This is a genomic window from Clostridium sp. BL-8 (assembly GCF_002006495.1).
Lineage (GTDB): Bacteria > Bacillota > Clostridia > Clostridiales > Clostridiaceae > Clostridium.
On the sequence record NZ_LZZL01000050.1, the window covers coordinates 1 to 43,002 of the forward strand.

Annotated in this window: 40 protein-coding genes and 1 pseudogene; 8 read left to right on the forward strand and 33 right to left on the reverse strand. The window is 29.5% G+C overall.

Annotated features, from left to right (window positions below):
• Positions 1-293: 293 nt before the first annotated feature.
• A complete protein-coding gene (locus CLOBL_RS16660) occupies positions 294-1,328 on the reverse strand; it encodes a helix-turn-helix transcriptional regulator (RefSeq protein ID WP_077860071.1) in 1,035 nt (344 codons plus the stop codon).
• A 310-nt stretch (positions 1,329-1,638) separates the two neighbouring features.
• Between CLOBL_RS16660 and CLOBL_RS16665 the strand changes: the two genes are divergently transcribed.
• The 3 genes from CLOBL_RS16665 to CLOBL_RS16675 all read left to right on the forward strand — a co-directional run bounded on the left by CLOBL_RS16665 (position 1,639) and on the right by CLOBL_RS16675 (position 3,359).
• Complete coding sequence (locus CLOBL_RS16665) at positions 1,639-2,121, forward strand: MarR family transcriptional regulator (protein ID WP_077860072.1); 483 nt, start codon at positions 1,639-1,641, stop codon at positions 2,119-2,121.
• Positions 2,122-2,202: 81 nt separating this feature from the next.
• Positions 2,203-2,832 (forward strand): class I SAM-dependent methyltransferase, encoded by a 630-nt coding sequence (locus CLOBL_RS16670; RefSeq protein ID WP_077860073.1) that lies wholly within the window; start codon positions 2,203-2,205, stop codon positions 2,830-2,832.
• Between the two features lie 26 nt (positions 2,833-2,858).
• The gene (locus CLOBL_RS16675; protein ID WP_077860074.1) at positions 2,859-3,359 is read left to right on the forward strand and encodes a GNAT family N-acetyltransferase; all 501 of its coding nucleotides are present in this window, start codon (positions 2,859-2,861) and stop codon (positions 3,357-3,359) included.
• Between the two features lie 168 nt (positions 3,360-3,527).
• On the opposite strand, the gene CLOBL_RS16680 is transcribed toward CLOBL_RS16675, so the two are convergent.
• The 12 genes and pseudogenes from CLOBL_RS16680 to CLOBL_RS16735 all read right to left on the reverse strand — a co-directional run bounded on the left by CLOBL_RS16680 (position 3,528) and on the right by CLOBL_RS16735 (position 16,424).
• A complete protein-coding gene (locus CLOBL_RS16680) occupies positions 3,528-4,736 on the reverse strand; it encodes an acetylornithine/succinylornithine family transaminase (protein ID WP_077860075.1) in 1,209 nt (402 codons plus the stop codon).
• 347 nt (positions 4,737-5,083) lie between these two features.
• A complete protein-coding gene (locus CLOBL_RS16685; protein WP_077860076.1) occupies positions 5,084-5,296 on the reverse strand; it encodes a hypothetical protein in 213 nt (70 codons plus the stop codon).
• A gap of 141 nt (positions 5,297-5,437) precedes the next feature.
• On the reverse strand, positions 5,438-6,499 hold the full coding sequence (arsB, locus tag CLOBL_RS16690; protein WP_077860077.1) for an ACR3 family arsenite efflux transporter: 1,062 nt from the start codon (positions 6,497-6,499) through the stop codon (positions 5,438-5,440).
• A 27-nt stretch (positions 6,500-6,526) separates the two neighbouring features.
• Positions 6,527-6,940 carry an arsenate reductase ArsC gene (locus CLOBL_RS16695; RefSeq protein WP_077860078.1) on the reverse strand — a complete coding sequence of 138 codons (414 nt, stop codon included), beginning with the start codon at positions 6,938-6,940 and terminating at the stop codon, positions 6,527-6,529.
• Positions 6,941-6,964: 24 nt separating this feature from the next.
• Positions 6,965-8,713, reverse strand: coding sequence for an arsenical pump-driving ATPase (gene arsA, locus CLOBL_RS16700; RefSeq protein ID WP_077860079.1), 1,749 nt, complete (start codon positions 8,711-8,713; stop codon positions 6,965-6,967).
• A gap of 16 nt (positions 8,714-8,729) precedes the next feature.
• Positions 8,730-9,116 carry an arsenite efflux transporter metallochaperone ArsD gene (gene arsD, locus CLOBL_RS16705; protein ID WP_077860080.1) on the reverse strand — a complete coding sequence of 129 codons (387 nt, stop codon included), beginning with the start codon at positions 9,114-9,116 and terminating at the stop codon, positions 8,730-8,732.
• A gap of 39 nt (positions 9,117-9,155) precedes the next feature.
• Positions 9,156-9,479, reverse strand: coding sequence for a metalloregulator ArsR/SmtB family transcription factor (locus CLOBL_RS16710; protein WP_009169376.1), 324 nt, complete (start codon positions 9,477-9,479; stop codon positions 9,156-9,158).
• Positions 9,480-9,752: 273 nt separating this feature from the next.
• Positions 9,753-11,018, reverse strand: coding sequence for a ferric reductase-like transmembrane domain-containing protein (locus CLOBL_RS16715; RefSeq protein WP_077860081.1), 1,266 nt, complete (start codon positions 11,016-11,018; stop codon positions 9,753-9,755).
• Positions 11,019-11,457: 439 nt separating this feature from the next.
• A pseudogene (locus tag CLOBL_RS16720) lies at positions 11,458-11,711 on the reverse strand (cupin domain-containing protein); the annotation flags it as partial.
• A 640-nt stretch (positions 11,712-12,351) separates the two neighbouring features.
• Complete coding sequence (locus CLOBL_RS16725; protein WP_077860082.1) at positions 12,352-13,386, reverse strand: epoxyqueuosine reductase; 1,035 nt, start codon at positions 13,384-13,386, stop codon at positions 12,352-12,354.
• A gap of 182 nt (positions 13,387-13,568) precedes the next feature.
• Positions 13,569-15,416, reverse strand: coding sequence for a hypothetical protein (locus tag CLOBL_RS16730; protein ID WP_077860083.1), 1,848 nt, complete (start codon positions 15,414-15,416; stop codon positions 13,569-13,571).
• A 30-nt stretch (positions 15,417-15,446) separates the two neighbouring features.
• A complete protein-coding gene (locus CLOBL_RS16735; RefSeq protein WP_077860084.1) occupies positions 15,447-16,424 on the reverse strand; it encodes a D-glycerate dehydrogenase in 978 nt (325 codons plus the stop codon).
• Positions 16,425-16,701: 277 nt separating this feature from the next.
• On the opposite strand from CLOBL_RS16735, the gene CLOBL_RS16740 reads away from it, so the two are divergent.
• A complete protein-coding gene (locus tag CLOBL_RS16740; RefSeq protein ID WP_077860085.1) occupies positions 16,702-17,985 on the forward strand; it encodes an MFS transporter in 1,284 nt (427 codons plus the stop codon).
• Between the two features lie 53 nt (positions 17,986-18,038).
• Here CLOBL_RS16740 and CLOBL_RS16745 read toward each other — a convergent pair whose 3' ends face one another.
• Together CLOBL_RS16745 and CLOBL_RS16750 are read right to left on the reverse strand one after the other, a co-directional pair.
• The gene (locus CLOBL_RS16745) at positions 18,039-18,932 is read right to left on the reverse strand and encodes a LysR family transcriptional regulator (RefSeq protein ID WP_077860086.1); all 894 of its coding nucleotides are present in this window, start codon (positions 18,930-18,932) and stop codon (positions 18,039-18,041) included.
• Positions 18,933-19,202: 270 nt separating this feature from the next.
• Complete coding sequence (locus tag CLOBL_RS16750) at positions 19,203-19,757, reverse strand: XRE family transcriptional regulator (RefSeq protein ID WP_009169369.1); 555 nt, start codon at positions 19,755-19,757, stop codon at positions 19,203-19,205.
• 123 nt (positions 19,758-19,880) lie between these two features.
• Here CLOBL_RS16750 and CLOBL_RS16755 point away from each other — a divergent pair, with 123 nt between their 5' ends.
• Positions 19,881-20,474 carry a LysE family transporter gene (locus tag CLOBL_RS16755; RefSeq protein ID WP_009169368.1) on the forward strand — a complete coding sequence of 198 codons (594 nt, stop codon included), beginning with the start codon at positions 19,881-19,883 and terminating at the stop codon, positions 20,472-20,474.
• 327 nt (positions 20,475-20,801) lie between these two features.
• Here CLOBL_RS16755 and CLOBL_RS16760 read toward each other — a convergent pair whose 3' ends face one another.
• Positions 20,802-21,317 (reverse strand): ferritin, encoded by a 516-nt coding sequence (locus CLOBL_RS16760; protein ID WP_077860087.1) that lies wholly within the window; start codon positions 21,315-21,317, stop codon positions 20,802-20,804.
• A 503-nt stretch (positions 21,318-21,820) separates the two neighbouring features.
• Here CLOBL_RS16760 and CLOBL_RS16765 point away from each other — a divergent pair.
• From CLOBL_RS16765 to rbr, 3 genes are all read left to right on the forward strand, one after another.
• Positions 21,821-23,491, forward strand: coding sequence for a 2-oxoacid:acceptor oxidoreductase subunit alpha (locus CLOBL_RS16765; RefSeq protein ID WP_077860088.1), 1,671 nt, complete (start codon positions 21,821-21,823; stop codon positions 23,489-23,491).
• Positions 23,492-23,494: 3 nt separating this feature from the next.
• A complete protein-coding gene (locus tag CLOBL_RS16770; protein WP_077860089.1) occupies positions 23,495-24,358 on the forward strand; it encodes a thiamine pyrophosphate-dependent enzyme in 864 nt (287 codons plus the stop codon).
• Positions 24,359-24,421: 63 nt separating this feature from the next.
• Positions 24,422-25,009 (forward strand): rubrerythrin, encoded by a 588-nt coding sequence (rbr, locus tag CLOBL_RS16775; RefSeq protein WP_077860090.1) that lies wholly within the window; start codon positions 24,422-24,424, stop codon positions 25,007-25,009.
• A gap of 100 nt (positions 25,010-25,109) precedes the next feature.
• Here the strand turns inward: rbr and CLOBL_RS16780 are convergent, their stop codons facing one another.
• The 17 genes from CLOBL_RS16780 to CLOBL_RS16855 form a co-directional block, all read right to left on the reverse strand.
• On the reverse strand, positions 25,110-26,585 hold the full coding sequence (locus tag CLOBL_RS16780) for an MFS transporter (protein WP_077860091.1): 1,476 nt from the start codon (positions 26,583-26,585) through the stop codon (positions 25,110-25,112).
• 1,204 nt (positions 26,586-27,789) lie between these two features.
• Positions 27,790-28,398 (reverse strand): LysE family transporter, encoded by a 609-nt coding sequence (locus tag CLOBL_RS16785; protein ID WP_077860092.1) that lies wholly within the window; start codon positions 28,396-28,398, stop codon positions 27,790-27,792.
• An 11-nt stretch (positions 28,399-28,409) separates the two neighbouring features.
• A complete protein-coding gene (locus CLOBL_RS16790) occupies positions 28,410-28,850 on the reverse strand; it encodes an Lrp/AsnC family transcriptional regulator (RefSeq protein ID WP_009169361.1) in 441 nt (146 codons plus the stop codon).
• A 240-nt stretch (positions 28,851-29,090) separates the two neighbouring features.
• Positions 29,091-31,166, reverse strand: a complete 2,076-nt coding sequence (locus CLOBL_RS16795; RefSeq protein WP_077860093.1) for an ATP-dependent helicase — start codon at positions 31,164-31,166, stop codon at positions 29,091-29,093.
• A 9-nt stretch (positions 31,167-31,175) separates the two neighbouring features.
• Positions 31,176-33,839 carry a DEAD/DEAH box helicase gene (locus CLOBL_RS16800; RefSeq protein WP_077860094.1) on the reverse strand — a complete coding sequence of 888 codons (2,664 nt, stop codon included), beginning with the start codon at positions 33,837-33,839 and terminating at the stop codon, positions 31,176-31,178.
• Positions 33,840-34,113: 274 nt separating this feature from the next.
• Positions 34,114-34,284 carry a hypothetical protein gene (locus CLOBL_RS28090; protein WP_009169358.1) on the reverse strand — a complete coding sequence of 57 codons (171 nt, stop codon included), beginning with the start codon at positions 34,282-34,284 and terminating at the stop codon, positions 34,114-34,116.
• A gap of 359 nt (positions 34,285-34,643) precedes the next feature.
• Complete coding sequence (locus CLOBL_RS16805; protein ID WP_009169357.1) at positions 34,644-34,904, reverse strand: hypothetical protein; 261 nt, start codon at positions 34,902-34,904, stop codon at positions 34,644-34,646.
• A 4-nt stretch (positions 34,905-34,908) separates the two neighbouring features.
• Complete coding sequence (locus tag CLOBL_RS16810; RefSeq protein WP_077860095.1) at positions 34,909-35,442, reverse strand: hydrogenase maturation protease; 534 nt, start codon at positions 35,440-35,442, stop codon at positions 34,909-34,911.
• Positions 35,439-36,830: a nickel-dependent hydrogenase large subunit gene (locus CLOBL_RS16815; protein WP_077860096.1), complete on the reverse strand. Its 1,392-nt coding sequence runs from the start codon at positions 36,828-36,830 to the stop codon at positions 35,439-35,441. Before CLOBL_RS16815 ends, CLOBL_RS16810 begins: the two co-directional genes overlap by 4 nt.
• A gap of 67 nt (positions 36,831-36,897) precedes the next feature.
• Positions 36,898-37,776: a hydrogenase small subunit gene (locus tag CLOBL_RS16820; protein ID WP_077860097.1), complete on the reverse strand. Its 879-nt coding sequence runs from the start codon at positions 37,774-37,776 to the stop codon at positions 36,898-36,900.
• Positions 37,777-38,127: 351 nt separating this feature from the next.
• Positions 38,128-38,481: a DsrE family protein gene (locus CLOBL_RS16825; protein WP_077860098.1), complete on the reverse strand. Its 354-nt coding sequence runs from the start codon at positions 38,479-38,481 to the stop codon at positions 38,128-38,130.
• A gap of 92 nt (positions 38,482-38,573) precedes the next feature.
• Positions 38,574-38,891, reverse strand: a complete 318-nt coding sequence (gene trxA, locus CLOBL_RS16830) for a thioredoxin (RefSeq protein ID WP_077860099.1) — start codon at positions 38,889-38,891, stop codon at positions 38,574-38,576.
• Positions 38,892-38,982: 91 nt separating this feature from the next.
• Complete coding sequence (locus tag CLOBL_RS16835; protein ID WP_077860100.1) at positions 38,983-39,567, reverse strand: TlpA disulfide reductase family protein; 585 nt, start codon at positions 39,565-39,567, stop codon at positions 38,983-38,985.
• A gap of 9 nt (positions 39,568-39,576) precedes the next feature.
• Positions 39,577-40,254 (reverse strand): cytochrome c biogenesis protein CcdA, encoded by a 678-nt coding sequence (locus CLOBL_RS16840; RefSeq protein ID WP_077860101.1) that lies wholly within the window; start codon positions 40,252-40,254, stop codon positions 39,577-39,579.
• A 257-nt stretch (positions 40,255-40,511) separates the two neighbouring features.
• On the reverse strand, positions 40,512-40,967 hold the full coding sequence (locus CLOBL_RS16845) for a DUF134 domain-containing protein (RefSeq protein ID WP_077860102.1): 456 nt from the start codon (positions 40,965-40,967) through the stop codon (positions 40,512-40,514).
• 239 nt (positions 40,968-41,206) lie between these two features.
• Entirely contained in the window at positions 41,207-42,022 is an 816-nt protein-coding gene (locus CLOBL_RS16850; RefSeq protein WP_077860103.1) for an EFR1 family ferrodoxin, read from the reverse strand.
• A gap of 77 nt (positions 42,023-42,099) precedes the next feature.
• Positions 42,100-42,702 (reverse strand): DUF1847 domain-containing protein, encoded by a 603-nt coding sequence (locus CLOBL_RS16855; RefSeq protein WP_077860104.1) that lies wholly within the window; start codon positions 42,700-42,702, stop codon positions 42,100-42,102.
• Positions 42,703-43,002: the final 300 nt, after the last annotated feature.

A 43,002-nucleotide genomic window follows, 5' to 3' on the forward strand; every position in this document is an offset into this window, starting at 1 on the left:
GGATAAATAATGTTTAACTACTTTATATTTATATAATACTTGAGATTTGTGACAGTAATATGGCAAAATATTATTTATATTAACTGCCATCTTCCTCCAGTATAAAGTATAAAAAAATTGCAGATTAAATCTCTTGAATAATGTAATTTTACAATTTATTATTTATTTTTATTAATTCATTATAACTGATTAGTTTATCTCTATTTATTATTCAGTTTACATAATTATTATATATTAGTTTTTTCACTTCATTTTTATGTATTGATGATATCTTTATGATTAACCATTTACTGTCATTCCAATAAAAACTTTATTCTAGGATCATTTTTTACAAAATCAAGAGTTTTATCTTTTTTAATTCTCATTTTAGCTAAACTTTCATATTTATCTTTGCCCCAACCCTTAAGAGACTTCCACTTTCTATGCCTATATAACCTTGACTTTAAATGATCCATGCTGTCTGCTGTATTTACCATATTTATAATCAACTCTATAGTTTTTTCTTTATTCTGGCTTTCCTTGGCTAAATATAAATCAAAGCTATATTTTTGGTATTCACCTAAATCAAATGCTTCAACCAACTTTTTAGCGCGCTCTGTATATTCTTCTGCTTCACTAAATTTATTTTCTTTTACTAACATCCTTATTATTAAAAATAAAGCTCCTGTTGTTTCTAGCGCATCCTTAAATAATATGTCCTCACAGACTCCATAGGCTTCCTCAATTTTTTCACTGCTTTCAAGTATTAGTACCTGTTGTATTTTTTTCTCTACGTCTAACTCAAACTCCGGGATTTTATCTAATATTTCTTGAGCCTTTTCATACTCTTTTCTATCTCTATATATTGCAGCCAATGATATTTTGGCCATAGATGCTGCTTTTTCATTGCTGCCTGCTGCTACTAATTCCATCCAAGCAATAATTTTTCCTTCATATTTGTCTTTTTCCTCTACATATGATGTAACTAAAAATAATCTTAATATTGATGATATTCTTAATATTAACTCATCACAATTTGAATATTGCTTAATTAAATCACTTCCTCTCTCAAAAGCCTTTTGGTATCCATCTTTTGATACCATTTCGCTAACATCTCTTCCAAGTTTATTTACTTCTGTAACTGTTAACTCCTCATTGAATGCTAATAAAGTATTGACATCAATTTTTAAAATGCGTGCAAGAGGTGATAGAAGCGTTATATCTGGATATGATATTTCATTTTCCCACTTATTAACTGCTGGTGCACTAATATTTAAATAATTAGCAACTTGCTCTTGAGTAAGATTTTCTTCTTTTCTACATTTTCTAATAACTTCACCTATTCTCATAAAATGAACTCCTTCGCTTATCTATACATTTAATTAACTTCGGCCTTCGTTAATTAAATCATATCAAAGCTACATAATTTTAACAATTGAAGTATTTTCATTTTTTATTCACAAAAATTAACTATTGGTTAATTTTCTTTATGATTAAATATCTCTTTATATTATTTTTAGTGATTGGATTTCTTAAGCGGATTTAATCATATCACTACTATTTTATAACTTATCTAATATAATTTTGAAATTACTTTCCAAGTACAATAGTTGTATCTTGCAATTAATTATGCTATTATTTTCCTAAGGAGTGATATTTTTGAATGCTGCAGATAGTAAAAATTTTAGAGAATTAATAAGAATACTAGAGCGAAAACTGGGATTATTAAATAAACAAGATAGTTGCTGTTTAGAAGTTACTTTAGCTCAATGTCATGCATTAGTTGAGATAGGACGTGCTGAAAATATTTCATTAAAAGATTTGGCTAACTTAATTGATCTAGACATTAGTACTATGAGTAGGACTGTAGACAGTCTTGTAAAAAAAGAATTTGTATTTAGAACTCCATCAGAAACAGATAGACGAAGTGTAGATATTAAATTAACAGAAAAAGGATTAAAACTATTCAAAGATATTGAAAACAAAATGGATGACAAATTTAAAAATATCTTTAATCAAATCTCTTTAGAAGATCAGTTAACTGTTTTTAATGGATTAAATATTATTATTGAAGCACTAACAAAAAATGAAAATACATCTAACTGCTGCAATAAAGATTTAAATAATAATGAAAATAAATAAACCAGAGAAGACGTTCAATTTACGCATTTTTATTTTTACTTATAAGAACTCTTTCCTAATAAAAATATTGGAGGGTTAATAATGAAAGAAAGTAAAGAATATTTTGATGAAGTAGCATCTAATTGGGACAATATGAGAAATGACTTTTTTTCGGATGAAGTAAGATTGGTAGCCTATAAAACTGCTGACGTTCAAGAAAGAAAAGTAGCTGCAGATATAGGAGCTGGTACTGGATTTATAACAGAAGGTTTAATAAATAAAAATGTTAAAGTTATTGCTGTTGACCAATCAGAAGAAATGCTTAATTTATTAAAAACCAAGTTTTCAAATTACAAAGATCTTAAATGCATTCAAGGAGTCGGTGAAGAATTACCTATTGAAGATAACTCAGTAGATTATGTGTTTGCAAATATGTTTTTGCATCATGTTGAAAATCCAAGTTTAGTAATAAAAGAAATGCAAAGAATCTTAAAATCTGGAGGAAAACTTGTAATTACCGACTTAGATAAGCATAACTTCGAATTTTTGAAAACTGAGCAATATGATGTTTGGATGGGGTTTGATAGAAATAATATTATAAAGTGGTTTGAAGATGCCGGGCTTAAGAATGTAACTGTAAATTGTGTAGGAAGCAACTGTTGTACTGATTCAAAATGTGGATGTGAGAAAGCTAGCATTAGCATTTTCGTCGCATATGGAGAAAAAATTTAATTATTTTTATAAAGGAGAAAGTCATTATGAATTATACAATTGAAGAAATGAAAGAATCTGATTGGGAAGAAGTTTCAAAAATATATCTTGAAGGAATCAATACAGGTATAGCCACCTTTCAAAACTCTATCCCAACTTATGATGAGTGGAATAGCGGACATATTAAATCTTGTAGATTAGTTGCTAAATCAGATAAAAAAGTCCTTGGCTTTACTGCTTTAAGTGCTACTTCAAGCAGAGCTGTTTATTCTGGTGTAGCTGAAGTTAGTATTTACATTGGTAAAAATTACAGAGGACTTGGAATAGGTAAAGCTCTACTAACTAATTTAATTAAACTCTCAGAAGAAAATAATTTTTGGACTTTACAATCTGGAATAATTAGAGAAAATACTTCTAGCATAGAGCTGCATAAAAAATGCGGTTTTAGAGAAATAGGCATAAGAGAAAAAGTTGCTAAGATGGATAATGGTATCTGGCACGATACTGTTTTAATGGAACGTAGAAGCAAAACAGTTGGAATCAACTAATTATAAATTCATAAACAAAATTAATAATAGATAATCAAAGTAAAATTTTAACTTGATTATCTATTATTAGTTTAAATATTTTTAAGTCTTATTTTTTCTTGTTTAGCATATTTTTTAATACATCTCTATTGGTTAATAAATTCTTTAATTGTATTTTTTAAATTATACTTATTGCACTAATACTTTATCTAATACGCTACAAAGAATATTAAGCATCTTATCAGTATCATTTTCAGTTATTATTAAAGGAGGCATTAAGCGAATTATTGATGGTCTTGGTGAATTTATTAAGAGCCCTGCATTTAAACATTCTTCAACAATTTCACTTCCCTTATCTTCTGGAATATCAAAGGCTAAAAGTAAGCCCTTTCCTCTTATATTAGTTAATTTATATTTATCTTTTATTTTATTTAATCTTTTTATTATATACTCTCCCTGTATGTTAGCATTGTGTGCTAAATTTTTGTTTATAATTTCCCCGACTACAGCTAGTCCAGCAGCCATCCCAAGCGGTTGAGCTGAATATGTTCCTCCTTGATCACCTGGCTCAAATATATTAAATTCTTCTTTAACTAATAAAGCGGATAAAGGATATCCCCCACCTATTCCTTTTGCCAAAGTCATTATATCTGGCTCAATTCCATAATGCTCATAAGCAAACAGACTGCCCGTTCTGCCAAGTCCAGTTTGTACTTCATCAAAGATTAATAAAATTTTATGTTCTTTACATATATTACTCAAAGCCTTAATGTAATTTTTATCAAGTTCATTAACTCCACCTTCACCTTGTATAGGTTCAAACATGATTGCACATGTATTTGGAGTTATAGCTGTTTTTATAGCTTCCAAATCATTTAATGGTACATGCTTAAAACCTGGTACCTTAGGTTCATATAAATCCTCCCAAATCTTTTTACCAGTGGCAGACATTGTGGCAAGAGTTCTTCCATGAAAACTGTTAACAGCAGTTATTATCTCATAGGCACCATTAAGAAATTTTGCTCCATATTTTCTTGCTAATTTTATTGCCCCTTCATTTGCCTCAGATCCACTGTTAGTAAAAAATACTCTATCAAAACAAGAATTATCAGTAAGAAGTTTTGAAAATTCGATCATTGGCTTATTATAGTATGAAGGACTAGCATTGATTAGTATTTTACTTTGATTAATTAATGCTTCTGTAAGAACCTTTGGGCAATGTCCTAATGCCGTTACTGCCCATCCCCCCATAAAATCAAGATAGGATTTTCCTTCCGTATTCCATAAATAAACACCTTCTCCACGTTCCATTACAATATCTGGACGTTTTGTAGTAAATAAAATTGATTTATTTGCCTCTTCAAGAAATTCTTTTGTACTATTTAATTTATTCTCCATTAATATCAGAACCTTTCTTATTTATTAAAATGGCGATTATTTTACTAGAACTAAGCGGAATTATAGCTAGCTATAAAAAAGAAATATCTTATAACTCAACCACTTAATTTTTTCAACTTTCTCCTCATAATAATTATGCAATAAATAGAATATTTATTCAATACTTTTAAATGTATTTCGTATTTTTATTTAACAATACTGTTTTTAGCACATATTGTAAACAATCTATTTTTATCATTTTTGCATAATTATGCACAAAACAAAGTAAAAAAACATCTATCCTTTTTCATGATAGATGCTTTCACCAATATTATTATAGTTATAAATATTTTAAATTCATATCCAAGTTATCTATTCAATTTTAAATATTGTTCTTCAGTTATTTCAGTAAAAAAGTTTAATACAAAATTTTTATAATGATTAATTGGTTGTTTTATTTCCTCTTCTTCTTTTACTTTTATAAAATAATCTATAGGATCAATATTTATAGCTTTGCTCCAATAAATTCTATTACCACTAAGTTTAACTTCTGCACTATAAGTCATAAAATAATACTTCATATTTTCAATCTCCTTTTAAATTATTAATTTCTATATGTTTAAATTAATTTAAAAATAAGATTATATATTTTGAATATGACTTTTTATATCTTTATGAAGTTAATTTAATTAAAAACTAAATTAAATATAAAATTTTATACTTTATGCATTTTCTTCCTTAGAATATGAAAAATACTTTCTTCCCCAGTGTAATGCTACATTTACAAGTCCAATCATTACTGGCACTTCAATTAGCGGTCCTATTACTGCAGCAAATGCTACTCTTGATTGAATCCCAAATACTGCTACTGCAACAGCTATTGCGAGTTCAAAGTTATTACTTGCAGCTGTAAATGATAACGTAGTAGTTTGGTGATAATTTATACCTAATTTGTAACTTATATAGAATGATATAGAAAACATTACTATAAAATATATTACAAGAGGTATTGCTACTTTAATAACATCCATAGGTAACTCTACAATATATTTGCCCTTAAACATGAACATTACTACTATTGTAAATAATAAAGCTATTAAAGCTAATGGACTAATCTTAGGAACAAATTTTTTTACGTACCATTCTGTTCCCTTCATAGGTTCTAATATTAGCCTAGTAAGCATTCCAAGCAAGAATGGTATACCTAGATAAATTGCAACAGATGTTGCTACTTGTCCCATAGAAATATGAACTTCATATCCTGTAAGTCCAAACACAGGTGGTAACACAGTAATAAAGAAATAAGCAAATACCGAATAAAATACTACTTGAAATATAGAATTAAATGCTACTAATGCTGCTGCATATTCACTATCTCCATCTGCTAAGCTGTTCCAAAGAATTACCATAGCTATACATCTAGCAAGACCAATAAGAATAAGTCCAGTCATTAATTCTGAATCTGATTTTAAAAATACAAATGCTAGAATAAACATTAAAACTGGCCCTATAAACCAATTTTGTACTAATGACAATCCAAGAACTTTTGGATTTTTAAATACTTTTCCAAGTTCCTTGTAATTTACTTTTGCAAGTGGTGGATACATCATAACAATAAGTCCTATAGCTATAGGTATTGATGTCGTTCCAACAGATAGACTTGCGAGTCCCTCTGATAATGATGGCACTCCCCATCCGAGTATTATTCCTAGTGCCATTGCTGCAAATATCCACAGCGTTAAGTATCTGTCTAAAAATGACAGTCTCGATGATTTATTAGTCAATTTTAAATCTCCCCCTAATTTACTTTATTAATCTAAATTAATCTCATTATCTTTAATTCTCTTTGCTAAATCTTTTATTTTTTCCTCTATCTTTTTAGCTGTTAGTATAAATTCTTCATCACTTTTACCAGTTGGATCATCCAATCCCCAGTCTTCTCTATGCTTAGATGGTAAAAATGGGCACTGAACATTACACCCCATTGTTACTACAATATCTACCTCTGGAATGTCACTTAAAAGTTTAGATTTTTGTGTTTCATTCATGTCAATATTATATAAATCCTTTATAATTCTTACTGCATCTTGATTTATTTGAGGTTTTGTTTCTGTTCCCGCTGAATAACTTTCAAATACTGAACTTTCATAAAGTTTTCCTAGTGCTTCTGCCATTTGTGACCTGCATGAATTGTGTACACATATAAATGCTACTTTTGTTTTCATATTTTTTATCTCTCCTTGAAAAGTTTATTTAATTAAATTAATCAAATTATTTTCTTTTATATCTTCTGCTCTCCATTCAATAACTGCAAAGTTTCCATTTGAAATTTCATCAACTTTATTTATCCATTGAATTTCATTGTTTGCTTTTGCCTTTAGAATTTCATTAGTCGTATTGGTCGCATAAAGACTTGAGTTTATTACCCACCATTTGCTATGAATTTTCGCTCTATCTAAATCATTTTTAAGTCTCATAGCTTCATAAACTGGAGTAGTCTCAGCTAAAGTTACTATAACTACTTCTGTTTCTTTTTCATTTCTTAATCTAGGCAATAACTTTATAACTGATTCTGGTATATCTCCTTCTGATCTAGAGATTTCTTTATTATAACTTTCTGTTGAATCTAAAAGTAATAAAGTATGCCCTGTTGGTGCTGTATCTATCACCACAACCTCATTTTCTGACTTTTCAACAATTTCAGCAAATGCTCTAAATACTGCTATTTCCTGAGTACAAGGTGACCTTAAATCTTCTTCAATATACTCAATATCTTCATCACTCATATTGTTCTCTCTTGCCTTGGCTAATACTTCTTGTCTGTACTTCTCAAGTTCTTCTTTTTCATCAATATTGCTTAAAGAAATTCCATAACTTTCATCTATCACAAATTTTAAATGAGCTGCTGGATCAGTAGTTGTTAAGTGAACTTTCTTACCTCTTTTAGCTAAGCCTAATGCTATAGCTGAAGCAATAGTTGTTTTACCAACTCCCCCTTTACCCATTGTAAATATAACCTTTTTGTTGCTATTATAAAGATCTTCTATGACATTTTTAAGTTTTAGCATATCAATAGTATTTAACGTATCTTCACTAATTTTAATATGATCTTCTTTTAGTAGAGCTCTTACATTATCGAGTCCAGTTATATTATAAGGTCTTAAAGGAATTTCAAAAGTTTCTATATTTTTAAATTTAGCTGGCATATTTTGAAGAGCCTTTTGTTGTTTTTCATAAATAGCTGTTGAAAGTTCATCATCATGATTTTGAAGTACACTATTAATAATTAATATTTGGTTATTCACTCCTATTTCTTGAAGTTCACTGGAAGCTCTTTCAGCTTCTTTTAATGGAGAATTTTCAGGACGAGATACGAGCACAAGAATTGTTTTATCCTTATCAGCTAAAGTTTGTACTGCTTTTTTGTATACTTCTTTCTTTTCTTCAAGTCCAGCAAGCTGGCCTAAACATGATGCTCCATGAGTACTTTCACTTATAAAATTGCTCCAAGCTGAAGGTAATTGTAACATTCTCAAAGTGTGACCTGTTGGTGCTGTGTCAAAAATGATATGATCATATTCATTAAACGCTTTTTCATCAGTTATCATCCCAGAAAATTCATTAAAAGCTGCAATCTCTACAGTACACGAACCTGATAATTGCTCTTCCATGTTATCTATAACCGATTGCGGTAATTTACCCCTGTATGGAGCTATTACACTTTCCCTATATTCAGCAGCAGCAACATCTGGTTCAAAATTTGCTACAGTTAAGTTTGGAACTTCTTTTATTTGAACACCTTTGTTATTTAATTCCGTATTAAATACATCTTGAAGGTTAGAAGCAGGATCAGTACTTACAAGCATAATATTTTTCCCTTGATCTGCTAAATTTAAAGCTACAGCGCAAGCTGTTGAAGTTTTACCAACCCCACCTTTTCCGGTAAAAAATAAATACTTAGTTAAGTTTACTTCTTTTATATCAAATGCTTTAAACATAATTTTCCTCCTCTTTCTAGCAACATCCATCCTTACATCCACAACTTTTGGTTGATTTCTTTATGCTAGCTTTCTTTATATTAAGCTTTAAAGTATCTGAAGGTATGCCAAGCAAACTACAGAACTCCTCATTAGTCGGATACTTGCCCTCTTTAACTACAACTCCATCAACCATAATTATAGGTAAAGCTTCGACTCCCTTAGTATTTAAAATTTTATTTATTATTTTATTACTTACAAATATCTGTGGATTACTAGTTAAATTGTATCTCTCAATTACTATCCCTTTGTTTTTTAAAGTATTTAAGACAGTTGCAACTCTCAATAATTCTTTATCTACAGATGGTCCACAAACACCTGTTGAACAGCACATTGCTGGATCAAATATTATCATTTTTTTCATTTTCATTAACTCCTTTATAGTATAAATATAATTTAATTCTTATTTACAAGTACAATTTGATTTATTCTTACAAATGCAATCTTTCGTCTCTGTCACAAGATTCATCATAAACAATGTTAGCTTATTACAATTGTTAATATTTAAGCTGTAATAATTCCAAAGCCCTTCTTTTCTAACTTCTACAAGACCACATTCACTTAATACTTTCATGTGATGTGAAAGGGTTGGTTGAGTAAAATCAAAATATTCTAAAATATCACATGCACATCTTTCACCACAGGATAATATATCAATTATTTTTAATCTGCTTGGATCGCATAGTGCTTTGAAAATTTTTGCATTTTCTTCATAATCCATCTTCATTCATACCTTTCCTATATAGATATATGTCTATATATTCAATATAGAACATCGTCTATGCATTGTCAATATAACTTAGTTACTTAATTTACTTTTAACACAACTAAATATACAGTAATCTATATAGTTATATTATTCAAGAACTAAATTACTGTTACAAAATAGTATTATGAAATTTTTATAGTACTTATACTAAGGCACAATCAAAAGATTACAAGAGTCTATTTATCTTAAAACAAATAAAGCGATGTATTAACTACATCGCTTTATTTGCTATTATTTAAATTGAAAATGTTCATAATTAAAATTTAAAATCTTAAACTTGCTGTCTTTAAATTGCTTTTTTAGATTTTCTCTCATTGGTTTAGGTCCACAAAAATAGACATCTATGTCATCTTTTATATTTATAAAATTACTTATCTCTTCTACTGATAAAAATCCTTTTTCCTTTGAGTTAAATAGGTGTATTCTTAAGTTTTCCTTACTTAAAGCCTGCAATTCATCTGTATAGGCTCCCTCTGCTTCATTATTATATGCATAGAAAAAGTCTATTGAAAAATTCTCATCTATATTAGACTGAGCAAAGCTTCTAAACGGTGTTACACCTATTCCACCTGCAATCCATATTTGATTTTTCGCTCCTGCTTTATAATCAAACTTACCGTGTGGCCCTGATACTGAAAATTCACTTCCTACTTTAAGATTATCATATAATGCCTTAGTATCATCTCCCAGCGCTTTAATTGTGAACTGTATATATCCTTTTTTTGGTGCCTGACTTATGGTAAATGGATGAGATAAAAACTTATTATCCTTATCTAATATCTTTAAGAAAGCAAATTGACCAGGCTTAAATTCCATATCATTTCCAAGTGCAGCTCCCGTTATCTCTAGAGTTCCATTAGCTACACTCTCTAACTTCTGTACTTTATATTTGTATTTAAAGGAAAGTTTTTCATAAAAGAATATACTATAAGCTACAGATATTAGTCCTATTAAATTTATAATGTCCATCCATATAGCATATGGTTTGATTGAAAATACAGCATAAGTTGCACTTCCATAATAATGATAAATTCCAAATGCATATGGGATAATCATAAATTTGTGAATAGTCTTCCATCTTTCATAATTTAGTTTTTTTGCAACAATTGCTATAATTATGAGAGCTATAAATAAATACATACTAAATGTTCCAAACATAGCGTAAGGATCTTTTATTCTTTTTATACCAGCTACTCTTTCAGCTCTTTTTCCAATATCCATTGTGATATTATGGCAAATAACTAAAATAAGTGCGGATATACTTAATAACTTGTGATAAATATATGATCTATCTAAACCATCAAATAAATTATCCAAAATCTTGTGTCTAGTAGAAATAAAATTAATAAATGCAAATGCAATTAAAGAAAATGATGCTAATAATTGTGAATATCCAGTCATAGCTGAAATTTCTCTTGTTGGTTCAATAAATAACCATGTTATCCAGGTTATTGCCATGCTTAATAGAATAATTGTAATCCCTAATTTCTTTTTCATAAGTTCCCTCCTTTAATTTTAGCGATAAGTAACTATATACTGTTCTTTAATTTAATATATAATACCAAACTTTTACAGATAATCATTATCTTATAATTATTATAATACTCCTTCTAAGTTTAGTATAGTAACATAAATTTCTTTTATTCATAATCCATAATGAATATACATGTTCTTACCTCATAACTTATCTTTAATGATAGAGTGTATTATACGTACCCCACTCACGTTAATATAATTCATTTCTCTATGTAACATTATCTTTCACTTATAACAATTGAAACAGGAAAAATGTAACTTTAAAAAATCAAACTATAGTTAAATAGCATCTGGATTAAAAGCACATGGAATAAATACCTGCAGATAAAAAAAGCCTACCCCATGCCATAAATTCACATACAGGTAGACTATAGTAATTACCTATGATTTTTACTAAAACTTATTCAGATGCTGGTTTAGTCACATGAACTACTCCATGATGATGCTGGGGTGGTGCATATATAGAGTATACTTTAAGCGGCTTATTACCAGTATTTATAATATTATACCACGTATAATCAGGTATCATAATTGCAAAATCATCACGTGCATTTACTTGAAACGCTAGATTATCTTTACTCATTCCCATTTTAATAACAGCTTAGCGGCCTTATTAATATTAACAACTAGCGGTTGTGACCCATAGTCTTTCATATAATATTCTTCACTAAAATGTCTACAGTGCTTATCATAAATCTATTTCTTAATGCTGCCACTATATCCTAGTAATGAAAAATACGATCTGAAAACAAGGTATATGATTTATCTATTATTATAATTCATTCAAATGTATAAAATAGCCTGTGCTTGTAACAATTTCATCTTTAATTAATTTGAATATACCGTTATTCACTCCATCTGTTAATCCCAAATCGTCTGCGCGGACAATTAATTTTATTATAAAGTCCTTCAATCTGATATTACTAATATTTTAATTATGTAATTTACACATCTGCAATTTAAATTAATAAAATTACTCGCCGTAGCTTTTATCATCTCATGATGACATGTTCGTATACTCAATCCTTAAATTCAGGATATTTTTGTACACGTATTCTAACCCTGGGTTTAGTCTCTATATACATAGATATTTTTTTAGATTAATTAAATATTAAATAATCAAGATATATACTAAACCTGATCATATTGTATTATCCTATTGCAAATTTCTTCTTGAATTTCTCCGTTATCATTTTCAAAACTTTCTTTATCAAACTTTATACAAATTACTCTCTCATCAAGATCTAAACACTCTAGAAATAATGAGTAAGATGGGAGATGGAATAATGCTTTTTTATAGTCCCCTCTTTAGTTCTTTACAAATAAGCAATGCTATTTCGCGAACTTTTTCATATTCACTGTTACAAGCATTTATAATATAAGGTTTATACTCTTCCTTATAGTTATTACTCATATAATTCAGTGCGTTAACCTTCCATTTCCAAAGTTCATCTGGTGAAAGATAGAAAAATTTAGGTTGAACATTCTCACGATAAAAACTTTCTTCCATACTCAAAATATTTTCAGGAGTCAATTGAGAAGCTAATTCTTCAAGACCCAAAAATTCCTCAGATTCTTTCCACTTTCCTTTATTCATAGGACATACATCTTGACAAATATCACATCCATAAATGCAATTTCCGAAAGTTTTTCTTAATGGTTCCTGATGAAGATTACGGCCTCCAAATGTAGTTAGAAATGAAATGCAAGTATTAGGCAGCATTGTATATGGTTCAGAAAGAGATTTAGTTGGGCAGCTCTCAATGCATCGCCTGCATCCTTTAGGACACTCTGGAACATTGTTAGTTTCCTTTAATTCCATTTCTTGATCTGTAACCCAAGCGTCTAAATGAACCCACGAACCCGATTCAGTATACAAAAAATTATTTCTTCTAATTATTCCAATTCCAGCTTCCTTAGCTGCCCAGCGCATTCCAACCACTCCAAATTTCTGGTCAGTTTCTACTTTTAAACCAAGCTCTTTCATATATTTATCCAATTCACGGTTATTCTGATATTCTTTTGTATTTTTATCTACACGTGTATCAACCAAATAAGCCTTAGCAATATTTCCCTTCAATTTTTCCGGGATCTTATATTTACCATATACAGCCGTAACTACTACAACCGACTTTGCCCATGGATATATTTCAAATATATCCATTAAACGATGTTGCATTTCGTAAAAAGGTCTTGATTGAGGAATTTTTTCCATACGCTCCTCAAATTTTTCGATATATCCCTTCATTAAGCTAATAGGAATAATACCACACTTTTCATATCCAAGCTCATAAGCTTTTTGTTGAATCATTTTTTCAATTGTTTTCATAATATTTAATCACATCCTGTAATAATTTTATAGTCAGTTAAAAATCTGATATTAAGAGTAAACACTTTCTTCAAATACAGTAACGATATTTTCAATAATATTAAGTCCCTCTGAAGCTAATCCAGATTTATCTGTAGATACAGATTTTGCAATAAAGTCTTAAAATGTTCTTGTCATATAACTTAGAGTGGTACATGAATAATACTATTATTAAGCATAACCATAACTAATATTAGGCAAGTTACCATTGCCCCAAGATACGGATTTCCTGTTTTTCTAAAGAAATGACGGTTGAAATACGGAATAATAAACATTAATGGTATAAAACCAAAAAGTTGACCTACAAACAACCAATTTGTAGTCCAAAATACTTTTCCAGTAGCTGCAAGATGTACATACTGAATAATCAAAATCATAAGTAATCCTAAACAATTTTCCAAAGCACATATAAGTATACTTATCCACTCTTTTTGTCCACCAAAGCGACTGGCATAGTTTACGCGGATTGAATTATAAAGGAAAAAGATAAAGAAAAATGGCAAATACATAAGTGAAACTAATAAAATAGTAGTATTAAGTGGTCTTACAGCTATTAATACAAATCTAAAATCCGTATGAAAAAATTTGTAAGTTATTTCTACTAATCCGTAAAATGTACTAAATATACATATAGCTAATACAATAGTTTTTACTAATTTCTTTAAATCTGTTTTTATATTCCATATTTCATTTTTCTTCCAATGAAGTTTATATGTAAAAGCAAAAATAATTAATCCAACAATCCCGTTGAATAGAGTCCAAAGTAGAATAGGATTATTAGCCTCTTCTGGAAACCACAAAGTATTTATTCCTTTACTAGCATTTCTAAACAGAAGATATGATATTTTTGGAATTGAATTATATGAAATAAACGCAATTAAAATAGCAGCAATAAATGTACCTGCAAAAATTATCTTCTCTTTCTTGGTATATGAAATTGGTTTAGGAATATTCTCTACAAGTGAACTGAATATTTTTGTACGCAGCAATATACCTGCAAATGGAACAATAAACAAAAATGCACCAACAAGTGCTATAAGGCTAAATATCTCTTTTATAAACCATGTTTGATTTGTAGGCATAAGAGTATTATTTATATGAAAGCTAGTTGTAAAAAACTTTAGCATATCAGAAACATCCGAAGTATCGTATGGCTGAAATATATGATCTATTTTTTCATTATAAACCACTCTTAATGTTCTATTATCTGAATCGCCATACATTTTACCAGTTTCAACCGATGAGATTTTATCTGATTCACTAAAAATACTATTAACCATTTCTAACGCCTCTGGTGAATTCTTCATGTGAGCATTGTGATTTTGATTTCTGTACGAGCCTTCATCATAATAACCGTAGCTTAATCCTAGATTAGAATCTACATTCTTTAACGTCTTATTAGTTAAACTAAGATCATAACCAACAATAAAAGCAGAAGATATTTTACTTGATTTTTTATCTCTATTTGCTTCTTCACCAAAGTAAGCTGCCACCTGCAAGGCAGCATTTCCACCCGCTGAATGCCCCGTTACACCAATTCTTTCTTTATCAACATAGTTAAATACATTAGTTTCTGTAATATATTTTATTATTGGTATAGCACCATATCCCTCTTCTCTAACACTGTCTTTACTTAAAGTGGTACTTGAATCACCTTGATTATAGGGGTCAATTGCAAGTGTAACTATTCCTCGACGAGCTAGTTCAAGTGAATTACTTATTTGAGTTTCTTTAGTTCGAGAGAACCCTGGTATTACAACTACCATAGGAGCCGGATTACTAGATGTTGCTGTTTTGGGTTTAAATAAATCAACTTTAACCCACTGACCATTTTCAGTAGGTATCTTAATTCCAATAACATCAATTTTATTCCCATCTGTCTGAATAAAGTAAGCACCAATACTTCCTATTAAAATAAGTATAAGAGCAATACATAATAAACGAATATCCCAATTTTTTATAGTTCTTTTTTGTATAATGTTACCATTCATATTATTCTCCTTTAGTTCTTCGGTTAATTATCAACAGTCTCTTAATTCTTTCACAACATTCTCAGGTGACTTTCCACATACGGCTTCAACAAGATTCTTAGCAGCAACCATAGCCATATCAAACTGCGTTTTTTGAGTAGCAGTTCCAATGTGTGGAAGTGTCACTACACTAGGCATGTTAATTAATTCATTATCCAAACTGATCGGTTCTTTTTCATATACATCTAACCCTGCTCCAAATATTTTATTACTTTTAAGAGCATCTATAAGTGCTGCTTCATTTACGGTTTGTCCTCTTGATACATTTATAAAAACAGCAGTGTTTTTCATCAATTTAAATTCTTCAAAATCTATTAAGTGATAAGTTTCTTCTGTTAATGGAGTTAAGAGCACAATAAAATCAGACTTCTTTAAAATATCTTTAAAATCTGAATATTCTACTCCTATTGTCTCTTCTAAATCCAAGCGTCTATTCCTGTTATGATACAAAACATTCATATCAAATCCCAATTTTGCTCTTTTAGCAACAACCTCTCCAATTCTCCCCATACCTATGATTCCCAAAGTTGACTGATGAACATCTAGCCCATAAAAATTTTTATCAATATTATTTTTCCACTTATTATTTTTTACGTATTTATCCAGCTCAGTTATTTTACGTGAAACAGATAAAATTAATCCAAAAACCAAGTCTGCAACACTATTATTCATTACATTTGGTACATTAGTGCCAATGACATTTCTCTTCTTCATTGCTTCTATATCAAAGTTATTATATCCAACTGTAAAATTACTTACGACCTTTAACCTTGGAGCATATTTAAGCAAATCCTCATCGATTTTAATCCCCATAAGCAACACTCCATCTTTATCCGAAAGTTTATGCTTTAATTCATCTTTAGTTATATCTCTATCAGCCTGCCATATTTCATATTCACAGTATTCACCGATATATGCTTCTACTTCTTTAGGTATTTTCATTGCAATAAATACTTTGGGTTTTTCCATGATATCATTTCCTCCTCTATAAAAAACATATTAATTATCATAATACTAGCAAATATAAGTTTGTTTGTATAATTGATATTTTCAATAATACATTTCATTTTTATAAATGTATTATTATATTTTAAAATGTATATAGGATAAATTCTATTCACCTCAATAGTTCATTTTTTATGAACTATTACTTTGATTATTTCAATTTTACAAATGTTAATACCGATAATATACTAATTCTAATGCTATTAAGAAGCATATTTAAATTATATTATTGGGGGTTACAATGATCAGGTATATTCAAACTAAATTAAAATTTAATAAACTAAACTTTCACTACAGCTGGGTTATAATGCTAGTAACTTTTTTTACTTTGTTAATATCTTCTGGAATTCGTTCAACTTCAGGATTGCTTATAATACCATTTGAGCAGTATTTCGGATGGAATAGAGCATTTATTAGTTTTGCATTAGCAATTAATCTTGCATTATATGGTCTACTTGGCCCATTTTCTGTTGCTTTAACTAATATTTATGGTGCTAGACGTGTAATGATTATTTCACTAATATTATTATTTTTGGGTACTTATCTATCTTCTTGGATGCAAACGCCAGTGCACCTTACAATACTCTGGGGAATAATTATCGGAATTGGATCTGGTTTAACCACTCAAGTTTTAGGATCAGTTATTGCTCATAGATGGTTTTCAAAACACAAAGGCTTAGTAATTGGAATTTTTGGTGCTAGCGGCTCTGCTGGTCAGCTTGTATTCTTACCTTTATTTGCAAAGTTATTAGAAAATCACTCATGGAAATTTTTAATATACATTATCTCTTGTGCTGCTCTACTCACTTGTATATTAATATTTATATTTATGCGTGACAAACCAAATAATATGGAATCCTTAAAGCAAGATCCGCCTAAGGAAGTTTCTAACCATGTAGAAACTGGAGATAATCCGTTTAAATTAGTTTTTCATAGTTTAAGAACAAGTATACATTCTAAAGAGTTTTGGTTATTGTCAATTAGTTTTTTCGTTTGTGGTGCCTCTACAAATGGATTAATAGGAACTCATTTTATACCTGCCTGCATGGATTGTGGAAGTACCGAAGTTTATGCCGCTGGATTATTATCAGTAATGGGTATTTTTGATATTTTCGGAACCACTCTTTCAGGATTGTTATCAGACCGCTTTGATAATAGATGGTTATTATTTTGGTATTATAGTTTACGTGGTTTTTCCTTAATACTTCTTCCGTTTGTTATTGGATCAAGTCATCTAGGTATTGATATTTTTGTAATATTCTATGGTTTAGATTGGGTTGCAACTGTACCACCAACTGTACGCTTATGTAATGATATATTTAAAGAAAATGGTAATATGGTATTTGGCTGGATAATGGCTATTCACCAACTAGGATCAGCAGTAGCAACAATTTATGGCGGGACATTATATACACTAACTGGTAATTACATTATTACTTTTATTTCAGGTGGTTTATTCTGCTTACTTGCTTCATTTATTGTTTTAAGATTAAATTCACCTCAAAAAAAAATTATAACTACATAATAAATTATAATTTTTAGACAATCTTTTAACATCATATAAAACATAGGTTGAAATTATTTTTCAACCTTAAAATTTTCTCTTACTAATTGGATAAATAATGACATTGCAGGACTGATCCATTTATTCTTATGGTGAGCATATATTGCTGTAATTTTATCATCTGAGCAACCTATCTTTATCTCTTTTAACTTTCCACTTTTTAGCTCTTCTTCTACCGTAAATCGGGGTAAAAATGAGACTCCTAAATTATTAATTACAGATTTTTTTATTGCTTCTATGCTCCAAAGCTCAATTGTATTATCTAGAAATATATTATTACTAAAAAAATAATTCTCAATTATTTGTCTATAAATAGATTCAACTTCATTAATTACAAGACTTGTCCTAACTTTTTGATTTTGTTTACAAAAATCTATATTTTTTTCTAAAAATGCTGGAGAACATACCAAAGCTAGACTAAAATTAGAAAGTTTTACTGAAAGCAAATTATTATTTTGAGCACCTACATCATACATTAAGCCAAGATCCACATTTCCATCCAATATAATATTTTTTATTGAGTAGCAATTCATGGCCATTATAGAAAGTTTTACATTAGGGGCTTTTTCTTTAAATAAACGTAAAACATCTTGTAACTTATAAGACATCAATGATTCTGCAACAGCGATTTTTAGTTCTCCTGTTATATTATTATTATATTTGCCGATATTTTCAATCTTTTTTACTGTATTAAGTAATTCATCTGCATGTGGTATCAGCTCTTTTCCAAGTGGGGTTAATATCATATTGCGTCCAATTTTTTCAAATAGCTTTATTGATAACTCCTGCTCTAACTGCTGAATTTGTGATGTAACAGTAGATTGTGTATAACCTAATTTTGCTGCAGCATTTGTAAAATTTCCTTCTTCAATAATGCTTTTAAATGTTTTAAAATGTCTAATATCCATTAATATCACTCCAGTCTCTATACTAAATACAATAATATATTTGAAAAAACGAATAGTCAAAGTAAATTAAACAAGTCGCTTCATAATTAGTTATGAGAAATATAAAATTATTAAAACTTCCGATATAACCACATTGAGATGGTATAATGACTTTACCATCTCAATATTGATTTCATTTAGAGCTACAAAGCAATAACTTAATCAGTTCACCTTTTATTCCTAATGCATTGACACAAATTTAAGTCATTTACATTCTATAGTCTATTATAATTATTCCGGATAATAAATTACCATGCTCAAGCGACAAAGCTCATTGCCCGAATTTTTATATTTATGCGGTCTATCTGCTTTAAAACGTATAGAACCACTACCTTCAACAGATAGGACTTTGTCATTAACTTCCACACTCAGGCTTCCAGAAAACACAGTGATAAACTCTTGGGTTCCCTCAGGGTGCGCCTCAGCATCCAAATGACTTCCTTCATCAAGTTCAATATATAGTATTTCAAATCTACGGCTCCCATCAAATAAAAATATGGGATGGTTACGATAATGTCCATTATCCTCAAGTAAAGGTTGAATAGATTCCATAGGAATCACCTCGTATTCTGCTTCTGGCCTGCTCACTAGTTCAGTGAAAGAAATTTTTAACCCCATAGCAATCTTCCAGACTGTAGAAATCGTAGGATTAACATCTCCCCTCTCAATTTGCCCAAGCATACTTTTACTTACTCCTGATAATTTTGAAACTGAATCAAGACTCATCCTTCTTTGCTCTCGTAACCGCTTTAGATTATCAGCAACAATAGAATTTATATTATCCAATATTTTTACCTCCAAACCATTGACAGTATATTGGACAAGTTGTACAATATACTAAACAATGTATAATATACTGTTTTTTGTGTTCATTATATCATACGAAATTAAGGAGGTAAATAATTAATTATGAACTTTGCTGCATTCTTTTCATATGTTTTTCTAACAGCTTTGACACCTGGTCCCAACAATATAATGTCAATGACAAATGCAAGTAAATACGGTTTTAAAAAATCATTTCCATTTAACATGGGAGTTTTGTATGGATTTTTAATCGTCATGTCTTGTTGTGCTACATTTTCTAAAGCCCTATATGGTTTCATCCCATCTGTAAAGCCCGTGATGCTTTGCATTGGAGCAGCCTACATACTTTGGCTTGCCTGGACAATTTGGCGTGATAAGCCTCATGATGGAAAGAAAGGTCTGTCATTAACAAATACAGTAACTTCAGGCATGATCCTTCAATTTGTAAATGTAAAAGTTATTTTATACGGAATCACTGCCATGTCTTCTTTTGTCTTGCCATATTATCAGAATCTACCTATCATTGCTGTTTTTGTCTTGATTCTTGCTGTAATTGGTTTTGCTGGCACCTGCTGCTGGGCTATGTTTGGTGCTGCTTTTGAAAGCTTCTTTAATAACTATGGTAAAATCTTAAATGTAATCATGGCGTTGTTACTTGTATATTGTGCAGCAACAATGATTCTTGATATTTGGAAATAATCCAAAAAATAGTCTGACAAAAAGTTCTACTACAAAGCTATTTGCCAGGCTGAACTTTACCATTTATTCAAAGACAAGTTACTAAATTTGATGTAGCCTAAACTTAAAAGACTGAAATAAGATTTAGTTTTGAAATCTTATTTCAGCCTTATTTTCTATTATAATTTTTCTAATATAATTTTCATTTATTAATCTTCATTACACTTGCATTTCCTATAGAACTCTTCTTTGTTCTCTTTGAAGAACTAGATTGTTAGCTAAATTCATATAGAAATAATGATATAACAAAAAGCACCTATATTTCTATAGATGCTTTAGTTAATTTATTTATGCATTAGTAGTTGTAAGTGGCACGTATACTCTTGCTGCTAGTTCATCATCTAACATATATAATGCTGCTGGATTGTTTTCTGATCTCTTAAGTTTCTTTATAATATTATTCAGATTATTTTCTTCTTCAACTTGTTCATCAATAAACCATTTAAGTAAGCTCTTAGTTGCATGTTCTTTCTCTTCTTCTGCTATATCAGCAATATTATATATTTTTCTTGTAACCAATTGTTCATGAATATAAGCCATTTCAAAAACATGCGATACGTTATCAAAATTTGTATGCGGTTTTTCAATTTGTTCTAATTCTACTACACCATTTTTTTGGAATATGTAGTTATAGAATTTCATCGCATGATCTAATTCTTCTTTACTTTGAACTTTGAAAAAATTAGCACATCCAATTAAATCAATAGATTCACAATAAGCTGCCATTGCCAGGTAAGTGTATGCTGAGTATAATTCAAAATTAACTTGTTCATTAAGACTATTAAGTAATTTTTCGCTTAACATATCAACATCTCCTTAATAAAAAATATTTAAATTATATAAATTTAATTTTATACTCTATATTTACTTATTTTTAAATAATAATTATTATTGTCTACTTAAATTATATACCTTACATAATGATTTATCAAATTATATTTTGCAAATATATACATAAGCTTTAGACTTTGGAAATATAAAATGTATATCTTTAATAGAATCAACAAACATATTTACTTCTCTCTTTAAAAATAGATACGATTAAGTTAATTCACGCCTTTCACTTGTTCATTAGTCTTTTTATTTTAATTATATAGAGTTTAAAAATAAATACTATTGATAAATGCAATCTAGTAAAAATAAACTTTTATTATGGTATAAATAGATTTTTTAATTATATAAACTATTAATAAATAATATAAACTAATTAATAATTAATATTTACAAAGTGCAAAATAAAGTATATTATTAGATAATAAGGTAAGAGATGGATTGCCTAAAATAATTTTATAAGAGAGGTGGTTGCAATGAAACGTAACTTATTAATTGGAGGAAGCGCTGGACAAGGAATGGATACAGTGAGTGATTTCATTGAAAAAGCTCTAAAGAAATCTGGCTTTTATGTTTTTTCCAATAAAGATTATATGTCTAGAGTAAGAGGTGGGCACAATTTTACACAAATTAGATTCGGAGATGAACCAATTTACTCTCATATTGAAAAATTGGATCTAATACTTGCATTAGATAAGGATACAATAGAAATTCATAGAAATAATCTAAATAGTGATGGAATAATAATTGCTGATGAATCTATTCAAGATGAGGATAGCAGACTAAAAAACTTTTCTTTACTGAAAATTGCAAAAGATATAGGCTTACCAAAGTCATTTACTTTTGTTGCAGCAGGAGCGATATTAAAGTATTTTGGCATAAAAGGCCAATTTGATGAATTTATAGCAAAAAAACTTCCGGATATTATAAGAGATAAGAATATAGAGGCCTTTAAAAGAGGTAATGATTTAATTGATGAAAAGTTCACATTTATAGGAAAAGATTTATCAAAACATCTTATTATAAACGGTAATGATGCTATAGGGCTAGGTGCTCTAGTTGGTGGGGTGTCATTTTATTCAGCTTACCCAATGACTCCAGCTACTAGTGTAATGACATATCTTTCTAAGAAATCATTGGAAGCTGGCATAATTGTAGAACAAGCAGAAGATGAAATCAGCGCTATAAACATGGCAATTGGAGCATCCTATGCTGGAGCTAGAGCTATGACTGGTTCATCCGGTGGAGGAGTTTCGTTAATGGTTGAAGCTTTTGGTTTAGCTGGAATAACAGAAACACCTTTAGTTGTTATCGATTCACAAAGACCTGGCCCTGCTACCGGACTACCAACTAGAACAGAGCAAAGTGACTTAGGTTTCTTATTAGCTGCCTCGCAAGGAGAGTTTCCGAGAATAGTTTTGAGTGTTAGGAATGCTGAAGATGCCTTCTATCAAACTTTTAGGGCATTAAATTTAGCTGATAAGTATCAAACTCTAGTGATAATATTAACAGATCAATATCTTGCAGATTCTAAAATTACTGTTCCAAAGTTTTCTCTTGAAAAACTTAAGATAGAAAGGCATATAAGCGATGGAAATGGAATTGATGAAGAGTATAAGAGATATAAAGTGACCGAATCTGGAATTTCACCACGATTAATTCCTGGAAAAATTGATGGACAAGTAGTTTTGATTGATAGTGATGAACATACTGAGTATGCTCATATAACAGAAGATGCTGAAATAAGAAATACTCAAATGGAAAAGAGAATGAGAAAATTAGATAAGTTTATAAAAGATGACATACAAGAACCAGAATACATTGGAAAAGATGATATAGACATACTTTTAGTTGGATGGGGATCTACTTACGGAGCAATAAAAGAAGCAACTGAAACATTAAATAGTTTAGGTTTAAAAGTAGGAGGAATTTCTTTTGGTGATATATACCCATTACCAGAAAAACTTTTAAGAAAGTATAGTGCTATAGCAAAGACAATAATAAATGTAGAGCAAAATTTTACAGGACAGCTAGGAAAACTTATAACTCAGGAAACAGGAATTTTAATGGATGACAGTATTTTAAAATACAGTGGTTCTCAGATAACTTCAAATGAGATAGTTACAAGATTATATAAGGAGGTGTAATTTATGATAGAGTTGAAATTATATGATAGTAAAGATGATAATACTTGGTGCCCAGGTTGCGGCAACTTTTCTATACTACAGGGAATAAAAGAAGCCGTAGCAGAGCTAAATATTAAACCAGAAAAACTTATGATGGTATCTGGTATAGGTCAAGCTGCAAAGACTCCTCATTATATACGAGCAAATGGATTTAACGGATTGCATGGAAGAGCCCTTCCACCAGCTCAAGCAATAAAAATTGTAAATCCCAAGCTTAACGTAATAGTTACTTCTGGAGATGGAGATGCTTATGGCGAAGGAGGAAATCATTTTATTCATAATATACGAAGAAACTTAGATATTGTTCAATTAGTTCACGACAATCAAATTTATGGACTTACAAAAGGTCAAGGATCACCAACAACAGCAAGAGGACAGAAAACTTCCATGCAATTCGATGGTGTAATTTCTGAACCACTAAATCCTTTAGCTTTAGCCATAACGATTGGTGCAACCTTTGTTGCTAGAAGTTTTTCTGGAGACAAGGAACATTTAAAGAGCATGATAGAAGCAGCAATTAATCATAAAGGTTATGCCTTAATTGATATAATGCAGCCTTGTGTTAGCTTTAATAAGGTTAATACCTTTAAATGGTATAGAGACAGAGTTTATTATTTAGACGAAAATTATAATCCTAATGATAAAGGTGCAGCCATTATTAAGGCTATGGAGTTTGGAGATGATGGCATTCCACTAGGAATTTTATATAAAGAAGAAGGAAAACCTACATTTCATGATCTGCATCCAGTGTTAAAAAGCGGAGATGTAATAGTTGATAGAAAATGGATTCCAATTGATGGAGAAAAGTTTGTAGAGGAATTTATGTAGGATTATTATAAAGCAATGATATAATTAAAATATATAAATAATAATATATTAGGAGGAATGAAAATGAAGAGTTTAAAAGGAAGTCAAACAGCTGAAAATTTAATGAAGTCATTTGCAGGAGAATGTCAGGCAAGAACCAGGTATACTTATTATTCAAGTATTGCTAAAAAAGAGGGTTTTGTTCAAATATCAAATATATTTATGGAAACTGCAGAGCAAGAAAAAGAACACGCTAAAAGATTTTATAAATTTCTAAAAAACGATTTTGTGGACGAGCCAATAGAAATACAAGTGTCTTACCCAGTTTCATTCCACGATGAAACTCATAAGAACTTGCTTGCAGCTGCTGCTGGTGAAAATGAAGAATGGACAGAACTTTATCCATCTTTTGCAGAAATAGCAGAGAAGGAAGGGTATCCAGAAGTTGCAGCAGTTTATAGAAAAATACTTGAAGTAGAAGAACGTCATGAGATTAGATACAAAAAGCTCGCTAGGAATATTGAAGAAGGAAAAGTATTCAAAAAAGATGAAGTGACCCTTTGGAAATGTATTAATTGCGGATATATCTATGAAGGAACTGAAGCACCAATTTCGTGTCCTGCTTGTGCACATCCACAATCATACTTTGAGGTATTCTCAGAGAATTATTAAACTTATCTGTATATCTAATTATTACATTAAATATTAATTAACTCGTTGTGCTAGTTCAAGTTACTAGCGCAACGAGTTAAATTAAATTACATTGATTACTCTACCGAACAGCTTTTCCTCTTCTAATTTTTAATTGCATCCCAACATTGAAAATCAACGCTATGATTAATAAAACTAATGCTATTAGCATAATATTGTGCAAACCACTATACATAACTTGTCTCATAAGCGGTAATAAGTTTTTAGGTAAATCGCCTACACTTTGAGAGTCACTTAATTTATTTAACATATCAATTGTAATCTTTCCTTGAGTTTCAGCAACACCTTTATTTAGAGCATTATTCAAAATTACGCCATATATTGACGACATAAATGTTTGGCTTAAAATACGTAAAAGGTACGCAAATGATGTTGCAATTGGAATATCTCGCTTCTCCGCATCTTGTTGTACACTAATTTGCAAAATATTAAAACTCAAACCTAAACCAAAACCTTCAAAAGCCCCTGATACTAATAATAGCCATAATGGTATAGTTATTCCCGCTAATACCATTATACTAAATGAAATTATAAAAGCTAAAGTTCCTAAAGCAACAATACGATATTTCCCTAATCGTGATTGCATAGATGATCCAACTACTGCACCAGCAAAGTTTGTAACAGAACCTGGAATCTGAGTCGCACCTCCAATTAAAGCACTCAAACCTATCAACCCTTGTGCCCACATTGGTATGTAAATATTAAAAGCAACAAACGCTCCCCATAAAAGAGCGAATAATATGAAATCAACTACTAACGGACCATTTTTAAACAATCTATTAGGAATTATAGGATCAGCTGCCTTTTCTTCAACTTTAAATAATACTATTAATAAAATTAAACCAACTATAATAAATATACTAACTAAGCTTAATGAAGCTGTTTCTATAATTTGAATTCCCGTTAATAGTGTTACTAAACTAATTATCATAATAACAGCACCTAAATAATCAATTTTTTCACCTATAGAAATTCGTTTAGGCTCTTTAAAGAAAATTTGAACACTTAGTATTGAGATTAATGCAATTGGGACATTAATATAAAATACCCAATGCCAGCTAAAAGTATCTACTATCCAACCACCAATTAACGGTCCAATAATTGCTGCTGCACTAAAGCTTGCTGTAGCATATCCAATAACCTTTGACCTCTTCTTTAAATTCGTATACAAATCTGCATAAATAATAAACGGGATAGTATTCATTCCACCTGCACCTATTCCCATAATAGTTCTTGCAATCAAGAAAAGAATAATATTACTTGATAGAGCTTGAAATATTGAACCAGCTGCAAATAATAATGTGGCTATTTGATATGATCTTTTATTTCCTATACGTTCCCCTAATTTACTCCAAAGTGGAGTTACCACTGCCATTCCTAATAAAAAAACTGCTACTATCCATCCCATGTATTGAATTCCATGTAAATCACTTATAATTGCTGGCAAAGCAGTGTTAACAATTGTCCCATCTAAACCTGCCATTGCATTTGATAGCAATAACGCCAGTGTTACAATTAAAATTCCTTTCTTATTCATCTTTTGAAAAATCCTCCTAACTAAACTTCAATTTGCACTATACAATTTATATGCAAACTTCATTCTTTGAATAAATATCCCACTTGCAACTGATACACCTCCTAATCATATTACAAAATGATTCCAAGCATTACATTATAAAAAAGCTCTTACTCAAAATTAACTATTCAAAAACAATATGGAGCTAATCCATATTATAAATAATGCTATTTGCTTATTATATCTATTAAAAAGCAAAAGCTGCAGCGTATAAATATTAATACACCACAGCTAAAGTTTTAAATATTATCTACCACATTAATTTCTTTTGTTTGACGAATAATTACTTAATTCCATGTTGCATTTTCAGTAAAGTCAATTCCTTGCCTAATTGTAAGCGAAACATACTATGTCTAAATTATAATAATTTTTGAATACCTTTATCTTTTAATAACCTTTATTATAACACATATATGTTTTTTTCTTAAATGACATACTAATTTTACAACTTAGAGTTAACACTAAGTCAATATGTTTTTTGATTTTTGATTTGATTTTTGCTCTAAGATTAAAATTACACATAATATTTTTCAATCTTCATTATAATATCTAATGTTATATCTTATCCTTTATATGAATATTGGTTTATAATATTCATATATTTTATCCTCTGTTTACATTCTTAATGAGAAGGCTCTTTTATTTTTATAAATATACACAACAATTTACGACTTCTAGCTATACCAATTTCTTATAACTGCTGTACTTTCTTGACTTGGATAATAATGCTTATCACTGCTTTGTTCACCTATTGCAAATATAGAAAATCCTAAAAACCAATATATATTTTATTTCATAAATAAAAAAGAATGATCTACTAGGGTTTATAGACCATTCTGAATACTGATTAACATTTATTTAATAGGAGAATAAATAATGTTTAACTACTTTATATTTATATAATACTTGAGATTTGTGACAATAATATGGCAAAACTAAATTTATGTTATCTGCTGCCTTTGGCAACATTATTCATAAATACATCACAAATTAATAAAATTACTTTAGGCACATGAAAATAAATAACAAGTCCAAAGTTGCCATGGATATTTTCATCAGGCAAGGAGGAAAATTCACCTCATAGTGGGTTATTAGTTCAATTTGCCGTCATAGCATGGTGGAAAATAGGCTAGCAAATGGACTCGTTATTTTTTGATTGTGTGCCTTACACATTTTTCAAAATCATTTTAATGGCAAAACATATTAATAGAAATCCTATAATTATATTTAATATTTGTATTCCATTAATTGATAAGAATGTTTTAGTGAAACTTCCTATTAAATTAATTAGTGATAGAAAAAATATTGTAGATAATAATGCTCCAAAGCCAAAAGAGTAAATATGCTGCTTTTTTATATTTTCTTCTATAACTTTTGTTGAAAATATACCCGCCCAGAAAATTATTGTTAAAGGATTTGATGAAGTGATTATAATTGCACTAGTAAATGCGTCAGTAGAAATCAAAATATCATGTATATTTAAGCTTGGTATAAATACAATATTAAATTGATTTAATATTGTATTAAGACCAAAAATAAGCAGAATTATGGAACCAAATATTTTTAAACCTATCTTTACGTTCTTTCTATCAATTATTGAAGCTATACCAAGGACAGCAACAACAATAAAAAAGCCATCAACTAAAGCAACACCTAATACACCTATTTCCCCAATATAAAAGCCATTTAATGATGCTATTTGAAATATAAATAAGCAAACAGGTCCAATTGCAAATTGTAATAACATGCCAAATTTAAAACCTTTAAAAATCACTTTACTACCTCTTAAACATTAATGTCTTCTTTTAATGAAGAAAGAGCTATTATTGTATTTGATTTAATTACACCTTTTATATTTTTCAACATATTTGATATAAAGTACTCAAGTGACTTGGTATCTTCTACAAGGATTTTTAATAAATAATCATACTCACCAGCAACATGATGACACTCTAATACAGAATTGTATTTAACAATGTCTTTTCTAAATCCATCTATATTTTCTGTCTTATCAATGTTAACAAAGACAAACGCTAAAAGCTTAAAATTAATTTTATCTCTATTAACTTTTATAGTGTATTTTTCAATTATATCTGCTTCCTCCATCTTTCTTATTCTTTCCGCTACAGCAGGAATAGATAGATTTACTTTTTTACTTATTTCTGAAGCAGATGCTCTACCATTTTCTTTTAATACATCAATAATTTTTAAATCAATTGTATCCATAACATTAAACCACCTTTAAATTTATTTAATTAATGTTATTGTACAAATAAATTTAATTTAGATAAACAATTTCTAAAATTACGATAAAATATTAGGTATTTATAGTTATAACTTATAATATTTAAAGTTTATGATATTAATCTTAGTATTAAACTTAAATATATGTAAGTGGTTAATATTTGCTTTGTCTAATACATAAAATTTATATACTATGTATTACTAAATTAAATAAGATTTAATTTACACAAATTCCAATTCACTAAACGCTTTTATAAATTCTTTCACTCCATAATTCTCAAATTCTACTTCAATCATCATATCATCTTCCTTTAGGACTTTTCCCGTTCCGTATTTCTTGTGGCTTACCTTTTTAATTGATGTTTCATTTATTTCTTCAACTACTGGTAATTCCACTTTTTCAGTAACCGAAGCTTCTTCTTTAATTCCTTGAGCCTTTGCCTCTTGAATTTGTTTTTTAAGTTCTTGAAGATTTACATTATTATTTTTAACCTTATCATTTTGGATTAATTTCTCTGGAATCATATGAATATATCTACTTTCTCCAGGCGCTGCCTTATGATAATCTGGATTTGTATAATAAGAAAGTTCTAGATAATCTTTTGCTCTAGTGATTCCAACAAAAAATAATCTTTGTTCCTCTTCTTCCTCCATATCTCTTGTATGAAGTGGAATTAACCCATAATTAACTCCTGTAATAAACACATAAGAAAACTCTAGACCTTTAGAGGCATGTAAAGTCATAAGCTTAACAGCGTCTATATCGCTATTTATATCCTTCTTTAAAATATTTACTCCATATAAAGCTGATGAATTTATAAACTCTCTAAGTCCATCTAAAAATGGCATTTGTTTTTCTTTCACATATTCTATGATTATATCAAGCAACGCATTTATAGCTTCTTTATCATCTATATATGTAGCTGAAGTTGGCTTTATATACTTATCAAATTCAAAATAATTATAAATCTTTTCTGCCATCTTAATTTCAGAACATTTATTTAAAAATTCATGCATCTTTTCTAGTATTTCTGATTTAATTATGTTCTGCTCTTTAACTATCTTTCTTGCAGTCTTTTCTGTCATTTTCTCTCCATATTCTTTATTGCTAAGAACATAAATTGCAGAGGAAAAATCATTAGGATTTACGCAAAAACGAAATAATTTGATCATCCAATTTAACACTGGACTGTCACTTATGGTTTTCTTCATTGATACTTCAAAAGGAATATCATTTTTTAAAAACGCATCTTCAAAGACCTGAGACTGGTTTTGTAGTCTATAAAAAATTGCAATCTCCTTATAAGGCACACCTGATTTATGTATTTCCTTGATTTTATCTGCCAAATAACATGCTTCATTAAAAGGATTATAATGATTTTTAACTATGATTTTATTTTCAGTTTCTCTAGCACCCATTAAGCGGCTTCCATTTTGCTGAAAGCACCTTGCTGCTTCTAAAATAGCATTACTTGAACGATAATTTATTGGAAGGGAAAGCTCCTTTGCATTATATTTATGCTTTAAGGTATAAACCACGTTTAAAGAACTTCCACGCCAGCTGTAAATAACCTGATTTGGATCACCAACTGCAAATAATTTAGTATTTTCACCTTTTAATTTATCAATAAAATCAAGCTGTATTTTATCGCTGTCTTGAACCTCATCAATAATAATCCACTTAGGTTCTATTTTATGCTCACCTAATAACAAATTTGCATTTTGCAATATATCTGAAAAAGACATCTTATTTTGTTTTATCTTTTCTTCTTTTAGCAGCTCAACAAGTTTAAATATATCATCATCATAAGGCGAAACTTTTTCCTCTTCCTTCTCAATAACCATAGCTTGCTCAAGTTTCTTTTTTAAACGGTTCTTATATTTAATTTTGAGCTTTTCTTCTTGAATTATCTGCAAGGCAATGTCTAATTCCTCATCTGGCTCTATTACTAAGAAGTCTTTTTCATATCTTATTTTTTCAATTGGCAATACTTCTTTAAGTAAATTAAGGGCCACACTATGAAAGGTTCCAAAGCCCTCTAATTCCTCTGATTTTATACTCTCATCAGAAACCATTAATCTTTCTTTAATTTCATTTGCAGCTTTATTAGTAAAAGTTAATACAATCATATCTTTATAACTGATATTTTTTGCATAATGAAGATACACGATTTTTGAAATCAAAACTGTTGTTTTTCCACTTCCAACATTTGCATTTACAACACATGCATCACTTTCATCAAGTACTGCTTCTCTTTGATATTCATTTAATCTTTCTAGCTCTTTTTCATAATGCATGTTATTCTCCTATTCTGTAAGATCTTCATATCTTCTTTGTAATTTACTTTTTACATTTTTTCTATCTTCATCTATCTCTTCAAGTCTGACACTTAATTCAATTCCCATTGGAGCATCTGTATGGAAAGAAATAATATTTATTATGCTCTTTTTATTACTTTCTTCCATTACCCATTCTCTATAAAATGCATTATTTAAAACTAAAATTAAAGTACGATTATCTATTTCAACCTTAGGAATTGTACTTAAAAATTTTGCAAAAGCATCTCCATTCTCCTGCATATACTCACAGAATTCTTTCCATTTTTCCTGTAATTCATTAAACTTAAATGCTTTCTTAATAAAGGTTGCTGGAGCATATTGTGCTAACTTAATATCCTTTGGTGCCTCTATTTCCTCTAATAAATTCTTAAGCCCCCATAGAACCATAGCTTTATTTAATTGATAATCTCCAATACATGCAGCGCAGCCATCATCACATGTACATCCCCCTACCATCTTGATTGCATTTTCAATAATATTTGCAGTTAAGTCAAATACTTTTTCAGAATAGCCAAGACCACCTACGTATTTATCATAAATAAACATATAAACTTCGCTATCATAATTTTGACTTATTTCAATTGCATTGTTAGACATTACAACACCTATGTCTTCCTGTTCTGTCATAGTTGCCATCATTGCTGCATTTTTAATTACATAACATACACCTTCAAAATGATTATTTCTTATAAAGCCTCCATTTTGACTTTCCTGAAGGAGCCTTCTATATACTGTAACAACATTGTCAGGAATCTTTATCCAAGTGCTTTCTGTATCATAATCCTTTGATAATGGTTTTTCTAACTGTTCAAAACCTAAATTTTGATGATTGTGAAATTGCAGCTTTTTATACATATAAACTATTTCATCAACATTTACATCTCCAAAAGTCACTTTAGTACGTTCATATTCCATATCCTTGCTGCCTTGAATTATTCTTATATTTGTAGTGCCTCCTGGCATTGTATAATAATTTCCATTAAAAGGAATAGCAAAAGCAGTTCTACTTTCTAAGTCAAGCTTTACAACCTGATATTGAACTCCATCATGCATATAAATTGCTCCATTATGAATTTCACGAAAAGCCTGCATTTCATCCATTTCTGTAATTTCTTTATTGTTATCTTTATTTATAAGTTTGTACCTTGCTTTATCGATATTTCTTAGGCTGAAATCCCCTGCTGGAAATGAATTACCACACCATGCAAACTTTCCACTTTGATTTGTTAATTCACTTGCTCTGATTAAAACAGGAATTGTTTCACCTAAATCTGGAAAAATTGAAATATCATCTAAAGTTAATGGGATTTCAGCAGCTGCAGCACGTATATGTGCAAGTTCTATTAAAAGGTTATTCTTATCAATTACTGCATTTTCACTTCCACTTTCAAAAAGCCAGTCTGGATTAATTGCTATATACTGGTCAAAAGGCAGGTTATCAAAAATTAAATAATTTGTACTTTCAATTCCGCTTCTTCCTGCTCTTCCGCTCTGCTGCCAAAAAGATGCTCTAGTTCCTGGATATCCTACAATTACTGTTGTATCAATTTTACCAATATCTATTCCAAGCTCTAAAGCATTTGTTGATACTAAACCTCGCAGAACTCCAGTAATCATTTTATTTTCAATTTCTTTACGCTCAAGTGGAGTATATCCTCCTCTGTATCCAGATATCTTATCTTTTAAAGACGCTCCAAAAAAGTTTTCCGTCTCTAATTTATCTCTTGCTTCTTTTAATATTACTTCGACATTTCTTCTTGATTTAGCAAAAGCAATAAAACTATTATCATTTTCCACTAAATCAGGTATTAAATCAGCAGCTACTGAAGTTGATTGCACCTGTCCATAATATTTTTTATCATTCCCCATAATCTTTGGCGGCTGCACAAGCTTATAATTTTTCTTTGGAGCTGGTGAACCATCCATGCAAACCTCAAGAAATTTATGTCCGCATATTTCTTCTGCAAGTTCAACTGGATTTGCAATAGTTGCTGAACTGCATAAATACTGAGGAGATGAATTATAATATCTGCACACCCTGCCAAGTCTTCTAAATACATTTGCAAGATGTGAACCAAAAGCACCTCTATAAGTATGAAGCTCATCAATTACTATATATTTTAAATTAGAAAAGATAAAGTCAAAACCAAACTTACTGTGATTAGGTAAAAATGCAGCATTTATCATTTCAGGATTAGTTAAAATGATATTAGCATTTTTTCTAATTCTGCTTCGTTCGTTTACAGGAGTATCCCCATCATAAACTCCTGCTGAAATCCTGTTAGAGCCGAAATATTCTAAGTAAGGCAAAATCGCACGATACTGATCACTTGCAAGAGCTTTTGTAGGATATATAAAAATTGCCCTTGCTAAAGGATTCGATAAAATTTCTTGAATAACTGGTAGTAAAAAACTTAAAGTTTTTCCACTGGCTGTAGATGTAGTTATTACAATATTATTTCCTTCTACTGCTCTTTCAAACATTTCCCCTTGATGGCAATATAACTTTTCAATACCCTTTTTAGAAAGATAAGTACATAATTCTTGTGATAAGTTATTTGGGTAATCCACATAAACAGCTTCTCTTTTAGGAATTGTTTTATTGTATATGATTAACTCATTTATATTCATAAGTATAGCTCCTATTCTGCTAAATTACTAAATATTATATTAAAGCATAAATAATTACAGCTTAGTTTAATTCATAAAATAAACTAAGCTACATTCTTAGAAACATTTTTCATGTTACTAGGCTTTAGTGCGAACGTATATTCTTATTAAAATTATACTTAACATGGATTCTATTGTAAAGAGACCTTATTTTATTTTTCCCAAATATTAATCATTAGAATACATAATTAAAGGCAGATTAAATCATTTAAATTTAATCTGCCTTTAAAAATATTTATTTAGCTTGTAAAAACTCTTCATAAGTTTCTATTTTATCCTCTCTATTGTTCATTTGTAACCAGTTATTATAATTTGTAATATTAGCTTCTAGTTTCTTTAAATTTAGTATTGTTCCATTTTTCTTTTTGAGTTCTGCATACATATTAATCTTTATTAGATTTCCCATTTTCATCATCTCCTTGAATAATTAAGATATTATTTATTTTAAACATATTTTATCCTCACAATATTTTATAACTTTTTAATATTCATCTTTTGTTCATCACTTTGATATCCTTTGTATGATTTAAATTTAACATATTATTTTATAATATTCAATAGTATTTAATAATAATTATCCATTTATTTTTCGACACGTCCAAATAAATTCTATACCTTGAATGTATACCCCTAGTGAAACAAATATAATATGTTTCACTAGGGGCATATATAATAATATGGTTGTTATATAAACAAATTAAATGCCTTAATATATTCTAGGCAGCATATGTGCTTCTAGATATAATATTTCTCTACGCTAGACTCTTAATTTTCACTTTGTTCTCCTTGGATGCTTTTAAGAATAGCAATTTGATCTTGTATCTCTTCCCTTTCTACATTGATTTTTGTCCATTCCCCAACTAAATTTCCATAAGTATGCTGAAGGTGATCATAAAGATTGTCAGAATGTATATGACTTCTAGAACTTACTATAACAGTAAACGTCTTAACTTTATTAATATTATTGGCTGCACATATGTTTTTTAATTCCTCTGAAATCTTACTTAATAAAATAGTATCATGCATATTTTCACTCCCCTTTTCTTTCATATACCTTATTCTTAATTATATATTTTTCTATTCTCTTCAAAATTTCTTTAGAAATAGCTTCTAATTTTTCTTGCAATACAAAGCTTAATCCAAAACCAAATTCAACTTCCTTTACCTCAATTGCATAAACTTCTCCTTTAGTACTAGGATAATAAAGTTTTAATAGATCCAAAAAACTATACTTATGCTGAGAGTATCCTTTTTTCTTAGAAACATAGGCACTTAGTGGAAAGCATGTAATCTCGCCAGGCTCTTTTCCATAACATGCTGAATCCAAAACAAGAATATAATCATCTTCTTGTACATTAGAAATTCCATATTGAACATCAGTTTCAACATAAATAACTTCAATTTCTCTTTCTAAAAGCCTCTCTTCTATAACTTTTGCTACTTCAATTCCTATAGCATCATCTTTCATTAAAATGTTTCCCATAGCAATAACCTTAATATTTGAGCATACATTTTTGTGAGTATCCTCTTCTTTGCTTTCAAAACCATTTACAGCTGTATTCAAACCAAAACCTCGACTATTTCTGTATCACCTGTGCTTCCAATTAAATGAGTTGCACACGATACGCAGGGATCAAAAGACCTTACAATCCGTCCAATTTCTATGGGCTCTTTAACATTGTTTAATTTAGTTCCAATAAGTGCTCTTTCTACAGTTCCAGGAAGATTTGATTCATCCTTAGGCGATAAATTCCATACAGTAGGTGTTATGATATTATAATGATTGATAACTTTTTTATCTATTTCAATCCAATGTCCAAGAGCACCTCTAGTAGTATCAGTTAACCCCACCCCATAAGCTTTTTCTGGAATATCATAAACCTTTTGATTATTTGGTTTTAGTTCTATTCTTTCAACAAGTTTCTTCATTATTCCCAGTATCTTTTCTGTTTCTAGCACCCTTGCAATGTTTCTATCCATGCATGAATGTCCATTTGTGTATTCTCCACTAACTATTAAGCGTGCTAATGGTCCAACCTCCATAGGTAGACCTAAATAGCGAGGAGCTTTTATAAAAGTGTATGCATCTTGCTTAGATAAATCCACTTCTTCTAACCCTTTGTCCTTTTTATACCATGAATAATGAATTTGCTCTGTAATTTTATCTGGTTCTAAATTATATTTAATATTATCCTTCATTACTCCTGGCTTAACATAAGTGATCTCTGGATCTTTATATTTATCAAACACTCCATAAGTCATAAAATATGGATATGATTGTCCTTTTTTAAAATAATCAGAATAATACTTAGAAATAATCTCTACATCTTCTTTCATTCTGATTGTTACAAAGGATTCTATATTTTTAATGATACTTTTTATTTTTTCTAGCTTATATGCATCTATATTTACAGTAACTCCTCCTGCAAAAATCCCGTGATTATGTGGAGCCTTTCCTCCTAGAAGTGCTAATCCTTCATGAGCTAATCTGCTAAATTCAATACTTTTTACGTAGTCCTCTTCTATTTTTTTATTTACCCTTTCCGGAAGCCTGAACTCAGTATATTGTTGTTCTTCTACTAATTTTATACTCTCTATTTTTGCGTAACTAGGCATGGAAAGTAAATAAAAATGCCTTAAATGATTTTGTATAAATTCAAAACCATGCAAAAGATCGCGAATATAATTATCATTTAAACTAACGGTTATCTTAAGTGCATCTTCCAAAGCTAAAGTAGACGCCATAGAGTGAGCTGTAGAGCATATTCCACAAATTCTCTCTGTAAAATATATAGCATCTAAAGGTGCTCTTCCCTTTAGCATTTTTTCAAATCCTCTAAAAAGCAATCCACTAGCATCTGCTTTAGCAATTGTATTTCCATCTACTTCTGCTTTTATTTCTAAAAAACCGCTTATTCTGGTTACCGGATCTATAGTTATTATTCTTCCCATATCATCCTCCTTGTAGCACACTCAATAAAACAACTAATATGCTTGTTTATTGTTTTATTTCATATATCTAATACCTTACAAAAGGTTCCATCCCATCTGGGAATTGTGATTGTGCACATCCAATGCAATTTGTATTATCCCCAATAGGCCAATTAACGTAGCCATTCCATTTTCTCCTTGGACAATCAGTTTTTGTGACAGGACCTCTGCAGCCTAATTTGAACATACAACCTTCTTCTCCAAACTTTTGTGCAAATATGCCTTTATCAAAAAATCCTCGTCTTGTACAATTATCATGAATTGTAACTCCATAAAAAATAAGTGGTCTTCCTTCATCATCTAACTCAGGCATGCCATAACCAACTAAATGTGCTATAGTTCCAACTACCCAATCTGGATGACACGGACATCCAGGCAGCCTTATAACCTGACGATTTAAAACTTCCTGTACACTCTTACTTTCTGATGGATTCGGTTTTGCAGCAGATATACCCCCATGAGAAGCACAAGTCCCTACAGCTACAACATACTTTGCTTTTCCCCCTGCTAATTGAATTGCCTCCAATGCTGTAATGTTTTTCCCATTATAATTTGCCACAATGGTATAACGTCCATTTTCTTTTGTAGAAACTGCTCCATCTACTAATAATATAAATTCTGTATCTAGTGTTTCTAAAAATTTTTCAAATGCGAATTCTCCTTCTGAGCCCATAAGTGTGTTATTATAAGTAAAATTCACAATATCAGTTAAGATATCATAAAGTCCAGGATTTTCACTATTAAGTAAAGATATTATATTTCCTGAGCAGCCTGTTGCTTCTAGCCAAATAGCATTCATCTTTTTAATATTTTTATTTTCAATTGCTTTTGCAACATCATTTGCAAATCTTTTTGAAGTATGAATTTTAACCTTTGTGAGTGGACATGGTGCTTTTCCACTAGTCAATTTAATTCCTCCAATGGATATTACTTTACTGCATTTTAAGTTTGAGTTCTTCTTATCAGTTATAATAATTACCATATAAGCTTTTAAAACGTTTTTGCTATTAAAATGACGGTATATAAACATCTTTTCAGTTAATAGTTTATGATTATAATATTGTAAAAATGTATATAAAAAAACTCCTACTGCATTTATTGTAGTAGGAGTTCTGAGTTTTCAAAAATATGTTTAAAGGAGAATTTCATCCCCTTTAAACTTTTCATATTTTTAAAACATTATCTATTTATTATAGTTATAATTTACTTTTCAGCATTTTTTCAACAGTTACTCTAGTTAATAATTTTTATAAATATATTAAGGTTTAATATACGAATAACCTTCCATTTGCTTCTCCACAAGTTCCAACACTCCTGCTGGAACAATATATACAAAATCAATTAAATCTTCTTGTTTAATATTAAAAGCTTTTAATGCATTATTACATGCTACAAACTTAATTCCTTTATTGTTTAACTCTTTAAAAAAATTTACAAAGTTTAAGTCCGTTTCTTTACTAAAACTATTGTATGCTTTCACTGCTTCAGCATTTGCTACCACTTCAATGTAATACTTATTATTACCTATAGCCTCTAATAAGTTACTTGCATTTTTCAATAATAAATTCCATTTATTAAGTTCATCTATGTGAAATATAACTTTGTACTCCAAAACAACAAACCTCCTTTAATATACATAATTAAAACTCCACATGCCAGCTTTATTTTTTAACAATGTGGAGTTTAATACTGAATTATGCTATTTTATAAATGAGCATTAACCTTATTTACTATATTATCTTTAGGCATAAAGCCTGCTAACTTTTCTACTGGCGCTCCATCTTTAAATATAATCATTGTTGGAACTGCTGATATACCATATTTGTCTGCTACATTACCGCTTTCATCAACATCTAATTTAAAAAATTTAGCTTTATCTGACATTTCACTGCTAACACCTTCAAATACTGGACCTAACATCTTACATGGCCCACACCAAGTTGCAAAAAAGTCAACCACTACTATCCCTTTAGTATTTTCAACATTTTTAGCAAATTCATTACTATTTATTATTTTTGCCATAATTAATTCCTCCAATTTAAATTATATACTTTATAATTTCCAATTTATTTATACTTTAATTATATTTTCATTCTTGTTCTTCTTCTGTGACTTAATCACTTAATAATGATTTAATTTCATTATTCAATTCTGCTTTAGTTATTTCCCCCATGTAATCTTTAACAATATATCCATCCTTATCAATAAACAAAGTTCTTGGTATAGATTCAATAGTATAATTCACTGCAGCAGTACTATCCTTATCGTATAAGACATTCATCTTATAATTATTATCACTTATAAACTTTTTAGCAGTATTTATGGTTTCCCTTTGCCCATCAGTCATATTTACCATTAAAACAACCAATTGATCTTGTTTATATTTACTTGAAAGTTCATTAAACAAAGGCATTTCTTCTTGGCAAGGTTTGCACCAACTCGCCCAAAAATTCACAACAACTGGTTTTCCTATATAATCAGATAATTTTACTTTATTAAGATTTTCATCATATACAACAAAATCTTTTTCTTTATCTTTGCTACTTGAATTATTAGAATCTTTACTTTGTGAATTATCTCCTTGACTATCGATATTTTTCTGACTATATGATGGACTTAATGAATTATATCCTATGTAGGCTATTGCCAAAAATCCCACAAAACATATTATTGCTATAAACAGTCCTTTCTTATTCATAAAACCCTCCTATATTGTTAAAATTGAAAGCAGTTTGTTTAAATATCCGGTCATAATCGAAATTCCTATAATAATAAGAATTACTCCAGATATAGTATTTATAATTTTGTAATTTTTCTTTATAAAATTAAATGTCTCTTTCATCTTATCTATTAAAATAGCGCATATAACAAAAGGAATACCAAGTCCAATACTATATATTAAAAGCATTATGGCTCCTTTAAGAACGTCTTTAGAATTAACTGCAATCATGAGAGCAGCACCTAAAAATGTCCCAACGCATGGTGTCCACCCTATTGCAAAAATCATTCCAAATAAAATTGACGACAAAAATCTAAAATTCTTTATTTGTACATTTATCTTTAAACTTCTCTCTAAAAATGGAATTTTAAATATTCCAATATAGTTAATTCCAAAAATAGCCACTATTAATCCACCAAAAAAATTAATAACAGAGCTTTCTTCTTTAATAAAACTTCCAAAGGTTCCTGCGAGTGTACCTAATAATGTAAATATTATGGTAAATCCTAATACAAAGCCTAACGAATTTATAAAAGCATCATATTTACTCTTGCCAGCTTTTTCATTACCTCCAATAAAATAAGACACATATAACGGCAGAAGCGGCAAAATGCATGGCGATATAAATGTTATAATTCCTTCTAGAAACAGCAAAAAATACTCCATAGTTTTCCTTTCCTCCAAATAGGCTTTATTAACATATTAATAGACCTACTATATAATTAACCTATTATACATTATAAACGATTTAAATATATTTTTACTGTGACTAAATCACATATTTATAAACACAAACTATTTATTTTCTCATTTAAAAGTAATTCCTACAACAATGCTTAAATAAAAAATAATAGACCAATATTTTCGAATACTGATCTATTGTTATTTTTCATTTAATAAAATATAAATTTCAAAGCCTCAAATCATTTCTTAATTTCTACGCTATTGCTTTTACACCAGTTCTTGCAAAATCCTGCCTTTTTACTACACATAACTTTGTCAGAACCACAGTTTGGGCAACTGACTCTATCTTGATCATAGTTTATTTCATAAATTGTTTCACATTCTGCGCATTTAAATTTGCAAAGCTTTGTAGTATAGTGGCCGCCGCTTATTCTTATTGCCTTTCCTTCTGTTAAAGCTATAGCTACTTTTTTTCTTGCACTATCTATTATATTTTGAAAGGTCTGTCTTGATACCTGCATTTTTTCAGCACATTCTTCTTGATTTAATTCCTCAATATCTTTAAGTCTCATTGCTTCAAGCTCTTCTACCTTTAAAATCATTTCTTCAATTTGACATTTTGGCTTTCCCCATGGTACAAAGTAATCATCTTCTGGAAAAAACTCAACTCTTCGGAATTTTGTTGGTCTTGCCACTTTTTTATCCTCCTTGGATTAATATATATTCAAACTAGTATAATATTTAAATCTGTTTTCACTATTCATCTATTTGATTATACTCAATTTAATTAAAACCTTCAAATATCTATATATATAAGTTGCGATAATGAAATCACATCACTATTGTCTACATGAATATGAATACAAAATATGTAATGTAAACTCTTTAACGCAACTTATATAGTAGCAAACCCTCAGTACTATTAGCTAATTTTTTAAATATATATTTGTGGTACTCGCCTCTTTTTATTTTTTATATTCAATACTTTAGAAACAATAATCTTTGGTTTATAAACTATTTTTCTGGCTTTTTTAGGACATTTCTTTACACAACAAAAGCATCGGATGCATTTATTTTCATCTATATCCATCGTATCCTTATTTATTGCATTCATTGGACATAATTTTATACATAAACCACATTTATTGCATATGTCCATATGTGCCAAAGGTGCCTTAGTAAACATTCTTGCACTATTTTTAGGCAAAATCCTTGCCATTAATGGAAGCTTACCTTTTGGAATTTCTATAAGGGAGTCATTTAAATTATATGTTTTTTTCATTTTATCAATTATTCTTTGTCCAAATATTTCAGCTTTATTCAAATCTTCGTAATTTGGGCGTCCTTCTTGCACCGGGACTTCTTTAGTTGAAAATGAATGTTCTCCTATAAACAAACCTGCTGCTACTATCTTAAATCTGGACTTTTTTGCCATAACCTCAAGCTCATTCAAGGCTATCCCTTCTCCAAAATTTCCATATACTGCAACCAGTACAACTGGCTTATTATTTCCATTCAAGCTGTCTAAAAAATTATGTACCATCTCAGGAGCTCTCTCTTCATAAACGGGTACACCAATTATTACTATGTCTCCCTTAATAGCAGGTGAAAGAACATTTCTCACATCTAATGAAGTTAAATCAATTGAGGTATTGTTAGTTGTGCCCATACCTTTTACAATCGCATAAGCAACCTTTTTTGTTGTTCCTGTTGGTGAAAAATATATAATTGTACTTGAATTAATAATCATAACTTCTCTCCCTGTTATAAATTAAAATTAAATAACTCCACACATTCTTATGCAATTTTCTCTTTAAGTATTAGTATTTATTTTTCAGGAAATAGTTTATCCTTATAATAAGATTCAGCTTGATATATAACCCCTAACGGATTATGTGCTAAAACCCTGTCTTTCACTGCAAAGACAGTTATTGGAGCTTCCGAATATTTTATGAACAAAGAATCATGTCCCACACACAATCCCAATAGGATATTTAAATCTGTTTTAGCTTTATTTAAAAATTCCGCTTGTCCAATTGGATTACACATTGGAACTTCTGACTTTATATCAATAAAATCTTTTGATACGCCTCCATTTTTACAAATTATTGAATTCACATTAAATCCATTATAACTTAAAACTTTACTTAAAATTTTAGCTTCGCTTGATAAACCAATGCAAAATGCAATACCTATATTTTTAAACTCACATCTATTAGCAAAATCCATTATCTCTTCTAATCTTGTCTTCTCACAATATCCTTCACTCACGACTAATGCTGATGCTTTAGCTATTTTCAGATTTTCTTCATCCTTATAAATTTCTTTAATTTTTTCAATTTGATTATCAAGACTTGGACAATTCTTAGGAGCTTTATCTAATTCCTTCTTATTGCATGCATGAATAGCACACAAAGCACAATTGTACATATAATTCACTTCTTTCATTCTTAGAATAGTTGCATACAGAATATTGTTCATCATATTTCCAATTGCATATTTGTTTAGCCCAACATTCTGTGAAGTTTTTTATTTTTAAATTAATTACATTATCACCTACAGTATAAATATAATTTTTACTATAATAAAATAATTATAACATATTCTCATATTAAGTATTGTTTTACCTCTTATGTAGATATCTTAACTTTTTTTACGCATCTGCCTTTTCGAATGCATGTGAGAAAAATCTGGCAGGCGAATAAGATTTATTTTTTATTCTTTTTGACA

Coding starts and splice junctions, on each gene's coding strand:
- CLOBL_RS16660 (WP_077860071.1), bottom strand. CDS start 1,328: ATGAGAATAGGTGAAGTTATTAGAAAATGTAGAAAAGAAGAAAATCTT.
- CLOBL_RS16670 (WP_077860073.1), top strand. CDS start 2,203: ATGAAAGAAAGTAAAGAATATTTTGATGAAGTAGCATCTAATTGGGAC.
- CLOBL_RS16675 (WP_077860074.1), top strand. CDS start 2,859: ATGAATTATACAATTGAAGAAATGAAAGAATCTGATTGGGAAGAAGTT.
- CLOBL_RS16680 (WP_077860075.1), bottom strand. CDS start 4,736: ATGGAGAATAAATTAAATAGTACAAAAGAATTTCTTGAAGAGGCAAAT.
- CLOBL_RS16685 (WP_077860076.1), bottom strand. CDS start 5,296: ATGAAGTATTATTTTATGACTTATAGTGCAGAAGTTAAACTTAGTGGT.
- CLOBL_RS16695 (WP_077860078.1), bottom strand. CDS start 6,940: ATGAAAACAAAAGTAGCATTTATATGTGTACACAATTCATGCAGGTCA.
- arsA (WP_077860079.1), bottom strand. CDS start 8,713: ATGTTTAAAGCATTTGATATAAAAGAAGTAAACTTAACTAAGTATTTA.
- arsD (WP_077860080.1), bottom strand. CDS start 9,116: ATGAAAAAAATGATAATATTTGATCCAGCAATGTGCTGTTCAACAGGT.
- CLOBL_RS16710 (WP_009169376.1), bottom strand. CDS start 9,479: ATGAAGATGGATTATGAAGAAAATGCAAAAATTTTCAAAGCACTATGC.
- CLOBL_RS16715 (WP_077860081.1), bottom strand. CDS start 11,018: ATGAAAAAGAAATTAGGGATTACAATTATTCTATTAAGCATGGCAATA.
- CLOBL_RS16725 (WP_077860082.1), bottom strand. CDS start 13,386: ATGAAAACAATTGAAAAAATGATTCAACAAAAAGCTTATGAGCTTGGA.
- CLOBL_RS16730 (WP_077860083.1), bottom strand. CDS start 15,416: ATGAATGGTAACATTATACAAAAAAGAACTATAAAAAATTGGGATATT.
- CLOBL_RS16735 (WP_077860084.1), bottom strand. CDS start 16,424: ATGGAAAAACCCAAAGTATTTATTGCAATGAAAATACCTAAAGAAGTA.
- CLOBL_RS16740 (WP_077860085.1), top strand. CDS start 16,702: ATGATCAGGTATATTCAAACTAAATTAAAATTTAATAAACTAAACTTT.
- CLOBL_RS16745 (WP_077860086.1), bottom strand. CDS start 18,932: ATGGATATTAGACATTTTAAAACATTTAAAAGCATTATTGAAGAAGGA.
- CLOBL_RS16755 (WP_009169368.1), top strand. CDS start 19,881: ATGAACTTTGCTGCATTCTTTTCATATGTTTTTCTAACAGCTTTGACA.
- CLOBL_RS16760 (WP_077860087.1), bottom strand. CDS start 21,317: ATGTTAAGCGAAAAATTACTTAATAGTCTTAATGAACAAGTTAATTTT.
- CLOBL_RS16765 (WP_077860088.1), top strand. CDS start 21,821: ATGAAACGTAACTTATTAATTGGAGGAAGCGCTGGACAAGGAATGGAT.
- CLOBL_RS16770 (WP_077860089.1), top strand. CDS start 23,495: ATGATAGAGTTGAAATTATATGATAGTAAAGATGATAATACTTGGTGC.
- rbr (WP_077860090.1), top strand. CDS start 24,422: ATGAAGAGTTTAAAAGGAAGTCAAACAGCTGAAAATTTAATGAAGTCA.
- CLOBL_RS16780 (WP_077860091.1), bottom strand. CDS start 26,585: ATGAATAAGAAAGGAATTTTAATTGTAACACTGGCGTTATTGCTATCA.
- CLOBL_RS16790 (WP_009169361.1), bottom strand. CDS start 28,850: ATGGATACAATTGATTTAAAAATTATTGATGTATTAAAAGAAAATGGT.
- CLOBL_RS16795 (WP_077860093.1), bottom strand. CDS start 31,166: ATGCATTATGAAAAAGAGCTAGAAAGATTAAATGAATATCAAAGAGAA.
- CLOBL_RS16800 (WP_077860094.1), bottom strand. CDS start 33,839: ATGAATATAAATGAGTTAATCATATACAATAAAACAATTCCTAAAAGA.
- CLOBL_RS28090 (WP_009169358.1), bottom strand. CDS start 34,284: ATGGGAAATCTAATAAAGATTAATATGTATGCAGAACTCAAAAAGAAA.
- CLOBL_RS16805 (WP_009169357.1), bottom strand. CDS start 34,904: ATGCATGATACTATTTTATTAAGTAAGATTTCAGAGGAATTAAAAAAC.
- CLOBL_RS16815 (WP_077860096.1), bottom strand. CDS start 36,830: ATGGGAAGAATAATAACTATAGATCCGGTAACCAGAATAAGCGGTTTT.
- trxA (WP_077860099.1), bottom strand. CDS start 38,891: ATGGCAAAAATAATAAATAGTAATGAATTTGCTAAAAATGTTGAAAAT.
- CLOBL_RS16835 (WP_077860100.1), bottom strand. CDS start 39,567: ATGAATAAGAAAGGACTGTTTATAGCAATAATATGTTTTGTGGGATTT.
- CLOBL_RS16840 (WP_077860101.1), bottom strand. CDS start 40,254: ATGGAGTATTTTTTGCTGTTTCTAGAAGGAATTATAACATTTATATCG.
- CLOBL_RS16850 (WP_077860103.1), bottom strand. CDS start 42,022: ATGATTATTAATTCAAGTACAATTATATATTTTTCACCAACAGGAACA.
- CLOBL_RS16855 (WP_077860104.1), bottom strand. CDS start 42,702: ATGTACAATTGTGCTTTGTGTGCTATTCATGCATGCAATAAGAAGGAA.